At 44.3% G+C, this 57,671-nt stretch carries 52 protein-coding genes and 1 riboswitch; of the genes, 18 read left to right on the forward strand and 34 right to left on the reverse strand.

What is annotated here, in order from left to right:
• Positions 1–14: 14 nt before the first annotated feature.
• The 3 genes from AC3EBE_RS20210 to AC3EBE_RS20220 all read left to right on the forward strand — a co-directional run bounded on the left by AC3EBE_RS20210 (position 15) and on the right by AC3EBE_RS20220 (position 4,206).
• Positions 15–1,244: a peptide ABC transporter permease gene (locus AC3EBE_RS20210; protein ID WP_488596820.1), complete on the forward strand. Its 1,230-nt coding sequence runs from the start codon at positions 15–17 to the stop codon at positions 1,242–1,244.
• A 181-nt stretch (positions 1,245–1,425) separates the two neighbouring features.
• The gene (locus tag AC3EBE_RS20215) at positions 1,426–2,313 is read left to right on the forward strand and encodes a hypothetical protein (RefSeq protein ID WP_488596821.1); all 888 of its coding nucleotides are present in this window, start codon (positions 1,426–1,428) and stop codon (positions 2,311–2,313) included.
• Positions 2,314–2,340: 27 nt separating this feature from the next.
• Positions 2,341–4,206: a hypothetical protein gene (locus AC3EBE_RS20220; RefSeq protein WP_488596822.1), complete on the forward strand. Its 1,866-nt coding sequence runs from the start codon at positions 2,341–2,343 to the stop codon at positions 4,204–4,206.
• A gap of 69 nt (positions 4,207–4,275) precedes the next feature.
• Here AC3EBE_RS20220 and AC3EBE_RS20225 read toward each other — a convergent pair whose 3' ends face one another.
• Complete coding sequence (locus tag AC3EBE_RS20225) at positions 4,276–4,599, reverse strand: YciI family protein (RefSeq protein ID WP_488596823.1); 324 nt, start codon at positions 4,597–4,599, stop codon at positions 4,276–4,278.
• A gap of 141 nt (positions 4,600–4,740) precedes the next feature.
• On the opposite strand from AC3EBE_RS20225, the gene AC3EBE_RS20230 reads away from it, so the two are divergent.
• Both AC3EBE_RS20230 and AC3EBE_RS20235 read left to right on the forward strand, forming a co-directional pair.
• Entirely contained in the window at positions 4,741–5,112 is a 372-nt protein-coding gene (locus tag AC3EBE_RS20230; protein WP_488596824.1) for a DUF948 domain-containing protein, read from the forward strand.
• Between the two features lie 240 nt (positions 5,113–5,352).
• Complete coding sequence (locus AC3EBE_RS20235) at positions 5,353–7,731, forward strand: M14 family zinc carboxypeptidase (protein ID WP_488596825.1); 2,379 nt, start codon at positions 5,353–5,355, stop codon at positions 7,729–7,731.
• A 550-nt stretch (positions 7,732–8,281) separates the two neighbouring features.
• On the opposite strand, the gene AC3EBE_RS20240 is transcribed toward AC3EBE_RS20235, so the two are convergent.
• The 6 genes from AC3EBE_RS20240 to AC3EBE_RS20265 all read right to left on the reverse strand — a co-directional run bounded on the left by AC3EBE_RS20240 (position 8,282) and on the right by AC3EBE_RS20265 (position 13,627).
• The gene (locus AC3EBE_RS20240) at positions 8,282–9,472 is read right to left on the reverse strand and encodes a M14 family zinc carboxypeptidase (RefSeq protein ID WP_488596826.1); all 1,191 of its coding nucleotides are present in this window, start codon (positions 9,470–9,472) and stop codon (positions 8,282–8,284) included.
• Positions 9,473–9,730: 258 nt separating this feature from the next.
• Entirely contained in the window at positions 9,731–10,324 is a 594-nt protein-coding gene (locus AC3EBE_RS20245) for a TetR/AcrR family transcriptional regulator (RefSeq protein ID WP_488596827.1), read from the reverse strand.
• A 17-nt stretch (positions 10,325–10,341) separates the two neighbouring features.
• The gene (locus tag AC3EBE_RS20250; RefSeq protein ID WP_488596828.1) at positions 10,342–11,049 is read right to left on the reverse strand and encodes an MBL fold metallo-hydrolase; all 708 of its coding nucleotides are present in this window, start codon (positions 11,047–11,049) and stop codon (positions 10,342–10,344) included.
• Between the two features lie 221 nt (positions 11,050–11,270).
• Positions 11,271–11,993, reverse strand: coding sequence for an amino acid ABC transporter ATP-binding protein (locus AC3EBE_RS20255; RefSeq protein WP_488596829.1), 723 nt, complete (start codon positions 11,991–11,993; stop codon positions 11,271–11,273).
• Complete coding sequence (locus AC3EBE_RS20260; protein WP_488596830.1) at positions 11,990–12,646, reverse strand: amino acid ABC transporter permease; 657 nt, start codon at positions 12,644–12,646, stop codon at positions 11,990–11,992. Before AC3EBE_RS20260 ends, AC3EBE_RS20255 begins: the two co-directional genes overlap by 4 nt.
• 150 nt (positions 12,647–12,796) lie before the next feature.
• Positions 12,797–13,627, reverse strand: a complete 831-nt coding sequence (locus AC3EBE_RS20265) for a basic amino acid ABC transporter substrate-binding protein (RefSeq protein WP_488596831.1) — start codon at positions 13,625–13,627, stop codon at positions 12,797–12,799.
• Between the two features lie 176 nt (positions 13,628–13,803).
• Here AC3EBE_RS20265 and AC3EBE_RS20270 point away from each other — a divergent pair, with 176 nt between their 5' ends.
• The 3 genes from AC3EBE_RS20270 to AC3EBE_RS20280 all read left to right on the forward strand — a co-directional run bounded on the left by AC3EBE_RS20270 (position 13,804) and on the right by AC3EBE_RS20280 (position 16,444).
• A complete protein-coding gene (locus AC3EBE_RS20270) occupies positions 13,804–14,172 on the forward strand; it encodes a VOC family protein (RefSeq protein WP_488596832.1) in 369 nt (122 codons plus the stop codon).
• Between the two features lie 104 nt (positions 14,173–14,276).
• Complete coding sequence (locus AC3EBE_RS20275; protein WP_488596833.1) at positions 14,277–15,491, forward strand: MFS transporter; 1,215 nt, start codon at positions 14,277–14,279, stop codon at positions 15,489–15,491.
• 167 nt (positions 15,492–15,658) lie between these two features.
• On the forward strand, positions 15,659–16,444 hold the full coding sequence (locus AC3EBE_RS20280) for a formate/nitrite transporter family protein (protein WP_488596834.1): 786 nt from the start codon (positions 15,659–15,661) through the stop codon (positions 16,442–16,444).
• A 150-nt stretch (positions 16,445–16,594) separates the two neighbouring features.
• On the opposite strand, the gene AC3EBE_RS20285 is transcribed toward AC3EBE_RS20280, so the two are convergent.
• The 4 genes from AC3EBE_RS20285 to AC3EBE_RS20300 all read right to left on the reverse strand — a co-directional run bounded on the left by AC3EBE_RS20285 (position 16,595) and on the right by AC3EBE_RS20300 (position 23,683).
• Positions 16,595–17,599, reverse strand: a complete 1,005-nt coding sequence (locus tag AC3EBE_RS20285; RefSeq protein WP_488596835.1) for an ABC transporter permease — start codon at positions 17,597–17,599, stop codon at positions 16,595–16,597.
• Between the two features lies 1 nt (position 17,600).
• Positions 17,601–19,109, reverse strand: a complete 1,509-nt coding sequence (locus AC3EBE_RS20290) for a sugar ABC transporter ATP-binding protein (RefSeq protein ID WP_488596836.1) — start codon at positions 19,107–19,109, stop codon at positions 17,601–17,603.
• A 313-nt stretch (positions 19,110–19,422) separates the two neighbouring features.
• A complete protein-coding gene (locus tag AC3EBE_RS20295; protein WP_488596837.1) occupies positions 19,423–20,523 on the reverse strand; it encodes a sugar ABC transporter substrate-binding protein in 1,101 nt (366 codons plus the stop codon).
• 108 nt (positions 20,524–20,631) lie between these two features.
• A riboswitch (SAM riboswitch) is annotated at positions 20,632–20,740 on the reverse strand.
• 198 nt (positions 20,741–20,938) lie between these two features.
• Entirely contained in the window at positions 20,939–23,683 is a 2,745-nt protein-coding gene (locus AC3EBE_RS20300) for a dynamin family protein (protein WP_488596838.1), read from the reverse strand.
• Between the two features lie 489 nt (positions 23,684–24,172).
• Between AC3EBE_RS20300 and AC3EBE_RS20305 the strand changes: the two genes are divergently transcribed.
• Complete coding sequence (locus AC3EBE_RS20305; protein WP_488596839.1) at positions 24,173–24,694, forward strand: hypothetical protein; 522 nt, start codon at positions 24,173–24,175, stop codon at positions 24,692–24,694.
• A gap of 44 nt (positions 24,695–24,738) precedes the next feature.
• Here the strand turns inward: AC3EBE_RS20305 and AC3EBE_RS20310 are convergent, their stop codons facing one another.
• The 7 genes from AC3EBE_RS20310 to AC3EBE_RS20340 all read right to left on the reverse strand — a co-directional run bounded on the left by AC3EBE_RS20310 (position 24,739) and on the right by AC3EBE_RS20340 (position 30,561).
• A complete protein-coding gene (locus AC3EBE_RS20310) occupies positions 24,739–24,963 on the reverse strand; it encodes a hypothetical protein (RefSeq protein WP_488596840.1) in 225 nt (74 codons plus the stop codon).
• Positions 24,964–25,001: 38 nt separating this feature from the next.
• Positions 25,002–25,199: a hypothetical protein gene (locus AC3EBE_RS20315; RefSeq protein ID WP_488596841.1), complete on the reverse strand. Its 198-nt coding sequence runs from the start codon at positions 25,197–25,199 to the stop codon at positions 25,002–25,004.
• A complete protein-coding gene (locus tag AC3EBE_RS20320; RefSeq protein WP_488596842.1) occupies positions 25,192–25,722 on the reverse strand; it encodes a QcrA and Rieske domain-containing protein in 531 nt (176 codons plus the stop codon). The genes AC3EBE_RS20315 and AC3EBE_RS20320 overlap by 8 nt, the downstream gene beginning before the upstream one ends.
• Before the next feature lie 18 nt (positions 25,723–25,740).
• The gene (locus AC3EBE_RS20325) at positions 25,741–26,481 is read right to left on the reverse strand and encodes an Mrp/NBP35 family ATP-binding protein (protein WP_488596843.1); all 741 of its coding nucleotides are present in this window, start codon (positions 26,479–26,481) and stop codon (positions 25,741–25,743) included.
• A gap of 234 nt (positions 26,482–26,715) precedes the next feature.
• Positions 26,716–27,267, reverse strand: a complete 552-nt coding sequence (locus tag AC3EBE_RS20330) for a 4Fe-4S dicluster domain-containing protein (protein WP_488596844.1) — start codon at positions 27,265–27,267, stop codon at positions 26,716–26,718.
• Positions 27,268–27,281: 14 nt separating this feature from the next.
• A complete protein-coding gene (gene fdhF, locus AC3EBE_RS20335; RefSeq protein WP_488596845.1) occupies positions 27,282–29,411 on the reverse strand; it encodes a formate dehydrogenase subunit alpha in 2,130 nt (709 codons plus the stop codon).
• Positions 29,392–30,561 carry an MFS transporter gene (locus AC3EBE_RS20340; protein ID WP_488596846.1) on the reverse strand — a complete coding sequence of 390 codons (1,170 nt, stop codon included), beginning with the start codon at positions 30,559–30,561 and terminating at the stop codon, positions 29,392–29,394. The genes fdhF and AC3EBE_RS20340 overlap by 20 nt, the downstream gene beginning before the upstream one ends.
• Positions 30,562–30,946: 385 nt before the next feature.
• On the opposite strand from AC3EBE_RS20340, the gene AC3EBE_RS20345 reads away from it, so the two are divergent.
• Complete coding sequence (locus AC3EBE_RS20345) at positions 30,947–31,936, forward strand: NADPH:quinone oxidoreductase family protein (RefSeq protein WP_488596847.1); 990 nt, start codon at positions 30,947–30,949, stop codon at positions 31,934–31,936.
• A 60-nt stretch (positions 31,937–31,996) separates the two neighbouring features.
• Here AC3EBE_RS20345 and AC3EBE_RS20350 read toward each other — a convergent pair whose 3' ends face one another.
• The 8 genes from AC3EBE_RS20350 to amyS all read right to left on the reverse strand — a co-directional run bounded on the left by AC3EBE_RS20350 (position 31,997) and on the right by amyS (position 39,605).
• On the reverse strand, positions 31,997–32,620 hold the full coding sequence (locus tag AC3EBE_RS20350) for a histidine phosphatase family protein (RefSeq protein ID WP_488596848.1): 624 nt from the start codon (positions 32,618–32,620) through the stop codon (positions 31,997–31,999).
• 55 nt (positions 32,621–32,675) lie between these two features.
• Positions 32,676–33,668, reverse strand: coding sequence for an alpha/beta fold hydrolase (locus AC3EBE_RS20355; protein WP_488596849.1), 993 nt, complete (start codon positions 33,666–33,668; stop codon positions 32,676–32,678).
• 120 nt (positions 33,669–33,788) lie between these two features.
• Positions 33,789–34,319: a PadR family transcriptional regulator gene (locus AC3EBE_RS20360; RefSeq protein WP_488596850.1), complete on the reverse strand. Its 531-nt coding sequence runs from the start codon at positions 34,317–34,319 to the stop codon at positions 33,789–33,791.
• A 136-nt stretch (positions 34,320–34,455) separates the two neighbouring features.
• On the reverse strand, positions 34,456–34,899 hold the full coding sequence (locus tag AC3EBE_RS20365; RefSeq protein WP_488596851.1) for a threonine/serine exporter family protein: 444 nt from the start codon (positions 34,897–34,899) through the stop codon (positions 34,456–34,458).
• Between the two features lie 15 nt (positions 34,900–34,914).
• The gene (locus AC3EBE_RS20370; protein ID WP_488596852.1) at positions 34,915–35,673 is read right to left on the reverse strand and encodes a threonine/serine exporter family protein; all 759 of its coding nucleotides are present in this window, start codon (positions 35,671–35,673) and stop codon (positions 34,915–34,917) included.
• 119 nt (positions 35,674–35,792) lie between these two features.
• A complete protein-coding gene (locus tag AC3EBE_RS20375; RefSeq protein WP_488596912.1) occupies positions 35,793–36,944 on the reverse strand; it encodes an MFS transporter in 1,152 nt (383 codons plus the stop codon).
• 417 nt (positions 36,945–37,361) lie between these two features.
• Positions 37,362–37,961 carry a DUF421 domain-containing protein gene (locus tag AC3EBE_RS20380; protein ID WP_488596853.1) on the reverse strand — a complete coding sequence of 200 codons (600 nt, stop codon included), beginning with the start codon at positions 37,959–37,961 and terminating at the stop codon, positions 37,362–37,364.
• Between the two features lie 117 nt (positions 37,962–38,078).
• Complete coding sequence (gene amyS / locus AC3EBE_RS20385; RefSeq protein WP_488596913.1) at positions 38,079–39,605, reverse strand: alpha-amylase; 1,527 nt, start codon at positions 39,603–39,605, stop codon at positions 38,079–38,081.
• Positions 39,606–39,963: 358 nt separating this feature from the next.
• On the opposite strand from amyS, the gene AC3EBE_RS20390 reads away from it, so the two are divergent.
• The 4 genes from AC3EBE_RS20390 to AC3EBE_RS20405 all read left to right on the forward strand — a co-directional run bounded on the left by AC3EBE_RS20390 (position 39,964) and on the right by AC3EBE_RS20405 (position 44,701).
• Positions 39,964–41,613 carry a M20/M25/M40 family metallo-hydrolase gene (locus AC3EBE_RS20390; RefSeq protein WP_488596854.1) on the forward strand — a complete coding sequence of 550 codons (1,650 nt, stop codon included), beginning with the start codon at positions 39,964–39,966 and terminating at the stop codon, positions 41,611–41,613.
• A 156-nt stretch (positions 41,614–41,769) separates the two neighbouring features.
• Positions 41,770–43,431, forward strand: a complete 1,662-nt coding sequence (locus AC3EBE_RS20395) for a glutamine--tRNA ligase/YqeY domain fusion protein (RefSeq protein ID WP_488596855.1) — start codon at positions 41,770–41,772, stop codon at positions 43,429–43,431.
• A 339-nt stretch (positions 43,432–43,770) separates the two neighbouring features.
• On the forward strand, positions 43,771–44,262 hold the full coding sequence (locus AC3EBE_RS20400; RefSeq protein ID WP_488596856.1) for a GNAT family N-acetyltransferase: 492 nt from the start codon (positions 43,771–43,773) through the stop codon (positions 44,260–44,262).
• Between the two features lie 88 nt (positions 44,263–44,350).
• Positions 44,351–44,701, forward strand: a complete 351-nt coding sequence (locus AC3EBE_RS20405; protein WP_488596857.1) for a hypothetical protein — start codon at positions 44,351–44,353, stop codon at positions 44,699–44,701.
• Positions 44,702–44,739: 38 nt separating this feature from the next.
• Here AC3EBE_RS20405 and AC3EBE_RS20410 read toward each other — a convergent pair whose 3' ends face one another.
• Both AC3EBE_RS20410 and AC3EBE_RS20415 read right to left on the reverse strand, forming a co-directional pair.
• Positions 44,740–46,032, reverse strand: a complete 1,293-nt coding sequence (locus AC3EBE_RS20410; RefSeq protein WP_488596858.1) for a GntP family permease — start codon at positions 46,030–46,032, stop codon at positions 44,740–44,742.
• A 118-nt stretch (positions 46,033–46,150) separates the two neighbouring features.
• Positions 46,151–48,505, reverse strand: coding sequence for an immune inhibitor A domain-containing protein (locus tag AC3EBE_RS20415; RefSeq protein WP_488596914.1), 2,355 nt, complete (start codon positions 48,503–48,505; stop codon positions 46,151–46,153).
• 254 nt (positions 48,506–48,759) lie between these two features.
• Between AC3EBE_RS20415 and AC3EBE_RS20420 the strand changes: the two genes are divergently transcribed.
• Positions 48,760–49,704 (forward strand): Gfo/Idh/MocA family protein, encoded by a 945-nt coding sequence (locus tag AC3EBE_RS20420; RefSeq protein ID WP_488596859.1) that lies wholly within the window; start codon positions 48,760–48,762, stop codon positions 49,702–49,704.
• 239 nt (positions 49,705–49,943) lie between these two features.
• Here the strand turns inward: AC3EBE_RS20420 and AC3EBE_RS20425 are convergent, their stop codons facing one another.
• The 3 genes from AC3EBE_RS20425 to AC3EBE_RS20435 form a co-directional block, all read right to left on the reverse strand.
• On the reverse strand, positions 49,944–50,168 hold the full coding sequence (locus AC3EBE_RS20425; protein WP_488596860.1) for a hypothetical protein: 225 nt from the start codon (positions 50,166–50,168) through the stop codon (positions 49,944–49,946).
• An 85-nt stretch (positions 50,169–50,253) separates the two neighbouring features.
• Positions 50,254–51,063 carry an alpha/beta fold hydrolase gene (locus tag AC3EBE_RS20430; RefSeq protein WP_488596861.1) on the reverse strand — a complete coding sequence of 270 codons (810 nt, stop codon included), beginning with the start codon at positions 51,061–51,063 and terminating at the stop codon, positions 50,254–50,256.
• Positions 51,053–51,568 carry an NUDIX hydrolase gene (locus AC3EBE_RS20435; RefSeq protein WP_488596862.1) on the reverse strand — a complete coding sequence of 172 codons (516 nt, stop codon included), beginning with the start codon at positions 51,566–51,568 and terminating at the stop codon, positions 51,053–51,055. Before AC3EBE_RS20435 ends, AC3EBE_RS20430 begins: the two co-directional genes overlap by 11 nt.
• Before the next feature lie 178 nt (positions 51,569–51,746).
• On the opposite strand from AC3EBE_RS20435, the gene AC3EBE_RS20440 reads away from it, so the two are divergent.
• Both AC3EBE_RS20440 and AC3EBE_RS20445 read left to right on the forward strand, forming a co-directional pair.
• A complete protein-coding gene (locus AC3EBE_RS20440; protein ID WP_488596863.1) occupies positions 51,747–52,121 on the forward strand; it encodes a hypothetical protein in 375 nt (124 codons plus the stop codon).
• 187 nt (positions 52,122–52,308) lie between these two features.
• A complete protein-coding gene (locus tag AC3EBE_RS20445; RefSeq protein ID WP_488596864.1) occupies positions 52,309–53,964 on the forward strand; it encodes a PAS domain-containing sensor histidine kinase in 1,656 nt (551 codons plus the stop codon).
• Positions 53,965–54,588: 624 nt separating this feature from the next.
• On the opposite strand, the gene AC3EBE_RS20450 is transcribed toward AC3EBE_RS20445, so the two are convergent.
• Positions 54,589–54,828: an excisionase family DNA-binding protein gene (locus AC3EBE_RS20450; protein ID WP_488596865.1), complete on the reverse strand. Its 240-nt coding sequence runs from the start codon at positions 54,826–54,828 to the stop codon at positions 54,589–54,591.
• The gene (locus tag AC3EBE_RS20455) at positions 54,825–55,409 is read right to left on the reverse strand and encodes a DUF1836 domain-containing protein (RefSeq protein ID WP_488596866.1); all 585 of its coding nucleotides are present in this window, start codon (positions 55,407–55,409) and stop codon (positions 54,825–54,827) included. The genes AC3EBE_RS20450 and AC3EBE_RS20455 overlap by 4 nt, the downstream gene beginning before the upstream one ends.
• Positions 55,410–55,542: 133 nt before the next feature.
• Here AC3EBE_RS20455 and trhA point away from each other — a divergent pair, with 133 nt between their 5' ends.
• Positions 55,543–56,190, forward strand: a complete 648-nt coding sequence (trhA, locus tag AC3EBE_RS20460) for a PAQR family membrane homeostasis protein TrhA (RefSeq protein WP_488596867.1) — start codon at positions 55,543–55,545, stop codon at positions 56,188–56,190.
• A gap of 68 nt (positions 56,191–56,258) precedes the next feature.
• Here trhA and AC3EBE_RS20465 read toward each other — a convergent pair whose 3' ends face one another.
• On the reverse strand, positions 56,259–57,650 hold the full coding sequence (locus AC3EBE_RS20465; protein WP_488596868.1) for an amino acid permease: 1,392 nt from the start codon (positions 57,648–57,650) through the stop codon (positions 56,259–56,261).
• Between the last annotated feature and the right edge of the window lie 21 nt (positions 57,651–57,671).

Genomic DNA, 57,671 nt, shown 5'->3' on the forward strand with positions numbered 1-57,671 from the left:
AAGGAGATTGCCAGTTGCTGGAGAATTTATACTATAAAGTATTTGATTTACTGGAGGAAATCTTTGTGGAATTCATTGCGAAAATCGAGGAACTTATGGATATAATCCCGCTGGATGAGTATTGGCCCGGTTTCCGGCAAGCAGCCTATGCGATTTATAATTCTGAGGAAGTATCTCTATTCAACCATCCGCTTACTGACTATAAAACCTGTACGATTCCCTGGGAGCCTTCCTTCAATGGCGCCGACACCTTAATCCTTTTTCATGGCCATCCAACCGCCATCGTGAATCTGAATCATCATCCTTCTATCGAGACCCTTTACCCCGTCCTTGTGCACGAGTTGTTTCATGGCTATCAATATTTATACGGTGAAAAAAGATTCCCTGATGAGCTATTGGGCAGCCTTTATCCTCTGGAGGCTGAGAATATACAGCTCAGGAGCATGGAAAGAGAAGAGCTTTTTTCAGCTGTTCAGCAAAACAGCGCAGATTTCATCAGCAGGTTTATTTCTTTGCGGGAAAGAAGGAAATCGATTATCGGCAAGTATGCTGACTACGAACTTTTAATCGAAAGCGTTGAGGGTACAGCATGGTATATCGAGTTTCTGGCCCAATTGAAGATTACCGGCCAGTCCTTGGCAGAGCTGTTGAAGAAACATAGCGGTCCTCTGTTAGATCCGCTTGAATCGAACTTGAATACTCGGGCCAGCTGCTACCGGTCTGGCCTGTTTATTTGTTTATATCTTGATTTAACCTTGCCTGACTGGAAGCAAAGGTTTGTTGAGTCCGACCTGACTTTATATGAATTTTTAAAGGAGGAAGTCAGCTGGGATCAATCTTCCTCAGATCATTGCCATGCTGTAACGGAGGAAACACGGAAACTGATTGATTTCATTAAATCAAAAAGGCTAAACAGGTTTGATGACTTCCTGAAGCAAGGCAGGTATTCCCTTTTTATAGAAGGAAAATTCGATTCTGCCAATTTTGATCCAATCAATATGGTTACCCATGAAAATCGCACCCTCCACCCCGCCTATCTGCGGGTAACATCAGGCAGCAAAGAGTTTATCTTCAATCGGCCTGTCATCTCCTATTTTAAGGAGAAATTGAGCGATATCTACCGGCTGGAGCTCAGATTTGAAAATAAGCCAGAACTGAAAAATGGCAGCATGCATTTGGAGAATGCAAGTAATTTATCGGGCAAAATCTTTATCGAAGGCGACACTTTTACCTTGAAAATATAACTCAAAACCATGTAAAGGCAGGATGAACCTCCTGCTTTTTTTATTTATAAGAGGCAGTTCTTCCTACAACATACTAGGCGAAAAGAACCCTTTATCAGTAATTTCCGCAAAAACCGACAAAAACAGGTTTAAAACTCTGAATGCTATCCATGAATATTCCGATTTGAAAGGAGGTGAAAGGATGCACTTCCGAAAATTGATAATGACTGGTATTATTGCTGGCTCTGCCTTGTTTTTACCGGAATTGGCCCTTGCAGAAAAAGCTCCAGAGGCAAAACGGAGTGAGCCGCCTTCTGCAGCAGTACAGGATAAACTGCCACTGCAAGCAGAAAAAGCTAATGCTGTAGATAAAATTGCCGCTCAGCCTGCTTTGGAGAAACAGCAGCCTGAGCAAAAGCCTGTGATTGAAAAGCCGGTAATTGAAAAGCCGGTTCAGGCTAAGGCAGTTGTCCATCCTCCACAGGGAAAACAACAGCCTGGAAAGTCCAACGCTAACTCAAAAAGCGAAAAGGCTGCAAGGCCCGTTTTATCTAAAAAGGCGGCTGGAGAAAAGGCAAATCCGAAAAACATTGCAAAGCAAAGCAATACAGTAGACAAAAAAGCTGCTGCAACATCCATACATAAAAAAAATGTAGAGGTTAAAGAGACAAATCTTCCCTCAACCGGATTAAAGGATGAGGCAGAATCTGCTAAGGCAATCGCAGAAAAGCAGGTCTCTCCAAGGAAACCTGCTGCCAAGGCGAATGCACAGGCTTCTCCTGAAAAAAAGGAGAAACCAGGTCGTTCCCAAAAGGTACGGTTTCCAAAAGGAGATAATCTGCCAAACCCTCCTTCACGGACAAAGGCTTCAGGGGGGCCATCAAGTGACCGGTCAAGCAATGGATCTTCCAGCATCAGCTTTTTGGATAAGTGGTTTATATCGGATCATCGTTTCGAATTGATCCTGACGCAGCCATTCACATCCCGTGCTTCTGTTTTCATTAGCCAGTGGGTCAATGCCCCTCCATCACCACCACCGAATGAAGCTCCTGTTTTTTTAGCGTATACCGAAGGAATCAGCCACGGATAACGATATGAAAAGGGAGCGAATATTAAAATGACTAATTATATGAATGGAACAAAGGTTGTTAAATCTTTTATGCTAGCTGGAGTATTATCTATCGGTGTTTTAACAGGCGGCCATTTCACACAGGCGGCCGGACCTGACAAAGTGAAGGTTGAACAATCTCACTCAGTTAAAGCTCAAGTTAAAACAGTCAATAATAAGAAAGCTAGCGGAAAGCCGGCAGCTGCTGTTCCAGCGAAGCCTGCAGTGAAGGTTCAGCCAAAAACAGAACAGAAAGCAGAAACTAAAGAAAAAGCTGCTAAGTCACAGGCTAGCCTACATGCAAGCGATACTGCTAAAAAGCATGCTGCGCCAAATGCTGCAGTTCATGCGAAAGCAACGCAAGCACCTGCTGAAGAAAAACCTGCTGAAGAAGTAGTCGTTCAAGAGCCTGTTGTTCTTGAGCCAGTTGTAACTGAGGAAGCTGAAGTGTCCGTACCGGAAAGCGAAACTGCTACTGATTCTGAAGAAACAGCTGACCTTCAAGTAGATGCAGACGCAAAAAAAGATGAAGAAGAAGCAGTTGACGCTGATGCAGAAATGAAAAAGGAAGATGAAGAAACTGAGGAAGAAGATTCTGAAGACATCGACCTGAATGCAGATGCAACTGTTAAGCAGGAAGAAGACGATGAAGACAATGACTCTGATTCCGAGGACATCGATCTGGATACACACGCAACAGTTAAGACAGAAGAAGACGATGAAGATGCTGACGATGAAGAGAAAGAAGAAAAAGTAAACCCTTCTATTGAAAACAAAACTAATTCTAAAGCATTCCATGCAAGCGATATTGCAAAAGAAAATGCTAATGAATTCTCTGCTGTTGCTTTATCTAAAGAAGTAACTGAAGAAGACGTTACTGAGGAAGAGGCTTCTGAAGATGTGGTTGCTGACGAAGTTGCTGAAGAAGTAACTGAAGATGTGGTTGCTGACGAAGATGCTGAAGAAGTGACTGAAGATGTCGTTGCTGACGAAGATGCTGAAGTATCTCCTTCTATCGCCAACAAAATGAAGTCTAAAGCTTTCAATGCAAGCGAAACTGCCAAAAACAACGCTAACGAAAATTCAGCTGTTGCTTTGTCTGTAGAAGTAACTGAAGAAGTTGCTGCTGACGAAACTGCTACTGAAGAAGTGACTGAAGAAGTCGTTACTGACGAAACTGCTACTGAAGAAGTAACTGAAGAAGTTGTTGCTGACGAAACTGCTACTGAAGAAGTGACTGAAGATGTTGTTACTGATGAAACGGCTACTGAAGAAGTGACTGAAGACGTAGTTGCTGATGAAACTACTACTGAAGAAACTACTGAAGAAGTTGTTGCTGATGAAACTACTACTGAAGAAGTAACTGAAGACGTTGTTGCTGATGAAACTGCTACTGAAGAAACTACTGAAGAAGCTGCATTAGCAGCAGTAAAAGCAGCTAAAAAAGAGGCAATTGCGGCTAAAAAGGAAGCTTTTGAAGCTGCAAAAGAATTAGATAAAGAAGCTAGAAAAGCAGCCAGAAAAGAAGCTATTGCCGCTAAAAAAGAAGCTTTTGAAGCTGCAAAAAAATTAGCAGAAGCTACTGAAGAAGTGACTGAAGAAGTCGTTACTGACGAAACTGCTACTGAAGAAGCTACTGAAGAAGTTGTGACTGACGAAACTGCTGTTGAAGAAGAAACAGCTGTTAACCCTTCTGCTGCCAACAAAACTGAAGCTAAAGCTAGTGTACATGCTAACGAAATCGCAAAGCAATTTGCTGCTTCTATTTCTGCTGTACTTGCTGCAGTTGAAGAAATTTTGGAAGATGTTGTTGCTGATGACACTGCTGAAGATGCAGAAACTGAGGAAGCAATCGTTGAAGCTGAAACAAAATAATATGGCTTAACCATGTAAAAAGGACTTCCGCTCACAGTGGAAGTCCTTTTTCTTTCTATAAACCAGGCTTTAATGGACGAGGTTCCCCAGGGGTTGCTGGTTATCCATTAACCAATTATTCTCCTCATTGGCAACTATGAATTCATTGATTTCATATGATTGATAGTATTTTTCAATAATAAATGGATCGCTTTCCACCAGGGTTATTGCTTCGTCAAGATCTCCGCAGCTCAAAATCAGCAGCCCCTGCTCATCATTCTTGAAAAGACCTGCAATGATCAGTTTTCCTTCCCGGTTCATTTCACGTAAATGTTCGATATGTTTTACTAATAGCTCTGCCTCAAGCTCTTCCTTTTTTTTATCCTTCAGGATAACAATAAACCTATTCATCATAATGGCCCCGTTCATAAAAATATGTATATCTCATTATATCATTACCAAAATATCTCAGCACGTATAAGGCATTCCCTCCGTTAGAATTTAGTTTTATTGGGTAAATAAGTTTTAAAGAGTATTTAAGGAGGCATTTCATTTATGATCATTGTCTACATCAGCATCGCTGTTATTGTCGCTTCCTTGGCTTATTTAGGATTTGCCGCCTTCAAGACCTTTAAAGCGGCAAAGCCTCAAATTGAGAGTCTTCAGGCAACTGCGACGAGAGTACAGGCGAAAACCAATGCGATCAAGCACGAAACAGATAAACTTACCGTCCATCAGCAGCAGTTGAAATCGGATTTCGAAGAAAAGAAAAAAGCGGTCAACACTGTTGTTTTTTCAGTCAAACAAACTCCGGCTATCCTAAAAAATGCAGTTACTGTTAAGCCTGTGGCCGCTCTTGACCGTGCGTACAAGGCAAGACGATGGAAGCAGATGCACAAAAACAGAATGGCTCAATCACAATATTAACCCCTGGCTGTACCTTCATTGTCATAAATCGGAGGTACAGCTTTTTTATGCCCGCTCAGTGACTTTCTTCCTATTTTTATCAATACAAATTATTTCCCAACCTCAAAGAATACAGGTGACTAGTACGATTAACGAATATACTATTTTTTTGGGCATTTCGTACGATTTACGAAATAATAATTAATAATTATTATGTATAAATATACAAACAAAATAATTGTTTTACGGAGGAATACATAAATGAAAAACAAGAAGATCATATCTGGCTTAATGGCAGCAAGCCTCTTGGCTGCTTCCCCCTGGACTCCGGCATTTGCGGAGTCTTTAAAATGGACAAATGTAAATGCATATGAAGAACAGGATGGCAGCCTGTTCAACAGTGAAAACTATGACTTTATGAAATTCTCGGAAATCGGTGTTAAGCTTGCTGAATTGGAGAAGCAATCGAACCGCATCAAAGTTGAGGTAAAAGGACAATCGTCAACAGGACAACCTCTATACGTCGTGACAATCGCAGCGCCTGATACTCAAGGCAAATTCGGTAAAATCCAGGCTTTAAGAAAGCAAATGTTCAAGAATCCTGAAAAAGCCCAGGACTGGATCGCAAATAATCCGGACTTCAAGGTTCCGGTTATGATTAATGGATCAATCCATGGAACGGAATTCGTCGGCAGTGACGCCGTCATGCAGCTGATTGAGCGTTTTGCACTTCAGAATGACGAAACCACTAAGAACATTCTCGAGAATAATATTTTAATATTCAATGTGGTGCAAAATCCTGATGGCCGCATTGGTGCCACTCGCTTTAACGGCGAAGGCATCGACCTGAACCGTGATTTCATCACCCAGTCACAGCCGGAAACACAGGAAACAGTGGCTTTGATAAAGGAATGGAATCCTATGGTCTTCCTTGATACCCATGGATATGTAAAAAATTATGCACCGAATAAGCAAGGCCTGATTGAGCCATGTACAGTTCCGCATAATCCTAATTATGAATATGATCTTTATCAAAAGTGGGCGATGAACCAGGCTGAAGCGATGGAAAAGCAAATCATGTCCAATAAGCCAAACTATACTGGCAGCCTTTATCAATCGATGGAGGGTGTATATGTCCCTCAGCGTGATGACGCAGAAGGCTGGGATGATTATCCGCCAATCTTCACACCAATGTATGCCATGTATCATGGAGCTTACGGCCATACATTAGAAGCGCCTACTAACGACCTTGATGGTGTCCAATGGATGTATAATGCCATCATGGGAGCCCTTCAATATTCAACGGAAAACAAGCAGGAAATGATTACAGATCAAATCGAGATGTTCAAGCGAGGCATCAACTTCGACCACCCGTTCCATGACGAAGGCTTCTTCCCTGCTGCATATGTACTGCCTGTGGATTCTGAAGATCCAACGGCTACCCAGAAGGCTGTTGCCCACCTTCAGAAAAATGATATTGAAGTTGTCCAGGCTTCCAAGTCTTTTACTGCTGAAGGCAAAACTTATCCGAAGGGAACTTATATCGTAAAAATGGATCAGGCAAAAGCCGGCCTTGCCAATACAATGCTATGGGATGGCGAGGATATTACTGAAGATGTTGATGCCATGTACGATATTTCAGCATGGAGCCTTCCTGAACTTTGGGGCTTCGAGGCAATCGCCGTCCAAAATGAATTTAAAGTTACCGCAGCAAAGGTAAATCAGGTGCAGGTACAGGGATCTGTTTCCGGCAAAGGCCCATTCTTGATTCCGAACAGCTCTGTTAAAGCAGTTAACCTTGTGAATACCCTTTTGGAACAGGGGGTTTCTGTAAAACATGATAGCAAAGGCAATTTTTACACAGAAGCTGCGGCGAACACTATTTCTGCAGCCGTTAAAGCTTCAGGCTTGCACATTGAAACAGCAAAAGTTCCGGCAGATGCAGCTGAGATTTCCAGCCTTAAGGTAGCGATCCTCAAGGACGGCGGCATGAATAAAGCACAATCTCATTCAGGCACCAAATTGGCTCTTAAACGACTTGGATTCGACGTTTCTGAAGTGACTCCAGTTGATGTAGCGGAAAAAGGACTTTCCGGCTTTAATGTGTTCGTATACAGCGGAACGAATAGCTTGATTGCAAAAACTCAATTACGCGATGCCAATAAGGAATTTGGCTTCCAGACACCTGACCAGTTCGACAGTTTTAAAGCAAATGTGGATGCATTTTTAGCGGATGGCGGTAAATATATCGCTGTCGGAGCGGGTGCTTCATTAGCCACAAAGACTTTGGGATTGACTGATAATGAAATTGTCACAGCCAGCGGCTATAGCAATGGAATCGCAAAGGTTGATTATGAGGGTTCTGGACTTACGGCTGGTTACAGCCAGGATGACATCGGCTTCGTATACAGTCCTGTATGGTATACGGTCAACGGCAACGATCATGTCTCCGCAGCCTTTGATGACAATGCTGACTTCTTTGCAGCCGGCCATTGGAAAGAAAACACTAAAGCACAAGGCAAACCAGTCATCGTAAAAGAAGAGAATAAGGATGTTACATTGATCGGCCTGGAAGCCGGATTCCGTGACCACACGGATTACCTTTTCCGACTCCTTTCCAACAGCATTTTTGAAAAATAACCAGAAAAAAGCATCGGGATTGCTGTCCCGATGCTTTTTCTAGCTTTCAGTATAGTATTTTTCCAGTATCAGAAAATCTTTTGTTTTCTTGATATCGATTTTATTTTCTGCCGCGAATCCCTCTAAATCTTCAATGATTCTTTCATTTTTAAAATAAGAGGCCTGGAAGCCAAAGCCTTTTTTAGCCTTAATTGCGGCGTTTTTGGAGGCCCAGCCTTGACGCCCGAACTTTATTATCTTTATTTCAGAGGCTGGAAGCACTTTGCGAAAAACCGGAAAAGTAAAAAGTGTGATTTTATATTCGAGAGAATTTTCATTGATGGTTAAATGGAATCTAAGCAGGATGGCGGTTATGGTCATAAGTGAAATGATTATATTTATTCTACCACCGATAAAAGAAGAGATTAAGATTGCTAGAATCAAAATATATAATGTTGATTTTGGCACACCTGCATAATAGGTAATTTAAGCCAGCTCCTTTCCCGTTCGTTAATCCTTATTTTACCAGAGAAATCAATAAAGAGACCACCCGAAAAGGTGGTCTCTTTGATTATAAGTAAAGCCCTGCCAAAAAAATTCCCAATGCCTCTTCATATATTTCATCAAATTGTGATAATGGCAGCGGATTGATTCCGAAGCCTAGCTCTACTGTAAAACCTGGCCTGCGCCAATCCTGGATAAACCAGTCCTTATAGCCTGCATAGCTTTCAATCGTCTGGACCGGCTGGTAGCCGCTTACCCGGGCAAACTCGTTAACCATGGCTTCTGATTCTGGCGGCTCCAGGTTGTCAAAGCCCCAATAGATGACCTCTCCTTGCGTATGGAACGCCAGTACTCTCGAAAAATCCCGTTTCTTTGTCAGATCGGCCATGGCAACTGCTTCAGGCTCTGAGAGCGGACGTTCCCCTACATAATCCCTCGGGCCTGGCTTAGTCGGATTACGTGCCTTCTCAAGCTCCCATTTTGCCGGGAACTGGTCATTCAGATCCACACCTCGGATATTCGCCTTCCAGCCTGTGAAATCCGTGCTGCCATTATTCAGCTCAACAACGCGGTCATTCCATGGCTCTGCTTCCGGCGGCCCCTTCAATACCAATTCCACGCCATCCGGGTTGACCATCGGCACAATCGACAGGGTTGTTTGGTTATAAAAGTTCGCCATTGACAGGCCGCGGATTGATACTTTGTTTGTCACAGCAAGCAGGTAATCATTCAAAAATGTCATGAGCACTGGTGTCGTGATCCATTCATTCGCATGGAAGGAACCATTATAATGCACTCGCTTGCTGCCCTTGCCAATCAGGGCTTCAGGAATATTTTTTCCAAGAACGGAATTTCCGATCGATGGCACTTGCATAAATGGATAGATGCTCTGCAAGCGTTTCAAATCATTTGTCAATGTATCATAATCATAATTTTTCTTCCCCTGGACAATCCTCCATGTCACCCTGAGAGGAATCTTGATCATCTGGCCGATATACAGCCCGTTAGGATTAATATTCCGGTTTGCCAGCAGCAGCGCATCCACCTGCAGATTCCTGTTCCGGGCAATCGACCACAGCGTGTCTCCGGCCCTGATCCTATAATCCACCGCAGCATAACCCGGAATTTTTACCCGCTGGCCTGCCATGAGGGCATTCGGATTCAAATCCGGATTAGAATCTATGATCAGCTGGAGAGAAACATTAAAAACAGTGCTGAAGTACCAAAAGGAATCTCCCCTTCTTACATATATATCCATAGAGCTCCTCCTCTCCATAACGTTGCGTCTATATATATGTATGTAAGTGCCTTTAAATTCTGGCAGGAATATTTAAGAATCAAAAAAATAGCCGCAAATTTGCGGCTATTCCTGACTCTGTCCAGTTGCATTGCTGGGCGATTGTTGTTCGGTTAGCTTCTGTAAAAACCAATTGAGTGCCCATGTGCTGATTGGCTCTGCTTTTTCCCGCCGTGAACGTACTTGGCTGACCGCTGCTGCGAAAATACTGGATCAAAATCATGGCTGCAGATTGTCATGCTTCCATTGCCTTAATCCAGCCAGATATGCCCTAATAGTTATTTTATAGCTATCATCCAAATCAAGCGGCATCCCAAAACCGCCTTTTTGTTCAAGCGAAGCAAAACCATGCATGATGCTCCTTAGCCCCCTGACAGCATGGATCGCTTCATCTTTTTTCAATCCAAACGGCTCAATGGCATCGACAACCAGATCCACTATTTGCTTGCCTGCCTGATAAACCAGTTCATCTTCAGGATGAGGTGCAGCCAATGCGGCTTCATATAATCCAGGATTGGTACGGGCGAATAGCAGGTAGCTTTCACTGAGCGCAAGGACACCTTCTTCCCCAGGCTGTTTCGCTGCGGAAGCTGATGTTAAATCTGTATATAGCTTTTCAAGTGACAAGATGGCCAGCTCCCTCTTTATTCCTGGGAGTCCATCAAAGTGGTTATAGAGTGAAGGAGGCTTTATGTTCAGCTTTTTTGCAAGCATAGCAAGGGTAAGGCTGTCGCTGCCATGTTCATTCAAAAGCTCTGCTGAGGCCTGGAGGATGGTTGTTTTATCAAGTGCAACTTTCGGTCTGGGTGACATGCTGGCAATCTCTCCTTTTATTTTGCTAAAACGGCTTCAGCCTTTTGGATCGCTTTTTCAAAATGCGCTGATGGCGATTTCAGCAGTTCGCCATGTCCTACAGCAAGGATGTCCGGTTTAAGTTCCTGGATAAGTTTAGCGCTTCTGAACGCTTCTTCTTTATTCCAGGTAGCCATTGCCGGAAAAGGGAACCATGGGACTGTGACGCCGGAAACCGCGGTGCCGCCCCTCGTCTGGAAGGCATCACCGGCAACGAGTGCATTAGTCCTTTCATCAAGGAAGGCCATTGAGCCAGGTGTATGCCCGGGAGCTGCAATTGCCCTCAAGGATCCGATTTTATCTCCGTCCTGTAACAGGATATCCGGCCTTGTTTTAATGTTTTTAGGAATTCCTCCGCGAATTGGTGTCTGCGGCTCGGAAGAATCAAGCGATGTATCCCCCGCCAGCAGCCTTGAATCCCGCTTTGAAATATATACTGGAACCTGTAAAATCCCCTTCAGCTCATCAAGCGCCCCGATGTGGTCTCCGTGGGCATGGGTCAGAAGGATTTTCGCAATAGGCTTCCCAATCTTGTTCGCCGCCTCCATGATCGGCTTTGCACTGTTCGGCAATGCTGCATCAATGAGGGTGAGCCCATCCTCTTCTTCGATAAAATAACAATTCACCGGAAACACTTTTGGCATAAACGTAAGCTGATATAAATATCCTTCTTTTATTATTCTCATACATAATCACTCCCGATAAAACTAATATCATTAGTTTTATATTAACTAATGTCATTAGTTTTAACAAGAGTAATCTTTCGACAAATTCCATTGGCAATTTGCTAACCCACCATAGCGTTTAGGCTGAAATTAGAAATTGATACGTTAATTTAAGTAAAAAAGCAGTAGCCTTCGCCGCTGCTTCAAGTTCCTCTTCCCTATAAGTCAATACTTTAAATAACTTATAAAACCTTGCTGAGAAAAGCTTTCGTACGCTCATGCTGCGGATTTTCAAAAAGCTCTCTAGGCTTGTTCTCCTCGATGATCATGCCGCCATCCATAAAAATGACCCTGTCACCGACTTCCCGGGCAAAGCCCATTTCATGGGTGACGACAAGCATCGTCATCCCTTCGCGCGCCAGCTGCTTGATGACCTCCAGGACTTCGCCGACCATTTCAGGATCGAGCGCTGATGTCGGCTCATCGAACAGCATGATTTTCGGCTCCATCGCCAGAGCCCGCGCAATCGCAACACGCTGCTTTTGTCCCCCTGAAAGGGATGCTGGGTAGGCTTGTGCCTTGTCCTCAAGCCCAACCTTCCGCAGCAGCTCCATCCCTTTGGCTCTCGCCTGCTCCTCAGGTACTCCCCTTACTTTCACGGGAGCGAGCATGATATTTTCAATCACTGTTTTATGAGGAAACAGGTTGAAATGCTGAAAAACCATGCCCACTTCTTCACGAACCTTATTTATGTCTGTTTCCTTAGCAGTAATATCTACCCCTTCGATCTGGACATGGCCGCCGGTGATTGTTTCGAGCAAATTGATACATCGCAGGAAGGTTGATTTGCCGGATCCTGATGGACCAATTACAACAACGACTTCCTGCGGTTCGATGACAACATCGATGCCATTCAGCACTTTATTGCTTCCGAACGATTTTTGCAGATTCGTCACTTTTATCATTCTGTATCGAGCCTTCTTTCCAATTTATTTAATAGGAAGCTAAGGGAAAGTGTCAGGATTAAATAGATAACAGCGGCTGTCAGGTAGGGTTCCCAGACACGGTAATACTGTCCTGCCATCGAGCGTCCCCAGTACATGATTTCCGGCGTGGCGATGACCGCAGCGAGTGAGGATTCCTTGATCAGCACGATGAACTCATTCCCAAGCGGGGGAATCATCCGTTTAAAAGCCTGCGGAAGAATGATATGCCTCATTGCCTGTACATGCGTCATGCCGAGAGAACGCGCGGCCTCCATCTGCCCCCGGTCTATTGACTGGATCCCTGCACGGAAAATTTCCGCTATATAAGCTGCCGCGTTCAAGGAAAGCGCAATGATGGTGGCAATGACGCCATTCGTCTCCCCCATAAAAATCGGTACCACGCCAAAATGGATCAAGAGAATTTGCACGAATAGCGGTGTCCCGCGAAAAAAGGTGATATACCAGTCAAACGGCAGGGCAAGCAGCTTCCTCCGCTGCATCTTCCCAAGACCGATGAACAGTCCCAGGATTGTCCCAATCGCAATTCCCGCCAGTGAAAGCCCAATCGTCACAAGCGTCCCTTTTAATAGATAAGGAGAATATTCAAGGATAATATCAAAACGAAAATCCATAGCTTGACCTCCAGGATTGGAATGCTTAATAAATTTATAGATATAAGAGCAACAAGTAAGTAACTCGAATCTTGGTATTTTCCCTTATAAAAAAATGCGTAACACTAGTTTAAGAGTTACGCATCTTCTAAACCTAGTTGTTAACCACCCTTACTTGGCAGCCTTTTGGGCTTCCTTAAGTTTTTCCATGTTCGGCTGCTGTCCGAACCACTCCTGATAGATTTTTTCATATGTGCCATCTTCGAATACTTTTTCAATCGCTTTATCGAAATCCGCCTTCAGTTCGGTTCCTTTCGGAAACAGGAGCCCGTAGAACTCAGCTTCAAATGCGCCGCTGTCTTCGATTACCTTCAATTTTTCATTTGGGTTATTCTTTGCGTAGACTTCTACTACACCATTATCCGCTACGACAGCATCTGCACCGCCGCTCATCATCTCCATGATGGCAAGGTTGTTGTTTTCGAATTTTTTAATATCCTTATGGTTTTTGCCCAGCAGTTTATCCATTGCTTCCTGTCCTGTTGTTCCGTTCTGGACTGCCACTACCTTTCCCTTCAGATCAGCAGCACCTATGATATCACTGTCTTCCCTTACCAGAATTTTGTTCGTGGACAGGAAATATGGCAGCGAAAAGTCATAGGTCTGCTTCCGGTCGTCGTTGATTGTGATCGAAGATATTGCTATGTCCGCACGTTTGCTCTTGATCTCAACGAAAATCGGATCCCAGCCTACATGCTCAATCTTCAGCTCATAGCCTGCTTCCTTTGCCACTGCTTTTAAAAAGTCAATGTCAAAACCGACGATTTTATCGCCTTCCATGTATTCAAATGGTGCATATGCTGCATCTGTCACTACTCGAAGCTCTTTCCGCTCATCTTTTGACCCGTTTCCGCCCGTTTCTTTAGTATTGCTGGTGCCGCATGCCGAAATAACCAATGCGATTACCATCATTAATATCAGAACAAACAACCTTTTCTTCATCCTTGCTGCCCCCTCTTTTGTAAAAAAAATGCCCATAACTTTTAGTAATTTATATGTAGGAGAGCAGGCTTGTATTACTTGAAGACCTTAAGAAAAACTTATCAATTAATATTGGAAACTTAAAATTTCCTTATCCTTCCTGTTCAGATAGAATGAAAGAAAAAGGAGGGGTCAGAATGACATTTACATTTAAAGCAATCGACCATGTACAGCTTGCAGCGCCAAAAGGATCGGAGGATAAAGCAAGGCAGTTTTTCGGGGAGATCCTGGGCTTTGAAGAAATCGAGAAACCGCCAGTTTTGAAAAAGCGCGGCGGGGTGTGGTTCAAGTATGGCAGCTGCCAAATCCACATCGGGATTGAAGAGCCGTTCGTGCCTGCCCAAAAGGCGCATCCTGCCTTTGAGCTGGAGCATATTGAAGGTTTAAAAAAGCATCTAAAGGAGTCAGGTGTTGAGTTTATCGAAGACGATAATCTTCCTGGCGCCAACAGGATTTATGTTCATGATCCATTTGGGAACCGAATTGAACTGCTTGAGTGGGATTAATCAAGCGCTTTGCCGGCTAGCTCTATTGGTTTTCATTCCCAACAAAATTTGGTATAATATTTAGAAACGCGAAATATCCGTACCAAGAAAGAAGTGTTGATGGAATGACACAGCAGCAAAAGGCAAGACGCAACTTGATTATCATGTGGTTCGCAAACTTCTTCATCGCCGGAAGCATGACCATGGTCATGCCTTTTCTATCTTTATATATTGAAACATTCGGCAATTTTTCGGAAAGGTATGTCCAGAACTGGTCCGGCATCACGTTCAGCATCACCTTTGTGACAGCATTTCTGTTCTCCCCTGTCATCGGCCGGATGGGTGACCGGTTTGGGCGGAAAAATATCCTGATTTTCATGGCATTCGGCATGGGCTTGTCGATCTTCCTGCTTGGTTTTGCCCATTCAGTGTGGCAGTTATTTTTGTTGAGGATGTTCATGGGTTTGTTCTCGGGATTCATCCCGGTCTCCCAGGCGCTAATTTCCACTCAGACTCCAAAGGAACAGGCCGGCAAGGTATTAGGTACACTGCAGACGGGCAGCATAACAGGTTCCCTGCTTGGCCCGATGATTGGCGGGGTATTGGCTGATTCCCTCGGATATGCGGCAACGTTCCAATCTACCTCTGTGTTCATCCTGGTTTCTGGACTTTTGGTGTTCAAGGTGATGGAGCACCGAATTGACATTAAAAAAGGCACCAAGACAAATTACAGCCGCAAAGAGGTTCTTCAGCATATTTTCAGCAACCCCGTAATGGTAAATGTACTGCTCATGTCAATGCTCGTCCAGATTGCACACTTCAGCATCCAGCCGATTCTTTCTCTATATGTCGGCGAGCTGCACGGACATGAGAATCTTGCCTTTTATTCAGGAATCGCCTTCTCAGCTGCCGGTCTGGGGAACTTAATGATGGCGCGGAAATGGGGTCAGATTGCCGACCGCATCGGTTATATCAAGATCCTTGTCGTTCTTCTGTTTTTATCCGCGATCGTCTATTTGCCAGGCGGATTTGTCACGAATATCTGGCAGCTCGTCCTGATCCGGTTCCTGCTAGGAATCACAATAGGGGGCATCATCCCGGTCAGGGTGGCATATATCAGGCAGGAGGCCCCTGTTGCCATGCAGGGAGAGGTCCTAGGATACAATACAAGTCTTCGCTTCTTCGGAAACATTATTGGGCCGGTCCTCGGCGGTTTCCTGGCAGGCTACTATGGTTTCACTTCTGTTTTTATCGTGACAAGCGGACTCCTGCTTGTGAGCGGTCTTGTACTATACGGCTCCATGCAGCGGAATCCGCAGTATGTTAAAGATACTTTTTAATATCAGAACAAGACTGGATCAGCTTATGATTCAGTCTTTTTTCTTCCTTTTTTACTGTAAACGTTATCAGCATGCAGTTTTCATTTTTTAGACAAGGGTAGTTTTACATAGGAATAATAGTTTGTGGTAGAATACTCTTCATACTTACACACAGCAGGTGATAACTATTGGAAGTACAGGCACTGCAAGAGGTTGAAAAACTAGCCTTAAAAAAGCAGAAGATTTTCAAGCAGAGTAAGATCAGATATTTGGCGAGGGCAGCACTTGCCTCAATGTTCATTGGGTTTGGGGTTATTGTTGCGTTCAAGACTGGTAACTTTTTTTATGCGGAACATTCACCGTTCGCCTACCCGATCGCAGCGATCACCTTTGGGGCTGCCATCATTCTGATTTCCTATGGCGGAGGGGATTTATTTACAGGAAATACATTTTATTATACTTTTGCCGGTCTACGGAAAAAGATGGCCTGGCTGCAGGTTGTCCGTATGTGGGGCTATAGCTATCTCGGAAATATACTGGGAGCAGCAGCATTTGCTTTTCTTATCTATACGACCGGACTCTTCGACGACCCTCATGTGAACGGATTTTTGTTAAGCGTTGCTGAAAAGAAAACAATCGCTCCAACGTCTGAGCTGTTTTTCAGGGGGATTCTTTGTAACTGGCTGGTCTGTATGGCCTTTTTCCTGCCTATGTCAATGAAGGGGGACGGTCCGAAAATGTTCGCGATGATGCTATTCGTCTTCTGCTTCTTCATATCAGGCTACGAACACAGCATTGCGAATATGTGCACCTTTGCAATCAGTTTGGTGCTTGACCAGCCTCAATCCGTTACCTGGGGAGGCGTATTCCATAACCTCATCCCTGTGACAATTGGAAATCTGATTGGCGGGGGCATCATGATGGGCTGGATGTACTATTATGCTAATAAGCCATATTTTGAAGAGATGGAATAAGTGAACAAAAAGCGCAAGCGACTCGTTCAGCCCCGAAAAGCGCTGGAGCTGGATTAAGACAACTCATATAGTTATCAACATTAGATCACTCTAATAAAACGGCTGCGAACCAACCAGGGATTCGCAGCCGTTTTTTCGTTTAAAAAGGGTTTAATGCTTCTGCTTATAATAAGTGATGCCAAGGGCAAACGCCAGCACGGTCCCTTTTACAATATCCATTGCATAATAAGGGACTGACATCATGACGAGGCCGTTTTGCAGGATGCCAATCAGAACGGCGCCAACGAAGGTCCCGAACGCATTGGGCTTTCCAGCGCCAAGCACGGAAAAGCCAATGAAGGCTGCGGCCACTGAATCCATCAGGTATGGCGAACCTGCATTGATTTCAGCTGTCATGACGCGTGATGCAAGGACAATCCCTCCGATTGCGGCGAACAGCGCGGATAAAATATAAGCTGCTGTCTTATAGCGATTTACCGCAATACCGGAAAGCCTTGCAGCTTCCTTGTTACCGCCGATGACATACATATAGCGGCCATGCTTGGTGTATGTGAGGAAAATATGGACCACAATCACAGCGACAGCCATGATCAGGATAATCCATGGAACCTGACCGATTTTAGCAAAAAATGCACTGATTGTTCCTGCTGAAAAGCTGCCGTCAGCCATGATCATGTTTTCCGAAACGGTTGCACCCTTAGTATAGGTCAGCGCAGTACCCTGGATGATGAACATCATCGCCAGAGTCATCAGCATATCTGGAATCTTCAGCTTCAAAATCATGAAGGAATTGATTGCTCCTACGATCAATGCTGCAGCAATCGCCGAAAGAATCGCGATCAGCGTGTTCTGCGAGAACCAGACAAACATCGAGATGACAACCGCATTCGATAAAGAAGCGACTGAGCCGACAGATAAATCAAAGCCATCGACCGTAAGCGATATCGTGATTCCGATTGCAATGATCGTCACAATCGAAATCGATCTTAGAATATTGATGATGTTATCAGCAGCGATAAAAGATGGATTGGCTGCTGCGAAAATGCCGATCAGGACAAAAATAGTCAGGATGGTTCCATATTTGTATAAGAACTGAAAGAGTTCAAATGATTTCTTGGGCGGTGATTCTTGCTGTAAAGGAAGGTTTGCATCCATTCTATCTGCCTCCTGTTGAATAAAATAAAAGTTCTTCTTCGGTTGTCTGGTCTGTTTCCAGTTCCTTGACCGGTGTTCCATCATAGAGGACATACACCCTATTGGTGATTCCGATAATTTCTGAAAGCTCGGACGAGGCATAAATGACACCTTTCCCCTGTTCTGCCAGACGGGCGATCAGCTCGAATATGTCCCTTTTCGCACCAACATCAACACCTTTTGTCGGCTCGTCAAAAATATATACCTCCGCATCGGCAATCAGCCATCTGCCAATCGCCACCTTTTGCTGGTTGCCGCCTGAAAGGTTCTCTACCTTTGCTGCTTCCGAAGGTGTCTTGATCCCCAGAGCCCCGATATATTCCTGAGCGGTTCTCCGTTCCGCTTTCCTGTTGATAAAGCCCAGGAAGGTGCTGAACTTTTTCAGGTTCACTGCAGACAAGTTGGAGGCAACTGATTCGGCAACAAGGACACCTTCCTTGCGCCGTTCTTCAGGAACTAGGGCAAGCCCATTTTTAACCGCGGCATGCGGACTGCTTAGCTTAAGGGTTCTTCCTCTCAGCTTTACTGAACCTGTCACATGCGGCGCTGCGCCAAATAATGCCTTGCATAGCTCAGTCTTTCCTGCACCGACCAGACCAGCGATCCCAACAATTTCTCCAGCCTTAACATGAAAGCTGGCTGATTTGACTTTATCCCCGTCATTCAGGTTTTCTGCTTCAAGGAGGATTTCGCTGCTTGTTATTGGGATTCTATCTGGAAATTGATCCTCCAGCTTCCTTCCCAGCATGTATTCAATTACCTGATTCGCATAGGTGTCTTTTGTTTGCTTTTTTACAACAAACTCGCCATTTCTCATGACAGTCAGCTCATCACACAGTTCAAAAATTTCTGGCATCCGGTGGGAAATGAAAATAATCCCGACGCCATTAGCCGCCAATTCACGGGTAATCCTGAATAATTCGGTTGTTTCTGTATGGCTGAGCGGTGCGGTTGGCTCGTCGAGTATCAGGAACGTACAATTGCTGGAGATGGCCCTGGCAATCAGCACTAGCTGTTTTTCAGCAAGAGTCAGCTCACCGGCAAGCTTTTTTGCCGGGATACTCAGGTTCATTCCCTGAAGGATTTCTACGGCCTGATTGAATAGCTGCTTCCAATTGATCCAATGCTGGTTTCCCATTGATTGCACGGTGTGGTTCAGCATGATATTTTCAGCGACTGTCAGCGAAGGAATGATCGCCGTATCAACTTCCTGGTACACGGTCTGGATTCCAAACCGCTGTGCATCTGCCGGCGTCCGGATGTCGATTTTTTCATCTGCCAGGAAAATCTCCCCTGTATAGTGTCCATATGCACCGGAAAGGACCTTCATCAACGTTGATTTGCCTGCTCCATTCGCGCCGATCAGTGCCTGGATTTTGCCTGTCTCTGTGATGAAATCAACGTGGTTCAGTGCGCGCACACCGGGAAACTCTATGCTGATTCCTCTCATCTCTAGTTGTTTAGCTGCCATCCTGTTTCAGCCTCCCCCTATTAATCTGCAAAGCAGACACTCTCTTAGGCTGAGAGTGTCTGCAGGAGATGGTTTGATTTTTAGTGACTGGAAAAAACGGCTTGAAATTTCCAGTTCGTCGATATATTGGTGTTTTCCGCCGATATATTCTATTTTTCGTCGATATATTTTATTTTTCGTCGATATAATTATCTTCTCGCAGATAATTCTTATTTTCTGCTGTTGTCTGATGCAAAGTTGCTGTTAAAATGGCTGATTTCCTTTAAAGTGAGACCAGTTTTATAATTCGGCTGCGTTTTTTTACGAACACGGCTTATTTTTTATAATGATCTCGCAATTTCTTCATCCAGTCCTCTTCGAACGCATCCGATTGGCCCCAGCCAGGGATGATGTCTGCAAGGTTCACCATGTTGACCTTCTCTTTGGACTCCTGAAGCTTTTCCTGTGAAATCAATGCTGCTTCAAGATCGTATGTTGCTGGTGTTTCTTCACCTGCAAGCTTTTTCGCAAGAATTCTCATATTTACCGCACCAATCAGCTTTGGATCAACAGCAGCAGTATATTTCCATGAGCTTCCTTCACCCTGGATTTCCTGAAGGTCAGCATTTGATACGTCAATTCCGTAAATCTTGACTTCATCGCGGCCTGCTTCCTTGATTGCACGGGCAGCACCGATTGCGAATGCGTCCCATGTTGCAAAAATCGCATCGATTTCACCTTTTGGATGCTTGTTCAGCATCGCTGCCACAGCATTCTGTGTCTGGACACTTGTATCTGCAGCGGCAACTCCGAATCTCTCGACTTCCTTGATGCCTGGATTTGCTTTCAATGTTTCCTCATAAACTTTGTTTCTTCTAACCATTGGCGGGAAACCGTCCACCCATAGATAAACAATATTGGCTTCGCCGTTCTGTTCTTTTACAAGCTGATCAAGTGCCAGCTTGGCAAGTGCTTCATCATCCTGGGAAGTTAGAGTGACACCTTCCACCTGAGATATATCTGGATTTGAGTCAAATGTGACCACGCTTTTTCCTTTTTCAGCTAGCTTTTTCACGTCTTCAACCGTTGCCGCATCGTCACCATGTGAAATCAGGAAACCATCGTAGTCCTGCTGAAGCGCCTGGTTGATGGCATCATGGAACTTCGCTGTATCGCCATTTGCTGTGAATACGTCCACCTTGAAGCCGAGCGCTTCGCCTTCTGCCTTAGCACCAGCAAGATATTGGGCAGTATGATCATCCCCGCCGATTTTGCGGATGACCTTGATTTTTACTTCTTCCCCTTTTGCGAACCGGTCTGGCACTCCTTCAACCGGACCGCTTGCGGTCTTTGTTTCTCCGCCGCCGCAGCCTGTCAGAAGCAGCGCCGCCGCAATTGCTGTTAAAAATACTTTCTTTACACCATTTCTCTTCATGTCTAGATCCCCCTTATGTGTTGATTTGCTTTTTGATAAACACAAACAAAAAAACCTCTCCAGAAAAGAGAGGTTTCATCAACGCAGAAGTACAAACGGATTCTTCCTCTCTTATCTTTCAAAACATATAAATGTTTTGCAGGATTTAGCACCAATTCCATAATGGAACGGTTGCCGGGCGTCATAGGGCCAGTCCCTCTGCCACTCTTGATAAGAGAATTTCTTTATTAAGTTAACGGAGCAAATCGATAAACTTACTTTAATCTCCTATAATGATATTGTCAATATTATTATGAAAATTAAATTTTATGTAATTATTTTATTTGAAAATAATACTCACGAATAGGGACTTCCCAATGCAAAATAGGCCTCATAAAAAAGAAGACTCCCAAAATAGGAGTCTTCCATTCCCTCATTATCCCCTGCCTGCGGCGGTCATCCACTCATACTGCCGAAGCTTTACTTCGAACAGTGTCAGCGGGTCACGGTACAGTTCAGGATTTAATCTTAATTTTTCAAGCTCAGTCTTGCCGTATTGAATTTCATTTTCTGCTTCTTCCACGGCTTTCTCGAGCTCAATGAATGGATGTTTGAAGAACAGGTTAACATCGCGTTCAATCGATTTTTCAAAAATCTCGAATTGCTGCAGGAATTTGTTGGCGATTGTGACGCCGATATCATAGTAATCTTCTGTTTCAATGTAGGTTTTATAGCGATTATACAGCATGGTATTGTTTTGCGGCAGCACTCCGAGCAGCTTGCCGGCGCTTTTCAGGAAGAACTGCTGCGGTGTTGAGCGGTGCATGATGTTTACTTTTTCATAAAAGATGCCATTCGTCATCCTGTCGGCGTCGCGGCGCCAGTCATCAAGCACCCTGAAGTCGCAATCAAGCTGCAGGCGATCATCACCATACATTGCATTGAAACCTTCTGCCATTTCGTTCAAATACGATTGGCTATGGTCGAATTCATCCTTCGAAAATTGGATCCAGTCCTCAAGTGTTTCGCGGAACTTCGGCAGGACGGTTCCATCGAAATATTCCTGGATTCTTTTATTCATTTCTTCATCAATTTGATCGTGCAGCTTTCCAAAATCACTTTCCTCTGTAACTAAATCAGAGCAGCTCCGCAGAATTCCGGGAACCTTCTCGATGATATCTGCACGGGTATCGTCCTTGATTTTACGGAACGATTTTTTGATGGAGCGAGATTTTTCTTCCTCAATATCGCCAAGCTGATTGATTGCGCCATTCAGCTTCACAACCATTTCTTCATTCCAGCTGATTGATTCCATATGGTTGTTCTCGATTTCGATTCGCTTATCCAGAAGATACGTGATTGCCCTTCTGACGAAGAATTGCAGCTTGCTTGTGCGCTCTTCCTCAAAATCGATGGCATTTTTATTTGTTTTTATAAAATCGGAGAAGTCCTTGAGCTGCTGCTGGGTATCATAATTAGCCGAGAAGGCGAACATCTTCGCTTCAGGATAATACTGGCTGATTTCAGTCCATGTATTGTCAAATACCTCAATCGCTTCCTGCTGGCTGTAGATCACATCCATTTTATTCAACAGGAAGTGGATCGGCAGGTTCGGGAAATATTCGGAGATCTGCGTAAGGATTTCCCTCTCCTTCTCTGTAAAAGGATCATTTGCATTTAGCACGAACAGCAGGCTGTCGGCATACCTCAGATAATTGAACAGCGGGTGCTTGTCATAGTTATTGCGGTTGACTCCTGGTGTGTCGATTAAAGCCAGGCCATGATCGCGCAAGAATGGGAATTGCGCTTTGAAGTCAATAATCGTCTCGTTTTTATGCGTCTGGCGGCGGACTCCAACTGACTCCTGGAAATCCTCCACTTCGTGAATTTCACGCACGGCTGTATCTGTTATTTCATGGATTTCTGTGTTTTCTTGGTCTTTGAACTGGATTACTGCTGCAGTTGGGGCATTGATCAATTCTTCACCAATGATCGTATTGACAAAGGATGACTTGCCATTGCCTGATACACCAGCAACAAGAAGGTTGTGGGTATTTGATTCATTTAATTCCTGCACCATCCATTTTATCCGGTTTCCAACTTCGATTTCATGCTCCTCAGCCCATTTGATGATAGCTGAAAATAACTCCATGCTATCCTCATAGCCATTATTGTATTCCCGTGAATTCAGGACCAGATTTTCTGCATCATGGATCGCAGACGGGCTGATTTTCGATGGAAAGACTTCATTCCAGGCAATGATGGATGATGCTGACACCAGGCTATTTGCCGGTGTCGTGATTTTTAGCCAGTTCGTTAAAAGCTCAGGAATCAATGGAGAAATTTCTTTGATTAGACGATCGCCATTGATTAGTTCAAAATATGCTTCCTGATAAACTGGTGACAGCTGGCTCCAGCCGTCCCTCCTGTTGCCGTCCATGCCGCTGAATAAGTGGTTGAACTCTCTCAGCCATGTCATATACGTGCTTTGGCCTTTATAGCTATTCCATAATGAAACAGCCAATTGCTCAAAACGGCCACGGTCTGCCTGGAATAACACCGATAAAGCTGTGCTGAAATACGCTGGCTCAAATGCTTTAGTATAGCCGTGGACTACATATTGATTCAGTACGTCGAACCATTTCGGCGATCCTGTCCGCACACCTTCTTTGACAGCCAGTTCAACCGCGTTATCCCAATCCTGGTGCTCCTCAAAAAAGGCGCGCGCAATCTCTGTCACACCTGGATAATCCGGGTCAAGGACGACGGTTTCCTTAATGATTGCCACCGCTTTTTCAAGGCTGCCCTGCTCGATATAAAGAGACAGCAGCTGCAGGCCGCTCTCGATTTTCAATACTGTGCTGTCCGTCTGGATGGAAAGATATAGATCTTCTGCAGATGAAAGAAGCCCAAGCTCAAGGAAGGCATCTCCCATGTTCTTCTTCGCCCAGGGCTCGAGCTCGTTCGTGATGTTCTCCCATTTAAAAATCGCTGCTTCAAAATCCTTGTTATGAAAATAGACCTCACCCTGCGCAAACCGGATGTAGGACAAATCAGGCATATCATTCTTCTGCTCAGCAAGGTATAATTCACCAAGAACGCGGACCGGATGGACCCGTTCCCCTGATTCCATATATGTTTCAAAATACGACTTTTTGATTAGTTGCTCCTCAAATGTCATGTCCTTCCTCCGACTATCTGAAATATAAAACCATAAAAAGAGCCCTCAGACTCCTTCAGGCTAATGAATGAATAATCTTAACATTTCCCTTTTCCTCAAGGCATGAGCCTTCAAACCTTATCATTGTATTCTATCAAACTATTTTTCATTCAATGTTTCAGTTCCCTTTCAGTTCGTTAACAACAAGCCCGATAATTGTAACCTTCTTAATAAACGAACCAGTAAACTGCCAGTTTCACAGGAAATATGCAACACCGCTTCACCGCATAACCGCACCGGGGGTCAGACCCCCGGTGCGTTAATGCGGTGATGGGCCGGGGGTCTGACCCCCGGCGAGGTGGCGCGGTGATGGGGTAAACTGTTTTGCTTCCATCTATATCTTTCGTACTAGCTGCTGTTTTTTTGGGGTTGGAATGAAGTTTGTCACACCGCTCATAGGGCAAACTTATTATAATTGTTTTATATGATGGTTATGAAAGGGTGAGTGTTATGCTTACGTTAAAGATCATGGGGACTCCACTTGAACATATAAATTCTGAGCATATAAAAAAGACCGGTGGCAATTACACTGTTTATCTAGGAAACAAATCGCTGGCAACAGTCAAGGGAAACGAGAATGTCACAGAGTTTCTGATCGACCCTTATCTTGACCTTGATGAATTCCAATTTTTAAGGAATTTGATACTTGAGCTGGCTTTCGGGAACGAAGAGGCGATCGACGAAAGAGGCTGTCAGCTCGGTTATCTTGAGAATGGCGAGAAAGCCTATCTCATTAAAAATTGGGAAGATTGGAAGGCGTTCCTGATGAAGGCAAAGCTCAGGACACTTGAAGGGCAGAACGTCCAGGCCTTAAATGAAGCAGGTGATGAACTGGGTTCTGGTCTGCTTGCGGAATATGACATCTCCGTCAGTCCTTTCCGGATTAAAAGCTGCACCCTCATCACTCTTTTCGGTGAGCGGAAATTTGAGGGGGAGAACATAAGGATCGTCCCTACTAACCAGTTTAGTTAATAACAAAAAAGAGAGGCAGCGTCCCTAGGACCGCTGCCTCTTTCCTATTCTTCACTTTTCAATTCATCCATTAATTGCTTTGTCCGCTTGGCATTGCCTTCAGCGAAGTTTTGCAGCCGTTCTTTTAGCTCCTCATTGCCATGGACTCGCTCTGCGGTGATCAAATAGGTCCGCATCAAATCCTCTTCCATTTCCAGCGTGGTCTCCAGAACCTCTTTAATCGACTGATCATCGTCCGGTCTGCGATTGATAAAAGATTGGGAATCCATCTTTCCATCCTCCCTTTTCCTTTATCATCGCCGGCAGCTTATTTTTTATACTCTGCTTTCTTCCAGATAAAGAAGGCTCCGACAGACAGCAATGTAGATACAAGTGCAACAGCTACCGCAATGTAGACACGCTCAGCTTCATGCCCATAATATCCTTCAATCGCATTGGAAAGCGAGACAACATTGACAGCAAGGAACAGGAAGATTGAAAAAAATGCTGCTCTTTTCTTATCCATGTCTTACTTCCCTCCCAACTGCAAAAACCTTGCCATCCTTGATTTCAAGAAGGATTTTAGGAAGCTCGCGCTGCGGCGGTCCTGCCATCGGCTGGCCGCTGTCTACGTTAAAATAACCCTTGTGGCATGGGCACAGCAGAACATTCTCCTTATGCTCATAAAATACCGGACATTGAAGGTGAGTACATTTATTGTTATAGGCGACGAATTTGTCATCAGGTGTCCTCACCAAAATCGCCGGTTCGTTCTTCGTTGGATAATTGAAGTTGCGCGACTCACCAATCGCCAGATCATCAACATCGGTGACTTCCACTCTTTTGACCTCTCCGTTCTCATCACGCAAGAAAGTAAAGATACCAAACGGCGTTGTTGCAAGACCAATCGCTACAGTCGCCCCGAATGAAGCCTTCAGGAACGCCCTTCGATTTAAATGGACATCATCTTTTCTGTTCAAGTTATCAATCAGCTTAATCATATCTTTATCGTCTTCATGATTTGTCTGCTTCTTTTTATCATCACTCATGGCATAATCCTCCTGTTCCTACTGCTTAAACCTGGCATCGATTTTTTCTGCCAGATTCAAATATTCATTGAACAGCGGACTGCCTTCTGCCGCAATCGCAGGTGTGACGCTGTTCTCATCCGCTTCCTGGATCGGCAGCTGTGCCAGCATTTCCGTTCCAAGCTGTGCTGCCAGCTCCTCGCCGCCGCCTTTTCCAAAAATGAAATACTTCTGGTCGCTGTCTTGTGGCTTGAAGTAAGACATATTCTCTACGACACCGATTACTTCATGCTTGCTCTTGATCGCCATCGCCCCAGCGCGCTCTGCTACAAAAGAAGCTGCCTTATGCGGAGTCGTAACGACAATTTCCTTGCTTTGCGGAATCATCAGATGCATATCAAGCGCTACATCACCAGTACCAGGAGGCATGTCGAGAATGAAGTAATCCATCTCTCCCCAAAGTACATCCTCTGTAAAATGCTGAATCATCTTGCCGAGCATCGGACCGCGCCAGACGATTGGCTCATTGTCCTTCACGAGGAAGCCCATGGACATTACCTTGATGCCGTCCGCTTCGACGGGAATGATTTTTCCGTTGAACGTCTTTGGTTTTGAATCTATATTAAGGATTTTCGGTACGCTGAATCCGTATATATCAAGGTCAATGATCGCAACAGACTTGCCAAGTTTTTGAAGGGCGAGCGCAAGGTTCACTGATAATGAAGACTTGCCAACTCCGCCTTTCCCGCTAGTCACCGCCAGCACATTTCCTTTTAGCATGTTAAGCACCTCTTTTATGGAATGGGATATTATTCCCTACCTTTTATGAAAATTGTTGAAACCAAACTGGAAAAAATCGTTGGTATTTTCCAGATCGATATACTATTTTATTTTCCGCTATATAATTGCCATTATCGATATAAAAACTCGATTTTAGCTATGATGGTAAACTCTTTAAATAACAGAGCCGGCCCTAATGAACTTAGCGCTCTCTTCTGGCCGGCTCATATGAATTTAAGATTGTGAATCTGTATAAACACCAAAGAATTCAGGCACATAATCCCATTTATTGCCCTCAGATGGCTTTTTGCCTTCAACGAGGTTCATTTGCGTGCGTCTTCTGCGAAGCTGCTGCATTTCATCGAAGTCGATGAAGCGGATTGCTTCACTCGGGCATACAGAGGCACACATTGGCGCGATATCGTAGCGGGTTCTGTCATAGCACATGTCACATTTGTACATTTTGTTTTTCTCAAAGTCGAATTTAGGGATTCCGAATGGGCAGCCGAATGTACAGTTGCGGCATCCGATACATTTTTCTTCCATCGCTGAAAGCACGACACCTTCATCCGTGATTTGGATGGCATTTGCCGGGCAGACACGCGCGCATGCTGGGTCTTTACATTGCATGCACAGCATCGGGAATGTCTGGCGAGATTCTGTAAAATCAACATATTCTACATAGTTGCGTTCCTTTGCATCATGGTCTCCGCACTCACGGCAGGCTGCCTGGCAGGCACGGCATCCGATACAGCGTTCAAATTCAAGATACATTATTTTATTCATAATGGCCGTTCCTCCTATTTAGTCAGTTTTTCAAGTTTTACAGCACAGACTTTAAATTCAGGCATCCGTGAGATTGGATCCAATGCCGGGCTGGTCAATTGGTTGACCGCCAGCTTTTTACCCCAGTGATAAGGGACGAACATCGTGTCTTTCCTGATTGCTTTTGTTATTTTAACCGGTGCGATCATATCGCCGCGCGGAGTAGTCAGCTTCACTCTTTCGCCATTTTCAATCTGGTACTGGCTTGCCAATTCTGGATGCATTTCGACGAATGGCTCAGGGCATTGCTCTTTTAGGAAGTCGACGCGTCTTGTCTGGTTCCCAGATAAGTAGTGGAACACGACGCGGCCAGTAGTCAGCCAGAGCGGGTAATCTTTTGACTGCACTTCTGCAGGTCCTCTATAGTCACAAACTGCAAGATTCGCTTTGCCGTCTGGCGTTTCGAATTTCTCTTTGAACATCGAAGGAGTTCCCTGATGGTCAAGTGCAGGAGCTGGCCAGAAAACACCGTCCTGTTCATCGATCTTTTCGTAGGTGACACCATAGTAATCGGCTTTGCCGCCCTTTGATGCAAGACGAAGTTCATCGAAAATTTCTCTTGGCTCGTTATATTGGAAGTGCTGGCCTTTACCAAGGCGTTCGGCAATCAGGCTCATGATCTCCCAATCCGGCTTCGATTCACCTATCGGCTCTACTACTTTACGGATGTGGATGATTCTGCCTTCTGTATTTGTTGTAGTCCCTTCATCCTCAGCCCATGTTGTCGCTGGCAGGACAACATCCGCAAGCTCTGCTGTTTCAGAAAGGAAGAAATCATTTACAACCAGGAAATCAAGGTTTTCAAGTTGTTTTTGAACATAATTGATATTCGGCGATGATACGACTGGATTTGAACAGATCACGTGCAATCCGCGAATCGTCTTGGCCTCCATCAAATGGAACATTTCATATGCTGAAACCCCTGGCTGAGGCATTTCTTCAGGCTTGATGCCCCAGACTCCTGAAATATACTCAACAGCCTTCGGGTCTGTAAGCTTTCTGTAGCCAGGAAGCAAATCTGCCTTCTGCCCGTGCTCGCGTCCGCCCTGGCCATTGCCCTGGCCTGTAAAAGTAGCGACACCAGAAGCGAATTTGCCAATTTGGCCTCTTAAAAGAGCCATTGATGTGTATAGGCTTACGTTATCAACACCGGCAGTCTGCTGCTCTGCACCACGTGCGAACATGACGACTGAGCGCGGTGATTTTCCGAAAATATGTGCAGCCTTGATGATTTTCTCAACTGCTACACCCGTAATTCTGGATGTATATTCTGGCGTGAACTTCGCCGTCATTTCCTTCAATTCTTCAAAATTATTGCAGCGCTCCTGGACATACTCATGATCGACATAATCATGTTTGATCAAAAGATGCATGATTCCGTTAGCTAGTGCTGAATCTGTACCAGGAAGCAGGTCAAGATGCACATCTGCCACCCTTGCTGTTGCTGTTTCACGCGGATCGGCAACAATCAGCTTTGCGCCCTTGTCCTTGGCCTTCCAGAACCATTGGATACTTGTAGGGTGGCATTCAGCTGTGTTAGAGCCAGCCATGAAAAAGCAGTCACTATGCTCCAGTTCAGTCCAAGGAAGCGATGATCCCCGGTCGACACCAAGCGTTTTATTGAATCCGCCTGCAGCAGAGCTCATGCAATAGCGGCCATTATAATCGATATAACGAGTTCCAAGTCCAACACGTGCGTACTTTCCGACAAGATAGCATTTTTCGTTTGTCATGGATACGCCGCCATAAACCGCGAGCGCATCCTTTCCGTATGTTCCCTGGATTTCTTTATACTTTCTTTCAATCAGGTCAAGTGCTTCGTCCCAGGTTGCAGCAACGAACTTTCCATTCTTTTTGATCAAAGGTGTCTTGATCCGGTCAGGATGGTCAATTGTCTGGTAAGCCGTGACGCCTTTAGGGCACATTTTCCCTCTTGTCAAAACCCAGTCATAACGAGGTTCAACACCCATGACCTTGTTCGTCTTTTCATCAACGCGGATGTGCATCCCGCACTGCATTCCACAATAGCAGCAATGTGTTGTGACTAATTTTTCGCCTTTGCGAATCTGGTTCTTTACGCCTTCTTTAACGAGAAACTGGCTCATTTTTTGTTTCCTCCTTTGAATCCTGGTCAATTCCGTAAAAATCATCCGAACGTTTTTGGCTGAAGCCTGATAAATGAATTCCGTTATTGGTGCTTACCGGTCCGTATGGGTTGCCCTTAGGCGCTTCAAGGTTCATTTGTTTCATAGCGCGCATCCTGCGGCGGCACCCGGTGCAGTAATCTGATAAATAAGAGCCATCTGCAAGCTGCAGATCGAAGTTCTGGCTTTTTAAAATTGCCTGGACATCCGCAATTTGGTCGTCATTGCTATATGGCTGCCCGCAGCTTTTACATGATTTCGTATCCACTTTGACCACCTCTTGATAACTCATTGGAACTGCTGTTGCCAGCGGCCTGATTGGCACGTGGAACAATTTTCCGAACGGGAAGTACACGAGCATGATGATGACTGTTACCTGGTGGATCAGGGACACATAGTGGTGCATCCAGCCATCAAAGAATGTATATAACACTGTCAGGATCAAGCCTGTAACAGTTACTGACAGAAGAATAATCAATGGCAAAATATCAAATTCAAATCGCTGGGTTACTTTTACATCGTAATTGGTGATACGGCGGTACAGCGCCATTGCGGCACCGATGAGCACCATGATTGCTCCGATATTGAGGCCGTTATAAACAATTTCAGCGAATATCCCGTGGGCTTTCATCGTGATCGTCGGGAAGTCGAAGACAATGATCTGGTATGTTTCAGGATCAATCAAATCGAAGCGCATCCAGCCAAATGTGAGCCCGAACGTGATGGCAAAAGAGATGATGCACCCCCATGAAATCATGAAGTGCTGAATTCCGCGGTACAAGCCGCGCTGGAAAATGAACTTCTGCAAGATGATATTATCGATTAATGTTTTGACAATTGCTTTTGAGTTACGTTTCAATCTTTCTTTATTAAAAAGATTATCGACACTGCGTTTCGCTACTCTGTTCGTGGCTTTGCGCCAGAACCAGAAGCTCATCCTGATCGTCAGTCCAATCGCGAAAATCGCTGACGATATCGCATATCCAAGCAGAGCCATGTCGATATGGACAAATTCAGAAGTCGAAAACCACATTGAGAAAAATAATAAAAGCACAACGACAAAGGAATACATGCTTGTTTTTGAGTAAAAGGATTTTTCGAATTTGTACAACTTTGCTACCTCCCTGTAAATCGTTTCCGATTTCAAAAGTCATCTTAACATGGAAAAATAGTAAAAAAAGGCTTAAATTGTAAACACTTTGTGAATAGTGAAAAATTGCTCTATCAACTATTTGAAGCACTGACTCCATGAAGGACCCTTATTTACTTAAATCTTAAAATAGGGCCATTAAAAGATATGTGAAGTGCGTCACACCTGAAAGAAATCTGGAAGAGCGGACACAAATTCGTAATATTTTTTCCGGGAAGTAACAAAAATCATAGGGACTTTGATCCTGGACATGTTAAAGTGGAAAGCATTTAAGCAGAGCAGATATTAGAACTGTGAACTGTTTTTTCCTATACTTGATATAACGAAAATAGAAAGGTTGGGGATCATGGACAAATTCAAAGCTTTCATCGTCAATAAAACGGAAGAAGAGTTTTCCGCAAATGTAGGGGCCATCAGCCTGGATGAGCTGCCTGCAGGAGATGTGTTAATAAAGGTTGCTTATTCGAGCGTCAACTATAAGGATGGCCTTGCGAGCATCCCGAATGGAAAAATCGTCAGGTCCTATCCTTTCATTCCAGGCATTGATCTTTCAGGTACAGTTGTCAGCTCTAATGACAGCAGGTTTTCAGAGGGTGACAAGGTAATTGCGACAAGCTATGAGATTGGTGTTTCCCATTATGGAGGTTATAGCGAGTATGCGCGCATACCAGGGGATTGGATTGTTCCAGTGCCTGATGGCCTTACCTTAAAGGAAGCAATGGTTTTTGGGACAGCTGGTTTTACGGCTGCATTATCCGTTCACCGGCTTGAGGAAAATGGGCTCTCTCCTGAAAAAGGCAAGGTTCTAGTGACAGGAGCGACCGGCGGAGTGGGCAGCGTGGCAGTGGCGATGCTGGCAAAACGAGGCTACCATGTCGTTGCCAGCACCGGGAAAGAGTCACAGCATGAATATCTTCGAGAAATTGGTGCTGCCGAAATCATCAGCCGCGAGGAACTCATTGGCGAAAAAATGAAGCCTCTTGATAAACAGCTATGGGCTGGTGCTGTTGACCCTGTCGGCGGCAAGACACTGGCTGCAATACTCAGCAAACTGGATTATAACGGCTCCGCAGCGGTCAGCGGGCTGACTGGCGGAACGGATGTACAAACAACAGTCTTTCCATTTATCCTGCGTGGAATCAATCTTCTGGGGATCGATTCCGTTTACTGCCCGCTGGAAACAAGAAAGCTGCTTTGGCAGCGGATGGCTTCTGATTTAAAGCCTGAAGGCCTGTTAGAAACGATTCAAAATGAAGTGACGCTAGAGGAGCTGCCTGCAGTCCTTTCGTCCATCCTTAAGGGTCAAAACCGCGGCAGGACAATCGTAAAGTTATAGTTTCGATCCAAAAACAAAAGGAGTCCTGAAAGATGACAGGACTCCTTTTGGATTTTAATTTTAAATCAATACCTCTGAATCTACTTTGGCCAGATGGCCGCAATCATTTAAAAATAATATTGTCTTGTTATTTCCATTGATTCTGAGAAGGTGCATCCCTGTATCGCCTGTCGCAAAAAATGTATCTGAAACAGCTGGCAGATTTAAAAATGATCTCAATAAACGGCTGATCATCCCCCCATGGGAAACGATTGCGATCCGTTTTCGGCCTTCACTCTCTGCAAGAATCCTGGAAAATACTGCTTCTGCACGAAAGCGGAATTCCAGCTCCGACTCTCCATCCTCGATCGCTTCATGAGGCTTCCTGCCACCCTCCGGCTCAGGATAGCGAGATTTGGCCTCAGCATATGGCAGCCCTGCCAAAACACCATTATTAAATTCTCTTAAAGCCTCGTCTTCAATAACCTTAATGCCCGTTTCCCGGCTCAGGATTTCCGCCGTTTCTCTTGCTCTCTTCAAGGTGCTTGCCCAGATGACTTCCGGCATATATTTCTCTTTCACGACTTTAGCCATTTCCTTCGCCTGCCTGCGCCCGCGGTCTGTCAGCAGCAGGTCGGCACGCCCCTCATGCACATGAAGGATATCCCCTTCCGATTCACCATGCCTGATCAATAAAATATCCATTCTCTTACCCCTTTTTATCACAAAATACTTAGAGCTATTAATCTATTCTGCATTTTTAGGACAATACCTTTATTAACTTTTCGTGGTAACGCTCTGTTTCTTCATATTGGGGCATGTGTCCTGAATTTTCGAACCAGACAATTTCTTTCGAGGGGGCCATTAATGATTCCATATAATTCACTGAAAGCTCAGAAGGAACCGAATAATCATGCCTGCCAAGGAAAAAGCAAACAGGAATATCCACACTCTGTACAAGCTTTTTTAAATCTGTCTTTAATAATTCCTGGTGCATGTGCTTAACGCTGAAAAGGGAACCCCGGAAAAAATTGATTTTATCCATAATGTTATATTCGGGGGCTGAAAAAACAAACTTAAATACATCCCTTCCAGGTTTGTTATGCATCTTGCCGCCAAATTTCTCGAGCCAAACAGAGTATTTCCACAAACCTTTTGAAAAATCGTTGAACGGAGGCTTGCCGATGGCTTCCAATTCTTTTAATGCTTTTTGATTACCCGTTTTTACAGCCTGGCCGATTACATACTGATAGCTCACCTGAAGATTTTCCAGCAGCCCTGTAGCCTGGGCAACCCCTACATATTTGCTGAAATAATTCGGGTAGCGCTGTACCATCATTATCCCAAGAATTGTCCCGAAGGAGTGTCCATGTAAATTAAACTTCTCCGTTGGCTTCCCAAGCTTTTCTTTTAAATACAGAATCAGTTCTTCTCCATCTGATAAAAATTGTTCAAGATTCATTGTGCTGCTTTTTACAGATTTAGAATAAGACTTTGCTGTTCCCCGCTGATCCCAATTCACTATAGTAAAGTACTTCTCAAGGGGTCCATTTAATATATGGGATAAGTACATTTCACTTTGCCCTGGGCCGCCATGAATCATCAGCAGTACAGGGTTATTTCTGTTTTCTCCCCTGATTAATACAAATTGATCTACTCCCCCAAGTCTCACTTTGATAAGCTCAGAGATACTATTTTCCATAACCTTTCCTTCCTCAGTCAAAAACGGTCTATTTTTCACAAAAAAGTTCATTTAGTTCCACTCCTTAAAATTAATGTTTAATATCCAAGGTTGGATAACCATACGTAATAATATCTTAATATCCAACCTTGGATAATAAGGTTAAAAAAACAACTTTTCAATTCTGAAAAGTCATTTTGCTTCCAAATACTTCATTACTTTTTCTACTAATTCAATATCTGTCTCGATGATTTTTAAAGTATTATCAAAGGCAAGATTCATAATTTCATGGAAAGCACCCGAACTTCCTTTGGCGGCCTTCCCAATTTCCCAGTTTTTCTTTGCTTCTTCAAGTCTTGCTAAATTTTCCGAGAGAATTTCAATGGCATCATCCTTCGGCAGCTGATCAACCATTGCTAATGAAAGCATAAAATCAGATTTCAGCGTATGAGGCTGGCTCCTTAAATATTCTTTAAGCAAATGAACATATTCTTCTTCTCCTTTTCCGGTAATAGCATAGATTTTCCGGATTCTTGCTCCATTACGTTCTTCCTTAACCGTTTCAATACTGCCGTCCGCCTCCATTTTATTAAGGGCGTAGTATATAGAACCTGATAGAACATTTGCCCATTGGTCCACCCTGCTCTCCTGGATAATTGTTTGAATCTCATACCCATGCATTTGCTTATTTTTTAATAATCCAAGAATGATTAATTTAGACAACCTAAAACCTCCAATATAAAATACCCAACGTTGGATATCTATATGTTATTCATTTCCCTAATAAATGTCAACGACCTATTACTGAAATTCGTTCGACAAAAAAGACCCAACCTGAATTGAGTCTTCATCCTTAAGATTATTTGGCTGGCCCCAAATTGGAGCGGCGGATCACCTGGTTGATGACCTCGGAAAAAACCAGTCCAACTGCGATGGCTCCTGAAATCATTGATGCTTTCGCTGCAAGCGAAATCGCGATACTATAGTCATTCTCAACGAAGTGCCTCATCGCGTCATAGGCAAGGCCTCCTGGCACAAGGGGAATGATTCCTGCCACGCTGAAAATAATCACGGGCGTCCGGTATGCCTTCGCAAACACCTGGCTGACGACTGCAATTAAAAAAGAAGCCATCAAGGTTGCAAACACCGTTCCAAATCCATTGTAATCAAGGGCGAAGTAGACCATCCAGCCAACCATGCCTGAAAATCCGCACTTGAACAATGATTCCTTTGGCGCGTTAAAAATAATTCCGAAGGCAGCGGATGCTATGAAGCTTGTTATTAGCTGTTCGATATAGATCATGGCTATTGCTCCTGCTTATAAGAATGATAAAATGGCGGCGATACCGGAGCCAATAGCAAATGCAGTCAGCAATGCTTCTGCTCCCTTTGACAGTCCTGAAACGAGATGTCCGGCCATCAGGTCGCGGACAGCATTCGTGATCAGCAATCCTGGGACAAGCGGCATGACCGAACCAATAATGATTTTATCAAGTTCCTGTCCAAGACCGAATTTTACGAAAAAGAAAGCCGCCATTCCGATGAAAAACGAAGACAGGAACTCGGCGAAGAACTTTACTGGGACAATTCGGTGAAAATAAACGACAAGGAAATAGCCAATTCCGCCAGCAGCCATCGCTGGCAAGAAATCAAGCCAGCTTCCTTTGAACATGATTGTGAAGCAGCCGCTGGCAATCGCTGCAGCTGCAAACTGAATGTAAAAGGAGTAACTAAGGTCTGCATTCTCAAGGTCCGCTAGCAGCTTGCAGGCTTCCTTAAGCCCAATCTCACCGCTGGTTATTTTCCTGGATACACTGTTGACCATCGCAACCTTCCTTAAATCGGTTGTCCTGTCGGAAATCCTGACAAGCTTTGTGCGTTCGGGCCCAACCCCTTCAACTGAAAAAATGATTCCTGTTGGCGTCACATAGCTGTGGGTATCGCTTATTCCGAATGCAGAAGCCATCCGCGACATCGTATCCTCAACCCTGTAAGTCTCCGCTCCGCTTTGAAGCATGATTTTCCCTGCAAGCAGGCATGCCCGCATGACTTCAAACGTTTGATCCTGATTATCCATATCTGTCCTCACTTACCAATCCGTGCGTTATATTTTAACAGTTTAAATCATAACAGTGCTTTTAAGCAACCTAATAAAAAACAGCCTGATCCAAGATGGACAGGCTGTTTCTTCCTTTATTATGAAACAGCTTCCTTCGGCTGGCGGACTTCCTTTGTCCTGCGGCTTGCGAGAAGCGTCAGAATGAATGCAGCAGCGATAAACACACTCGAGATTTGGAACAATGATCCGATTTCCACAAACTGAGCAAGAATCCCGAACACTAATCCACTTATACCTATCCCAAGGTCAATCGAAGAAAAGAACATTCCGTTGGCCACGCCGCGGCGGTTTGCTGGTGTCTGTGATAATGTCCATGACTGCAGGGTCGGGATCAGTGAACCAAAGCCGACACCGAAGAGAACACCTGAAAGGGCAATCATCATGTTGGAATGAGCTAAAGAAAGCACCCACATGCCCATGAACGTGATGGAAATTGTAAGCAATACAAGTCCCACTGGTCCTTTTTTATCAAACCATTTCCCTGCAACCGGACGTGATAATGATGCCATAATCGCGTTGCACAGGTAGAACAGGAAGATCTGGTCAATTCCGCGTTCTTCCCCAAAGATAACAATGAACGTAACAATCGTTCCGTAGCCTAGGTTGATCAGCAAAGTAAGCATTGCCTGGAACCAGCCTGATTTATCAACGAGGGATCCGATATACGAAAACTTCAGGTCCTCTTTTTTTGTATTCACTACGAGTTCAGGTGTCTGGTAGCGCACAGAAGCCATAAGGATCAAAGCGATGACGCCTAATGCGCCTGAAATGTAGATCAGATTAGTGAATGTCGTAACCTGGAACAAGAATATCCCGAGACTTGGGGCGATAATCATACCAATGGTGATCGATAAACCATAATAACCCATACCCTCTCCCAGGCGTGAGTTCGGGATGACATCAACAGCTGCTGTCCCGTTAACCGTCGTAGACCAGCCCCATGCAAGGCCATGAAGGAGACGGAACGCAAGGAAAATGACAACCACCTGAGACAGCGGATATAAGAAGGTAATCAGCAGCAGCAGCACCGCTCCAATCAATACAAGCGGCTTTCTCGCTTTATACTCTAGCAAAAATCCAATGAACGGCCTGCTCAGTACCGCACCTATTGAAAATAATGCTGTCACAAGGCCTATTTCCGTCCCGCTTGCGCCGATTGATTTTATATAAGGGGGCAGTGTTGGAATCAGCATCTGGAAGGACATGAAGATGAATAGATTGCCCACCATCAATTTTATGAATGAAGAAGTCCATAATGGCTCTTTCTTTATTTCTGACAAGTAAATTTCCCCCTTTGAATCAAAATCTTTATTTAAAATAGAAGCTCTGTTAAACAAGGCTGTTGATTTCCGTTCCAGGCGCTTCGCTTTCCTCGGGGCGTGCGGTGAGCTTCCTCGCCGCTTTGCTCCTGCGGGGAAAAATGGTCCCTTCTTTTCGGACCATTTCTTCCGGGGTCTCACCTGCCCGCTTCATCCCGCAGGAGTCTGCGCGCCTGGAACGAAGAGAAACAGGGTTTAAAAATCAAAATTCAACTTTAACAAAGCCAAAAAAGAAAAAAATCTTCTGCAGGTGAGAAGATTTCAACATTTATATTTCGTAATTCTAAATAATAGCACAGGTTTCAAGATATTGAAAGGAGAAATCCATTACTGCAGATAATCCGGATTATTCTGATTTTCGTCCTTCTTTATTTCATCAAAAATATTAGGACTAGATGGCACATCTGTGCTTGCTGTATTTACAATCATCGCTGGGAGATAATCATTCAGGATTTTCCTGAACTCACCGACAGTCAGCGGTTTTGCGTCGTCCTTCAGCTCAAAGCCGAGCAGCCCATTTGGTTCAATCGTGGCCATTTTCAAGTCTTCGATTTTGGCAAGCCCTTGATTCCTCATTCTCATCTCCAGCTGATCAACCGTCAGGCGCAGTTTTTTTAAAGTCTTAATATTCAGCTGTCCGTCTTTTACAACCACCTTGGACTTTCCAGTGATGAACTTCTCAAAGAAATTAAATTTAAGCTCCAGGAATTCGATGAGGACGATTGCTATCACGAAAATTGCGGCACCGGAAATTGCCTTAATCATGCTCTTCTGAACGATTGGCTGGACAATGATCGTCCCAATTGAAATCATGACAATCGTTTGTGCAAGTGTCATCTGCGAAATGGATTTGCGGCCGGCAATCCTCAATAGCAGGATCCCTGACACAATCAGCACAAACGCCTGCCAGATAAAGGTGAAGTCCATTTTATCCCCTCCTAAAAAATACACTTAGTAATATCTCCAATTAGGGAAATTTTATGAACCAGTATCCGTTGAATTAAAAAGACGGCATCCTATAAATAGGATTGCCGCTTAGCAGGATTATTTTTGTACATATACCGATACAGAACCGCCATTCACATAAAACTGTCCCCAGCCATCGCTATTGATTGTGACTGTCCCGGTGCGGTTTCCGGTAATGTCATACCAAACTTCCCCAGAGTTTTGCTTGCCGACATTCATCCACTTTGAACCTCCAGGCCCATCAGTTATAAGCGTCGCCAGCCCTGAATTCGGCCGAGTACCATCGCCTTCACGGGTCCAGCCAATTATATCCCAGTGATCGAGGTAATCATGCTGGATTCCATAGGCATAATTTTTACGAGCCGTTAAGATAGGGTCAATTTTGGTTTTTAAAGAAGGAATCTCGTAGCTGCTGTTCCCCTTTGTGCCATAATAGTCGCCGTAGAATACTGATGGGTATCCTTGCTCTCTCGTTAAAATAAAGGCATATGCAAGCGGCTTGAACCAGGTGCTGACGACTGACTCAAGTGCCTGCCCCGGTTGTGAATCATGGTTTTCAACTAGAGTTACTGCCAGCGTCGGATGATTTGCTACCACTGTTCCATTCAGGATATTCCTCATATCATAATTGCCATTGCCGGTGGAAGCATAGTGGAAGTTGTAATGCAAAGGTGCATCGAACACAGACTGATTATAATTCGTTTTTGCAAGGTAGTTATTTAGCGCGTTGATATCATTCTGCCAGTATTCGGCCACGGTAAACATTTCTTTTCCTGTTTGTGCCCTTACATGATTGACCCAATCACGAAGAAAGTCATGCTTGATATGTTTAATAGCATCCAAGCGGAAGCCATCAAGATTCAATTCCTTTGCATACCAGGTTCCCCAATTTTTCATTTCATTTGCTACATCCGGATGGCCGAAGTCCAAATCAGCATACATAAGATAATCATAATTTCCGCGTTCACCTGATACTTCCCAGTCCCACGCCTTGCCGGTTCCCCTGAACTTGTAAACCCGGCTTAAATCTCTTCTTTCGTCCCAGTCAGTTCCATCAAAATGGTACCAATGCCATTTAAAGCTTGAGTAGGTATTCCCCCTTCCCGGAAAATCAAAGCCTGTCCACGCATCAATCTGATAGTCACCGGAAACTTCATTATTGCGGTTGTTATTGTCGACTTCTACGGCTGTTACAGCCTCTGTATAATCTGCACCGCCTTTATGGTTCATGACTACATCGCCATATACATCAATGTTCTGATTATGCAGCGTTGAAATGGCAGACTTCAGTTGTGCCTTAGTACCATATTTTGTTCTTGTAGTCCCTTTTTGGTTGAATTCGCCAAGATCGTACAGGTCATAGGCACCATATCCAACATCGTTCTGTGAGGTTCCTTTATAAGCTGGCGGAATCCAAACTGCTGTAATGCCTCTACTTGAAAGATTGGCAGCATCATTTTGCAACCGACTCCAATGTGCGCCATCATTAGGAAGATACCACTCAAAATACTGCATCATCGTTCCGTTCGTTGCCGTTGCTGCCCCAGCCTTGTCCACAGGCCCAATCGACGAAAGCAAAAGCATGACAGCCAGACTTAAAACCATTGCAATCTTTACTCTTTTCATCCATTTCCACGCCTTTCTCCAATTTAATATTTTAAAATGAAAACGCTTGCATTAATCTATTATACTTTCTGGTAATTAATTGATAAATTGATAAATTGCAAGGTTAACAAAAACGAGTAATATGTACTAACCCCAAATGACCAAACCCACATTGTTCCATTTATTTAGATATTGTGGCTTAGCTTATTTTTTCAAGAACAATAAGAAATTCCGGGGAAATCAGGATTTTTATGGTCCGAGGAGACAGTCGCGGCTGTCTCTTTTTCTTGTTGTATTTCGAGAGGATTTGCGATAGCTTGTAATTAAAACCAGAATAGTCTGAAGGGAGATGCTTTAGATGCTGAATTGCCGGGATGAGGTTTTATTTTATACGAAACAGCTGGTGAACATCGGGAGCATTGTTAACACGAATGGAGAAAAGGAAATTGCCCAGGCACTTTATACGATGATTTCCTCCTTTCCTTATTTCATTGAAAATCCAACACATGTGATCAAGCCGCAAACCTATAATGATACGCTGGAGCGGTATAATGTCCTTGCTTTTGTAAAAGGAACAAAAGGGAACAGCAATAAAACCGTGATCTTGATGGGCCATATGGACACAGTAGGAGTCGACGATTTTACCCAGCTTGCCGACAAGGCATTTGATCCGGATGAGCTGCTTGTCGAGCTGAAAAAGGAAAAACTTCCTTCATTGGTCCAGAAGCAGGCAGAATCTGGCGAGTGGATGTTTGGCCGCGGCGTGCTCGATATGAAGAGCGGTCTTGCGTCACACCTTTATTTGCTGAAGTATTATTCTGAGCATCCTGAGGAACTTGAGGGCAATCTCGTATTTTTATCAGAGTGCGATGAAGAGGACAGCTCGAATGGAGTTCTTTCTGCATTGAAAAATTTGAATGAGTGGAAGGAAGAACACGGTTTCGAATATGTCGCTGCAATCAATAGTGATTTTGTCTCGCCTCGTCATCAAGGAGACAATAATCGGTATATTTATAAAGGAACAGTCGGAAAGCTCCTCCCTTCTTTTTTCATCACTGGGGCGGAAACCCATGTTGGCTCTGCCTTTGAAGGATTGGACCCTAATCTGCTCGCGGCGGAATTGACCAGGCAGATTGACTATAACCCGGAACTTTGCAACGAAGCGTTCGGAGAGATCACCATGCCTCCTGTTTCATTGAAGCAGATGGACCTTAAGCCCAACTATACGGTGCAGACAGCTCTGTCGGCGTATGTTTACTACAACTTCTTCATCCATTCCTGGACGCCAAAAGATGTACTGGAGAAATTGAAGGAGCAAGCGCATATTGCCTTTGAGAACGCATTGAATTTGTATTATGAACGCTATGAGCGCTACTGCAAAATCAGCGGTGAACCTTGCAAGGAACTGGGATGGAAACCGCGGGTGATGACTTATGAGGAAATGGAAAAAGAACTGACAGCATTTCATGGGCCGAAATATACGGATTATATGACAGCCTTCAAGGAAACTTTGCTGCTGGATGTGAGCCTTGATGTGAGGATGTACGCGGCGCGAGTCGTTGAGGAAGCCTGGAAGTGGATGCCTGACCAGAGCCCGGCGATGATCTTGTTCTACTCTTCCCTGTATTCACCGCGGATCGAAGTAACGGGTGAAACGGAGGACGAACGCAAATTGATTGAAGCTTTGGAGCAGGCAGTCACGATGGTTCAGACGGAATACAAAGAGCCAATTGTCGTACGCAGTTTTTTCCCTTATATTTCAGATATGAGCTTTGTTGCGTTGAGTGATGATGACGAAGCGCTTGATGCTGCTTCAAGGAATAATCCAAGCTGGGGAACCAAATTCTATGTGGAATACCAGGACATCCGCCAGCTGAATGTCCCTGTCATTAATATCGGGCCATATGGACTTGATGCGCATAAACGCTATGAGCGAACGGAAATGGAATACTCCCTGGAAGTGGTCCCTAATCTGACGAATGAAGTAATCAGGAATCTGATAGGGTAATGCTGATCAAAGGTGCCTTTAAAATGGCGCCTTTTTAACTTAACGAAGGCTTGTATTTCCGCTTTTTTCTTATTACTATAGAGTTCAGTGGAAATATATTATAGTAATCATTAAAATAGACATAATGAAACTGACCAAAGGAAAGGCTGATACGAATTGGAAGAGAACTCTAATTTTATAAAAACAATCATTAAAGAAGATTTGGAGAGCGGCAAACGTGATAAAGTCGTGACCCGATTCCCTCCAGAGCCTAACGGATACCTACATATCGGCCATGCCAAATCCATCATCATCAACTTCGGCCTGGCCGATGAATTTGGCGGAAAAACAAATCTTCGCTTTGACGATACAAACCCGCTGAAGGAAGACCAGGAATATGTTGACGCGATCAAGGAAGATGTCGCATGGCTCGGCTTTGAATGGGACGGCTTGTTCTTTGCTTCAAATTATTTCGACGAAATGTATGAGCGCGCAGTCCTGCTGATTAAAAAAGGCCTGGCATATGTGGATGACTTATCTGCAGATGAAATCCGCGCATACCGTGGAACCCTTTCAGAACCTGGAAAAGACAGCCCATATCGCAACCGTTCGATCGAAGAAAACCTCGACCTGTTCGAGCGCATGAAGAACGGTGAATTCGCTAATGGTGAAAAAGTATTGCGCGCCAAGATTGATATGTCCTCACCTAATATCAACCTGCGTGACCCTGTCATTTACCGCATCGCGCATGCGACACACCACAACACTGGAGACAAATGGTGCATCTACCCGATGTATGCATTCGCCCATCCAATTGAGGATGCGATTGAAGGTGTTACCCACAGCTTGTGTACGACTGAGTTCGAGGATCAGCGCCCGCTTTACGACTGGGTTGTCCGCGAATGTGAGATGGAAGCCACTCCACAGCAAATCGAATTCGGCCGCCTGAACCTGACAAATACCGTCATGAGCAAGCGTAAATTAAAGCAGCTTGTGGAAGAAAAATATGTGGACGGCTGGGATGATCCTCGCCTGCCGACTATTTCGGGTTTCAGAAGAAGAGGTTATACACCTGAAGCAATCCGGGAATTTGTAAAGGCAACCGGTGTATCCAAAGGATTCGCAACAGCTGACGTCCAAATGCTCGAACACTTTGTGCGCGAAGACCTTAAGCTGAAGGCACCGCGTACAATGGGCGTCCTTCGTCCTTTGAAGGTAGTTATCACAAACTACCCTGAAGGAGAAGTAGAATGGCTTGATGCTGAAATCAATCCTGAGAATCCGGAAATGGGCATGCGCAAGATTCCATTCTCACGTGAAATCTACGTAGAGCAGGACGATTTCATGGAAAATCCTCCGGCTAAATATTTCCGCCTCTTCCCTGGCAATGAAGTCCGCCTGAAGCACGCTTATTTTATTAAGTGTGAAGAAGTGATTAAGGACGAAAACGGTGAAGTGGTCGAGCTTCGCTGCACGTATGACCCAGAAACGAAAAGCGGCTCAGGCTTCACGGGCCGCAAGGTAAAAGGAACACTGCACTGGGTGGATGCAACTCATGCCATTCCTGCAGAATTCCGCCTTTACGAACCGCTTATTCTCGATGAGAACGAGGAAGCAGTGGCTGATGAAGCGGAAAACAAATCCTTCCTTGATAATGTGAATGAAAAATCACTTGAGGTGTTGAACGGCTTCATCGAGCCAAACATGAAGGACGCCAAGCCGCAGGACAAATTCCAGTTCTTCCGCCACGGCTACTTCAACGTCGATCCAAAACACACAACAGAAGACAAGAAAGTATTCAACCTCATCGTTTCGCTGAAGAGTTCATTCAAGCTATAAGATGTTGATAAATGAAATCCCTGGGCATTGTGCCTGGGGATTTTTTTGTGGTGTGACATTTTTGATATAGCTTTTATATTGGGCTCTGAACAGGTAATTTGGGTCTACTAGTAAAATAATTGCGTCAACTGTTATTAAGTATGGTCCAACTGGAATTATCCTTCACTCAACTGGAATTAAATTTGATCCAACTGGAATTAAATCAGATCCAACTGGCATTATAAGTCGTTTTGCAAAATTTCCCGACTATTAATGCTCTTTATTTAGCGGATTTAAAAGGAAATCTGCTCCTCTATATTGAAACTATGTACTCAGCTTATTTTACAGGGGTGAATGGGTATGGAAATCAGACGTTTAGGTGCTGAGGATGCTGAAATCTATCGTAAGATCCGGCTCGAGAGCTTGAAATTGCATCCTGAGGCATTCGGCTCAAGCTATGAAGAGGAGAAGGAAGCCCCGGTTGAAAAATACCGGACAAGCCTGCCATCGGTATTCACGTTTGGAGCTTTCGAAAAGGGATCACTGGTTGGCGTAGTCACTCTATTCCCAGAGGGCAAGGTTAAAATGAAGCATCGCGCCAGCATTTTTGCGATGTATGTTGCTGAAAGCATGCGTGGAAAAGGTGTCGGAAAAATGCTTGTTGAAGCCGCGATTGCGCAAGCACGTAAGCTGGGAACGATTGAACAAATCCACCTGCAGGTCGTGAACAGCAATGAATCCGCCAAGAAGCTATACTCCTCTCTTGGGTTTGAAGTATATGGTCTTGAAAAAAGAGCGTTGCGCATTGGAGATACTTATTACGATGAAGAATTGCGAGTGTTATTTTTGTAAAGGCCTTATTGGCCTTTTTTTCATGTTTAAAATTTGTCCAGAAAGGAAGTAGTTATAGGATGAGTTTTTTTGTGAAAGGAGAATGGCTATGTTTCTAGATTCATATGTAAATCAGAAGGTCCAGATCAAGCTTAAGAATTTTCCGGAAAATATGATAGGTGATGTTACAGGCATCTATCAGCCGGATGAGTGGTATCTCGTGAAAATGATACACGCTGAAAGCATGGGGATTTGGGTGGAGAACCCTTGCTATAAGCGCACTCCTGTACAAAAGGAAGATGGAACTACGATTCCTGAACCCGAACAAGTGGAGGAAACCTGCACGACACATCTTTTCCTTCGCTGGGAATATATCGCTTCTATTATCACCTTTCCTGATTCAGACCCTAAAGCGGATAAAAAAGCGAAATTAATCGGATTTCAGCCTGATATTGACTAATATTTTAAAAATGCCTTTCCAGAGCGGAAAGGCATTTTTTATAATATAAATCCATAGATGATCGTAGCGATGATAGTCATGATGAATCCCACTGCTGTCTCATAAGGGAGCAATGTCATGCGTTCCCTTATGTTCATTTTTACCGCATCAGCAGATACATGAAAGAAGTTTCCATGCGGCAGATGGTCAAGCACGGTTGCCCCTGCGTGAACCATGATCGCAGCACTTAAAGGAGCGATGCCCATATGAATGATTGCCTCGCCAAAAGTTCCAACGGCAACGATTGTGCCTGTAGAGGTTGCAGCTGTCGCGCCGCCCATCAAAATGCCGGCAATCGGGGCCAGCAGAGTTCCTGAAATGCCAGCAGCACTGATGCCGTCTACGACGACACTGCTTAAATTCGATTTTGATATAATCCCTGCGATCGACCCTGCTCCAATCAAAATCATTGCTACACCGGTCATCTTATTAAATCCGGATGTTGTGTATTCTATAACCCTATCAAACTTCCCCATGGCAATCAGGCCGACAATACCCGCAAATGGCAGGATGATCATGGAGTCAATTTTCACAGAAGCGAGCACATCAATATTCAGCATGCCGCCAAGCGGACTCATTGCGAGCAATCCGATGGCAACCGCAGGAGCGACAATCGCTTTTCCAAAGCTGGGCTTGTCCTCAGGATTTATCGTATCCATCTGATCTGCTTCACTTATCTTGGAACCTTTATTTCTAAGCAAGCTGGCAATGATTACTGTTGCAATGATTCCACCTGCTGCGGGTAAAAATCCATGAAGCATGACTTGGGAGAGGTCAACGTCGAACCCCTTTGCAACTGCAATGGTGTTCGGGTTCGGGGAGATGATGTTCCCTGCCTTTGCTCCTCCAATGATCGCAATAAGAATAGATGGCTTCGAGAGACCCGTCTTCCTGCCTACCGAAAGGGCAATCGGGGCGATTATGATGACTGTGACCGTAACAAACACGCCTACACCTGTAATGATCATCGATGCCAGCGCAATTGCCAGAATCGCTTTCCGATCACCCAGCTTCGCAACAATCGTTTCCGCCATTTTTTCTGCAGCACCGGATTCTATTAAGATACCGGCCAGCACACCAGCCGCCAAAATGCGGACTACCGCCGGCATCACACTGTTCGTCCCTTCGATTACAATACTGACTGTTTCATCAAGTGATGCCCCGCCAGCCAGCCCGCCCGCAATCGCACCGGTAAACAGAGCGTATACGGGATTCACTCTTTTAAAAATAAGGATAATGGCGATGATTAAACCTAGAATTGCTCCGCCCCAGTGGATTGTGGCCTCTGTCATATGAGTTCCTCCGAAAGATGTTCTACTAAAATATTAATACAGTTAGGTGGAGTTGAACATCTTTTAAGGCTGGAAATGAAAAACGCTGCCGAAAAACGCGGCAGCGCCCAGATCTTTTTTACTTATAGATTAATACTTTACCGACCGTACCGTCAGTGCTCTTCCCTACTACACGGAATTTCAGGCCATATTTAGGCACATTGCGTCCTGCATCCACCAAGCCTTTATTACTATAATCCATACTGTCATCAAAGATAGGATTTCCTGAAGTTATATTATCCTTCATGGTGATGCCAAGTAAAGCAGAGTAATCCAAGTACATATTTTCAGATGGGTCCTGATTAAATGCAGCATCATGGACTTGGTAGCGTGTTGATGCCAATGCTCCATCGCTCCATCTGTTTGTCGTTTGGTCAGCATCTACCACTCCAAGGAATCCCTCTCCTGGGTGTACACCTGTCCAGTTATTCTCGAAGCCATTGTCGACATACCATACAACAAGACCATCATCATATGTCATCAAGCTTGCTCCACGTTTGATATTTTTCAATCCCTGGTCAACGCCGTTATGGGATCTCCACTCCAATAAATAATAATGAGCAGAAGTTTCTTTCCCTTTGTGCTGTTCAAAACCGTTCAATGTAAATAGTGAAGCTGCTTCGGCTCCATCCGCGAAAATTTCTTTTCCAGCTGCAGTTACCTTCACATTGTCAACAAAGAATCCATTCAATGATGTGCCCCAGTCTGTCATATAACGGAATTGGAGCTGAATTTTTTGTCCCGCATATTGATCCAGGGATACCGATTCATGAATCCAGCCATTGCTGCTTCCTGTATATCCTGGAAGGTTAGGGAAAATATCAGGATATCCATCTGCTACAAGATTTGAATCAGTATTTTCAGTAGCCAATGACTTCCAGGTAGCACCGCCGTCTGTAGATACCTGAACCATTGCATAATCCCAATTCTCCTCGATGTCATACCAGGCATCAAATTCAAGATTTGCGCTTGCCACGCCAGTTAAATCGACAGTTGTGGCCATCTTATGGTCTATTTCATCACCCTTGCCGCCATAATATTCGAAAGTTCCGGTTTTTGGTGTATTAATGTTTATCACTTTGTCTGGCAGGTCTACCCTCACAGCATCATTTTGTGTACCCTTTGAATTAGCCTGGTCTAAAAGGATTTCAGTTCCTTTGCTAGTGACCTCATTAGCATGGATGGTCGATCCAGTTAGCCAGTTGCTGTCTTTCATCGTTGCATGCAGGAACTCCCTTGCATATGGACTGAACCCTGTTGGTTCTGTACCAGGAACCTTTCCTGCCCAGCTTCCGCTCGCCATGATGGACCAGTAGGCTACAGCTTCACCTGCACCACTGTAAACGGTGTCGTATTCATCAGGAAGGCCTAAGTCATGGCCGTATTCATGAGCGAATACCCCAGCTGCTCCATCTGCAGGCTCGATTGTATAGTCATAAGCAGCCAGTTTGCCGCCCCAGTAAGGGACTTTCGTTTTTGTACGCGGAAGGGTTGTCACTCCTCCCAGGTTCCAGCGATGGGACCAGATAGCGTCTTCACCTAATGCTCCGCCACCAGCTTCTTCGCCAACAGATGAATGAACAACCATCAGATGGTCGATCAGGCCATCTGGTTCACGGTAGTTTCCGTCACCATCCAGGTCATACCGATCTTCCTGATCATATTTATTCAAATCTACCGATCTATCAGCTGCAGCAGCATATAAAGCTTCTTTTACAAGACCGCGAGCGTTGCTGTCACTACCGCTGGAGTTATTTCCTCCGTAATAGGCAGCTGGCTGAGATGCTTTATACCATCCTGCTACCTGTCCATTGATGGAATAGCTTCCACCCGATTGCTGCTCATAATATTGTTTGACGGATACGAGTTTTTCCCCATTAGGCCCTGCATATCCATTGTCTCCAAAAATCATATCTGTATAATGTTCTTTAACATACTCATCATAAAACATATCTGTTTCATTAGAAGTAATCTTCGTTGCAGGGTAGTCAGGATATTCAATCAGGAGAACAAGAACGTTGTCCACTCTCTTGCCGCCGTTCCATGCTTCCTCTTGGACAGGAGCGACCACGCTATTCTTCGTTTGACCTGCCTTATTGCCTTTACCGTTAACTAAACCAGCTGAAGTTAACTTTTCATTCATTGTGCTTTTTAATTCTTTCTCATGTTTATGCAGCTCACCGGCATCCTTTTGGGTCCCGGCGGCCTTGTTTTGCAGATATTTTTGCAAGGCTGCTTCTGCCTGTTGAGGCGTTGCATCTTTAGCGATTTTCCCGCTTTTCTTTAACATTTCTATTAATCTTTCATCGTTAGCTATACCCAGATCAATTGGTGCTCCTCCAAGATGGCTGGATTGACCAGGTGCTTCGATAGCCTTTACTGCTGCAGGACCATTTGAAGCGAATGCCAGCGTGCTGGCAAGCATTGCTGTCATAGTTAAACTCGATAGGACTTTCAAACCTAGTTTATTTTTCAAGTTTTAACCACTCTCCCTAAAATAGTATTAATGCAACGCTATTCTATCAGTTCTATAAAATATTTTCAATATTTTAAATTATTAATATATTCGTCAAATTAATCTCTATTTCTACAATCTATTGTGTTCTAAATTGGTTATTTCGTTTTCCTACTGAACTATTTTCAAAAGATTAGTATAATTAAATTCAAAAAACATCTGGAGGTTCCCCTATGATAAAAGTTGGAGTAATAGGACTGGGCGCGATTGGCCAGCGCCTGATTAAGGGTTTTGAGAATCATTCCGAAACGGTGATTGCTGCTGTTTGCGATACGGCTGAGGAGAGAACGAAGGAAGTTGCTGATCAGCTTGGAGGAATTCCCGCTTTTTTCGATCATAAAGAAATGCTCGAAAAAGTGGAGCTGGACCTGGTTTATGTGGCAGTTCCTCCAAAGTTTCATCACGCTGTTACCTCTGATGTTTTGGAAAAAGGAATACATATCTTGTGCGAAAAACCGCTGGCAAATTCGCTTAAGGAAGCAGAAAGCCTTAGAAATCAGGCCGAGGCTGCCGGCGTTGTGCATGCCATGAATTTCCCGCTCAATTACAGTCCGGCGGCGAAGTCTTTTGAAAAAATGATCAAAGAAAACTATATTGGCAAGCTCAGGAGGCTGCAGCTGAAAATGCATTTTCCGGAGTGGCCGCGCCCTTGGCAGCAAAATGCCTGGGTAGCAAGCCGGGAGCAGGGAGGATATGTGCTGGAGGTTGGCATTCACTATATCCAGCAAATCCAGAAAATTTTCGGTCCGGTTACGGTAAAGAACGTACAAATTCAATTCCCTGAAGATCCACTTGCCTGTGAGAATGGTATTTTGGCAAATTTGGAGCTTTCAGACGGCACTCCTGTGATGATTGATGGTCTGAGCCAGATTGTAGGGAAAGAGGAAATTGCTTTCACTGCATATGGCACGGAAGGAACTTTGGCATTGTTGAACTGGGGTGAGCTCAAGGGCGGGAAGCTTGGCGAGGCAATAAGTCCTCTTGAAGCCGACAGCCCACTGGCAGATTCCTTGATTGACAACCTTGTAAAAGCTATTAAACGTGAGGAAGCAGTGGTTATTGATTTCACCGCTGGATATGAAGCACAGATTGTCCTTGAAGAGCTTAGAAAAGGATAATGGCATACCTGCCTATACACAAAAAACGCACAGGATTTTAATCCTGTGCGTTTTTAATATTATTCTCCCGTAAAACTGTCGTCAATTACAATAGTGTCACAGCATAATTGCGGATTGTATTGAACCTCGATGAATACTTCGTCGGTTTCATTTCCTTTTTTAAAATTTGTCCTTAAAATACGGTCCTGTTTCTTTTTTTGTACATCCCTTTGATAGGTGACCATAACATCACTGTAGCCTTATGCATAAAGATAGATGAATCCATCATCCATTTCCAGGCTATGAATCTTTGTTTCTTCATTGAATTTTGCATTCGTTAACCATCCATCGACTTTCTCTTTATTTTCAGGTGCTATGGTGTTTTCTTTGTAGTCAAATAGAAATGGTTCTGCCTTTTCTTCCATTTTCGCCTGACATCCAGCAAGAATTATGACCGAACAAACCGAAAACCAAAGTTTTCTCATTGGAATCCCCCTCTACTTTACTCTCTGCAGTAACAAGGTAAAGTTCATCCGTTGGCGAGAAACGTTCCGAAAATATCCTCTTTGCTCAATGTGTACTTACCAGCCACTCCTTAACCTGGGACTGGACTTCCTCTCGCTTTTCAATTTGAAGCATATGACCTGCTTGCTCCAGCACGGCAAACTTGGAGTTCGGAAACTTGTCAGCAAGTAAGCGGTGATCCTCATGCCCGCAAATATAATCGTTTTTTCCAAGCAGGAAAAGTGCTGGATGGGGCATTTCTTTTACATCCTTAAACGGCTCCTGTGAAAGGAAATATCTTTTCGGCTTCCAATCCGAACTTAAGAATTCCCTGTTTGCCAGCAGCCGCCCTGGCTGGATTTCTTCCATGAACAATGTGAGGTTCTGTTTATTTTGGTAGAGTAAAAGAGTTTCAAATGCTGCCCGGATATCAGGATCCAAACCTTCCAGGAGATCTTCATCTTTTTCAAAAATCACTCGTTTTGGCAGCGTTCGCTCTTTCTTGTGCAAAGCGGGGACAAGCAAACAAATGCCTTTTACCTGGTTTCTTCTTTTATCAAGAATCCCCTGAGCCAAGTAGCCTCCGAAGGAAGAACCAATGAGCGAGAAACTTTTGCCTCCAAGGGTGAATTCAATAAACTCTAGCAGATTCTCAAGAAAATCATCCGTGGAGTCAACCGTCTTATCTATGAAACTTCTTCCATGAGCCGGGATATCGATATACACCCTTTGGAAACTGATCGTATTTACAAAAATCGGTTCCAGCCATGCTTTCATTGATTGATGGTCGGTTCCCATCGCATGGAGGATCAAAAGCGGAAAGCCTTCACCGATTACTTCATAATAAATGCTGCCCTTCTTGACCTTACAGATCATTGCTAACACCGATTCTGGTTACCCAGTTAGGGTCCCACTGATATAGCGTTTTCTCATCATCTGTTTCTATAAAAATACTTTTTGGATATGGAAGCGCAAGTTCAGGCATGTTTTCAACACTGAAATATTTTAGTTCAGCCGTTTCTGTATCGATTGGATTGTGGTCCCCTCCCACTGCTCTGCAGCTGAAAACAAAGACGTTATATTCGACCTTATGCCCATTTGGATATTCATAGCGGAACTCCCTGCCGCCAAAAACACCCAGTAATTTTTCCGGGACAACGTGCAGGCCGGTTTCTTCCCATACTTCGCGTACAACTGCTTCAGCTGGTGACTCCCCCAACTCAATTGCACCTGCAGGCAGGCTCCACTTTTCCCCATTCCCTTTGTTCTGGAATAGAATATCACCCTCATCATTCCTTACGATTCCTGCAATACTCGGCATGAAAATCAATTCAGCACCAAGCTTGTTCCTCAAATTCTGATAATAATTTGACATTGCCACTTCAATTCACCACCTGCTATATATATTCTTCTATCTTCCATTTTTATCCTTCAATGTGGATTCTGTTCGAAATGATTTGTCTATAGGCGATAGCCCACACTCTCCGCTCATACCTACATACTTTATAGGGAATTATCCGCCCGGTACCTGGCGGATTTTTATAAAGGAGAGTGTCCCTATGAATCCATATCAGTATTTTTACAGCCCTTACCAATATGACCCTTATACCCACTATGACTTTCAGTATCATGCCCAGCAGCATGACCCGGCTGGTTTAGATCGACAGCCGGCATTAGAAAGACGAGTTAATCAGCTTGAAAGACAGATGCAGCTCCAGAAGACAGAATTGGATCGGCAAAACAACGAAAATGCCCGGCAGAATCGAGAGATCAATCGGCTGAATAAAGAGATTGGCCGCATCAATGAGGAGATCCGCCGCCTAAATCAAAATGACGAAAGGCATACCCGCCGCTTGAACAGACTGAACCAGCGCCTTCGCACGGTGGAGAACCGTCTGAACATCCCATTCTCAGCAACGGATGGAGATTTTTAATTTCAAAGAAACAAAAAGCAGGACCTTTCATTTGCAGGTCCTGCTTGTCTGTATACTTTTTCCAGAAAAAAGGAAACATAAAATAAGAACGAAAGCATCTATTAAAAAGATTAAATTATGCTAATATAAACAAGTAATCTTTCATTTCACTTTACATGAGCATTGAATGCTTATTAGGAGTTCATATATGAAAAAACAAAAGTACGTCATTGTCTTTTTCCTGCTCAGCATCATCTGGATTTTTGGGACAGACTATCTCCTTGGCCTCTATGCCCACCAGCAATTTATCGACGTGATCGAACATATAAAAGAGCTTCTCTATGTTGTGCTTGCTGCCGGTTTTTTCTACTTCTTCATCTCAAAAATGGAAGAACTGAATGCTTCACGCGAGGAGGAAAAACGCCTGTCCACATTGATTAACTCAATGGTGGATTTCGTGAACTTCAAGGATGGAGAAGGCAGATGGATCGAAGCAAACGAATTTGGCCTTAAGCTCTTCGATTTGGAAAATGTCGATTATAAAGGCAAAAAGGACTCAGAGCTGGCTGAGTACAGCGATTTCTTCGCTGATGCCTTAAGATATTGCGAAATTTCGGATGAAGAGGCCTGGAAAGCAGGCGGAATCATTCGTGTCGAAGAGGTTCTCCCTCAGCCTGATGGAACAACAAAAACCTTTGATACAATAAAGGTTCCGCTCCACAATGAGGATGGCAGCAGACAGGGGCTTGTCATTATCGGACGCGATATCACAGAACGAAAAAATGTAGAGACCCTGCTTGAAGAAAGCCGACAGCAATACCGTTCATTATTCGAATACAGCCCTGACATTGTTTCAATGCTTAATTTAAACGGGACCATTACCAACCTGAATCCCCAATTTGAAAAAATCACGGGCTATAATCGTTGTAATTTTATCGGAAAGAATTTTGCTGAATTGCTGCCAGAGTCCGACAAACAGATTGTTTTGGATAAGCTTTCACAAGTTGTAGAAGACCAGAGCCCGCAGATGTTCGAGCTCAACTTCCCGCATAAAAAAGGACATTCACTCACGTTTCAAAGTTCCTCCCTGCCCATCATCGTGAATGACAAAATTGCTGGAATCATTTGTACTTCAAGGGATGTTACCGAGCTGCGCCAGACTGAGGAACGCCTGCGCCGGACGGACAAGCTGACTGTTGTCGGCGAGTTGTCAGCAAGTGTTGCCCATGAAATCCGCAATCCGCTGACCTCTCTCAAAGGATTGGTCCAGCTGCTGAAAATGGAGGACGAAAAACATCAGCTTTATTACCAGATCATGCTGGATGAGCTGGACAGGATCAACCATATTGTCAGTGAGCTGCTGCTGCTGGCCAAGCCTCAGCAAATCAAATTCACCCAAGCTGATTTGCAGATGATCTTGAATGATGTCATCTCCTTGTTAAAATCAGAGGCCAGCCTGCACAATGTACAAATTGAGTTCGCAGTACAAGAGCAGCAGGCCATCATCGAGTGTGAACCAAATCAGCTTAAACAGCTGTTCATCAATATCCTGAAAAATGCGATTGAAGCATCCTCAGCCGGAGACCTAGTGGCCATATCCCTGGATGCCACGGACAATCACGTAACCGTCCGTGTCAAGGACCAGGGGTGCGGCATCTCGAAGGAATTCCTCGAGCGAATCGGCGAGCCCTTCTATTCATCTAAAGAAAAAGGCACCGGACTTGGAATGACGGTAAGCTTCAAGATTGTCCAATCCCATAATGGCACGATAAAATTCCTCAGCGAGCCAGATATGGGTACTGAGGTGATTGTACAGTTGCCGATTAAGCACAATGGGAAGAATGAAATAACCAAGTCAAGCTAAAAAAAGCGAAAGGACATTTCCTTTCGCTTTTTTCATTGGATTAATTCGATGAAGCTGTCCGTTTGCCGCTCCCTTATGGACAGCTTTATGGATAAACTCGGGGAAGCTGTCCGTTTGAGACTTCCTTATGGACAGCTTTATGGATAAACTCGATGAAGCTGTCCGTTTGGGGCTTCCTTATGGACAGCTTTTTGGATAAACTCGATGAAGCTGTCCGTTTGCGGCTCCCTTATGGACAGCTTTCTGGATTCACTCGATGAAGCTGTCCGTTTACGGCTTCCTTATGGACAGCTTTCTGGACTTTTTCGATGAAGCTGTCCGTTTGCGACTCCCTTATGGACAGCTTTCTAGATTTTTTCGGCGAAGCTGTCCGTTTGTCGCTTCCTTATGGACAGCTTTTTCGATTTTTTCGGCGAAGCTGTCCGTTTAGGGCTCTCTTATGGACAGCTTTTTGGGCAAACTCGATGAAGCTGTCCGTTTGCGGCTTCCTTATGGACAGCTTTATGGATAATCTCGGGGAAGCTGTCCGTTAACGGCTTCCTTATGGACAGCTCTCCTTAACTAGAAAAAATGAATGTCGATAAGGCAGCTGAAAGAACAATCATTCTTTTTTTACCCTGCTCCTCAATCCTCATCTTTAATGTCGATATCTTCTGGCACTGGTTCACTGAGAATCTCCTCGACAAGCTTTTTGTATTTTTCTACCTGCTTCAGATGTGTATTGAATTGATCCTTATATATCAAGTATTGCTCACCATCATGGATAGCACGGATCTTTTTTTGGAAAATAAGGCTTTCAATCTGCGATTCAGGCATGGACAGGAATTCTGCCGCTTCTTCTATTGTCAAATACACGTTCTTCATCCTTTTTCTTTCGTTTTTTCAGCAATCTGGTCAACAAGCTTCTCGGCTGTCCTTCTGTAAAAATTGCTCAAATTGATGAGTGAAGCAATCAAGAGTACGGTTTCAAGCTCATCTGGTTTTTCTTCGTCCAATCTGTGGACTTCTTCCTTTACATGCTGCTCTGTTTTGAGGACATCCTGATTGAAGATTCCAATGTTCTTCTGATGCAGATTCAAATAACTTTTGTAAAATTCATCCAGTTGAAAATCCCCTGCTTCGACTTTTGAGCTGATTCCTTCGAGTGTAAGTTTTATATCCTGGATTGATAATCCGCCTTTCAGCTGATAAATCAGGCTGATCAGGATGAGATGCTCCTTCGAATATTTTTTATTTTTAATAGGAAAGAACAGCTTCCCTTTGGCGTAATTGTTAATCATCGTCTTCGTAAGGACCTTATCTTCTTCATTGCGAGTCGAGCTGCCAAAGCTCTTTTCAAATAACTGGATGACCTGGTCCATGTATAAGTCGATACCCGGAATGTCTTCGAGCTGTACATTATTTTCAAGGCCAAGGTCTGCAAGCAGATCTGCAAGTTTACTCAATATTAATCCCTCAGTGTTTTATTTTTAGTATAAAGCAAAAAAATACAATCGTAAACATTGACTACATGTCGATACATATATATTATTATAAGTAGTTATTAAAACTACATAAAAACCTGGAGGCGATTTTATAATGAATACTTATATTCGTGAACCAATTAACGGCCTGACTCACCTGGCTGGCGCCTTGCTTTCTTTTGCCGGCCTGCTGGCGCTGGTGATAAAAGCTTCGCTTACTACAGGCTCTGCACTGGCGATCACGGCAGTTGCGATTTTTGGCATCAGTATGATTCTTTTGTATTCCGCATCCGCAACCTATCACATGGTCATCAGCAAGGACCGGGTCATTGCGTTTTTAAGGAAAATTGACCATTCCATGATTTTTGTTTTGATTGCCGGTACCTATACACCCTTTTGCCTGATCAGCCTTAATGGTCTTACTGGCTGGACGCTGTTCGCGATTATTTCCACCGCAGCTGTCAGCGGAATTCTTTTCAAATTGATTTGGTTCAAAAGCCCGAGATGGCTGTCGACCTCCATTTACATCGTTATGGGCTGGATGATCATTTTTGTTGTCACACCGCTCTCAAGCGTATTAAGTCCGTTAGGCATCTTCTGGCTTGTGACAGGCGGGATTATGTATACGATTGGCGGAGTGATTTACGGGTTAAAACCAGAAATACTGCGTACGAAGCATCTCGGCTTCCATGAGATCTTCCATATCTTTATCATGCTCGGAAGCCTTGCTCATTTCGTCAGCGTTTATTTTTATGTTTTATAATATTTTGCTGTTTTCGTAAAAACACCTAAAAAATGCCTGCTCCCTTTTGGGAATAGGCATTTTTTAAGTTAACTCACTTTTTCGGTTCTGTCTTTCCGGTCCTTTTTATGGAACCCTTTGGCGAAGTATACAGCTGTTAAAATCCCCAGCCAGAGCGGTCCGATGAAAAGGGCTATTCTTGTATCCTCACTGAATCCCATCAGGATGATCACAAATCCGAGGAAAGCCAGAGAAATGTAGGAGGTCAACGGATACAGCGGAAGCTTGTACTTCAGCTGTTTTACTTCATTTTGCTTCAGGCTCTTCCGGAAGCGGAGTTGTGAAAGCAGGATGATGGCCCATGTCCATATCGCCCCGAAGGTTGCAATGCTCGTCACCCAGACAAAAACCTTTGCAGGAACAATATAGTTCAAGACGACCCCTACCAGAAGTGCCGCTGCTGAAGCGAGAATCGCGAAACCGGGAACACCATTTTTCGTCAGCCTGCTGAACTTCTGCGGTGCTTCGCCATGGTTAGCGAGATTGAACAGCATTCGGCCTGTACTGAAAATGCCGCTGTTGCACGAAGACAGAGCAGCAGTCAGTACGACGAAGTTAATGATTCCTGCCGCTGCCGGAATCCCTAATTGTTCAAATGTCAGAACAAATGGACTTCCCTTTTCCCCGATTTCATTCCAGGGATAAATCGACATGATGACGAACAATGCGCCAACGTAGAAAATCAAGATACGCCAGAAAACGGAATCAATCGCACGGGCCAATGATTTTTCCGGATTCTTCACCTCGCCTGCAGTAACTCCGATCATTTCAATTCCAAGGTAAGCGAACATCACCATCTGCAGGGAGAGCAGGACACCCTTTATGCCATTCGGGAAAAAGCCGCCATTTGCCCAAAGGTTCTGGATGCCTGTGGCGATTCCGCCATTTCCGATTCCCCAAATGATCATTCCTGCACCAGAAACAATCATCGCCAGGATGGTAACAATCTTGATTAAGGCAAACCAGAATTCCAGCTCGCCGTAAGCTTTTACAGCCAGGAAATTAATCGATGCCATCAAAATCAGAGCAGCAAGCGCCCAAATCCAGCGCGGAATTTCCGGGAACCAATACTCCATGTAAATGCCCACCGCTGTAATTTCGGCCATTCCGGTGACAATCCACAGGAACCAATAATTCCAGCCAGTAATATAACCCGCCAGCGGTCCGAGATAGTCCCTCGCATATTTACTGAATGACCCAGCAACCGGCTTCTGGATTGCCATTTCCCCGAGCGCTCTCATGATAAAAAACATAATCATTCCGCTGAAGCCATAGCCCAGCAAAATACCAGGCCCGGCAAGCTTGATTGCAGACGCTGAACCAAGGAAAAGCCCTACGCCAATCGCCGCACCTAAAGACATTAGAGTAATATGTCTTTCCTCCAACCCCCGCTGTAATTGATTACTTTGTGAAGTCTTCATGCTGTCTCTCCTTTAGTTGAA

It is taken from the genome of Mesobacillus sp. (assembly GCF_057785455.1).

Excerpts from the sequence above, each read along its gene's own strand:
- AC3EBE_RS20215 (WP_488596821.1), top strand. The coding sequence starts at position 1,426 with ATGCACTTCCGAAAATTGATAATGACTGGTATTATTGCTGGCTCTGCC.
- AC3EBE_RS20220 (WP_488596822.1), top strand. The coding sequence starts at position 2,341 with ATGACTAATTATATGAATGGAACAAAGGTTGTTAAATCTTTTATGCTA.
- AC3EBE_RS20225 (WP_488596823.1), bottom strand. The coding sequence starts at position 4,599 with ATGATGAATAGGTTTATTGTTATCCTGAAGGATAAAAAAAAGGAAGAG.
- AC3EBE_RS20230 (WP_488596824.1), top strand. The coding sequence starts at position 4,741 with ATGATCATTGTCTACATCAGCATCGCTGTTATTGTCGCTTCCTTGGCT.
- AC3EBE_RS20235 (WP_488596825.1), top strand. The coding sequence starts at position 5,353 with ATGAAAAACAAGAAGATCATATCTGGCTTAATGGCAGCAAGCCTCTTG.
- AC3EBE_RS20240 (WP_488596826.1), bottom strand. The coding sequence starts at position 9,472 with ATGGATATATATGTAAGAAGGGGAGATTCCTTTTGGTACTTCAGCACT.
- AC3EBE_RS20245 (WP_488596827.1), bottom strand. The coding sequence starts at position 10,324 with ATGTCACCCAGACCGAAAGTTGCACTTGATAAAACAACCATCCTCCAG.
- AC3EBE_RS20250 (WP_488596828.1), bottom strand. The coding sequence starts at position 11,049 with ATGAGAATAATAAAAGAAGGATATTTATATCAGCTTACGTTTATGCCA.
- AC3EBE_RS20255 (WP_488596829.1), bottom strand. The coding sequence starts at position 11,993 with ATGATAAAAGTGACGAATCTGCAAAAATCGTTCGGAAGCAATAAAGTG.
- AC3EBE_RS20260 (WP_488596830.1), bottom strand. The coding sequence starts at position 12,646 with ATGGATTTTCGTTTTGATATTATCCTTGAATATTCTCCTTATCTATTA.
- AC3EBE_RS20265 (WP_488596831.1), bottom strand. The coding sequence starts at position 13,627 with ATGAAGAAAAGGTTGTTTGTTCTGATATTAATGATGGTAATCGCATTG.
- AC3EBE_RS20270 (WP_488596832.1), top strand. The coding sequence starts at position 13,804 with ATGACATTTACATTTAAAGCAATCGACCATGTACAGCTTGCAGCGCCA.
- AC3EBE_RS20275 (WP_488596833.1), top strand. The coding sequence starts at position 14,277 with ATGACACAGCAGCAAAAGGCAAGACGCAACTTGATTATCATGTGGTTC.
- AC3EBE_RS20285 (WP_488596835.1), bottom strand. The coding sequence starts at position 17,599 with ATGGATGCAAACCTTCCTTTACAGCAAGAATCACCGCCCAAGAAATCA.
- AC3EBE_RS20290 (WP_488596836.1), bottom strand. The coding sequence starts at position 19,109 with ATGGCAGCTAAACAACTAGAGATGAGAGGAATCAGCATAGAGTTTCCC.
- AC3EBE_RS20295 (WP_488596837.1), bottom strand. The coding sequence starts at position 20,523 with ATGAAGAGAAATGGTGTAAAGAAAGTATTTTTAACAGCAATTGCGGCG.
- AC3EBE_RS20300 (WP_488596838.1), bottom strand. The coding sequence starts at position 23,683 with ATGACATTTGAGGAGCAACTAATCAAAAAGTCGTATTTTGAAACATAT.
- AC3EBE_RS20305 (WP_488596839.1), top strand. The coding sequence starts at position 24,173 with ATGCTTACGTTAAAGATCATGGGGACTCCACTTGAACATATAAATTCT.
- AC3EBE_RS20310 (WP_488596840.1), bottom strand. The coding sequence starts at position 24,963 with ATGGATTCCCAATCTTTTATCAATCGCAGACCGGACGATGATCAGTCG.
- AC3EBE_RS20315 (WP_488596841.1), bottom strand. The coding sequence starts at position 25,199 with ATGGATAAGAAAAGAGCAGCATTTTTTTCAATCTTCCTGTTCCTTGCT.
- AC3EBE_RS20320 (WP_488596842.1), bottom strand. The coding sequence starts at position 25,722 with ATGAGTGATGATAAAAAGAAGCAGACAAATCATGAAGACGATAAAGAT.
- AC3EBE_RS20325 (WP_488596843.1), bottom strand. The coding sequence starts at position 26,481 with ATGCTAAAAGGAAATGTGCTGGCGGTGACTAGCGGGAAAGGCGGAGTT.
- AC3EBE_RS20330 (WP_488596844.1), bottom strand. The coding sequence starts at position 27,267 with ATGAATAAAATAATGTATCTTGAATTTGAACGCTGTATCGGATGCCGT.
- fdhF (WP_488596845.1), bottom strand. The coding sequence starts at position 29,411 with ATGAGCCAGTTTCTCGTTAAAGAAGGCGTAAAGAACCAGATTCGCAAA.
- AC3EBE_RS20345 (WP_488596847.1), top strand. The coding sequence starts at position 30,947 with ATGGACAAATTCAAAGCTTTCATCGTCAATAAAACGGAAGAAGAGTTT.
- AC3EBE_RS20350 (WP_488596848.1), bottom strand. The coding sequence starts at position 32,620 with ATGGATATTTTATTGATCAGGCATGGTGAATCGGAAGGGGATATCCTT.
- AC3EBE_RS20355 (WP_488596849.1), bottom strand. The coding sequence starts at position 33,668 with ATGAACTTTTTTGTGAAAAATAGACCGTTTTTGACTGAGGAAGGAAAG.
- AC3EBE_RS20365 (WP_488596851.1), bottom strand. The coding sequence starts at position 34,899 with ATGATCTATATCGAACAGCTAATAACAAGCTTCATAGCATCCGCTGCC.
- AC3EBE_RS20370 (WP_488596852.1), bottom strand. The coding sequence starts at position 35,673 with ATGGATAATCAGGATCAAACGTTTGAAGTCATGCGGGCATGCCTGCTT.
- AC3EBE_RS20375 (WP_488596912.1), bottom strand. The coding sequence starts at position 36,944 with ATGGTGGGCAATCTATTCATCTTCATGTCCTTCCAGATGCTGATTCCA.
- AC3EBE_RS20380 (WP_488596853.1), bottom strand. The coding sequence starts at position 37,961 with ATGGACTTCACCTTTATCTGGCAGGCGTTTGTGCTGATTGTGTCAGGG.
- amyS (WP_488596913.1), bottom strand. The coding sequence starts at position 39,605 with ATGGTTTTAAGTCTGGCTGTCATGCTTTTGCTTTCGTCGATTGGGCCT.
- AC3EBE_RS20390 (WP_488596854.1), top strand. The coding sequence starts at position 39,964 with ATGCTGAATTGCCGGGATGAGGTTTTATTTTATACGAAACAGCTGGTG.
- AC3EBE_RS20400 (WP_488596856.1), top strand. The coding sequence starts at position 43,771 with ATGGAAATCAGACGTTTAGGTGCTGAGGATGCTGAAATCTATCGTAAG.
- AC3EBE_RS20405 (WP_488596857.1), top strand. The coding sequence starts at position 44,351 with ATGTTTCTAGATTCATATGTAAATCAGAAGGTCCAGATCAAGCTTAAG.
- AC3EBE_RS20410 (WP_488596858.1), bottom strand. The coding sequence starts at position 46,032 with ATGACAGAGGCCACAATCCACTGGGGCGGAGCAATTCTAGGTTTAATC.
- AC3EBE_RS20415 (WP_488596914.1), bottom strand. The coding sequence starts at position 48,505 with ATGACAGCAATGCTTGCCAGCACGCTGGCATTCGCTTCAAATGGTCCT.
- AC3EBE_RS20420 (WP_488596859.1), top strand. The coding sequence starts at position 48,760 with ATGATAAAAGTTGGAGTAATAGGACTGGGCGCGATTGGCCAGCGCCTG.
- AC3EBE_RS20425 (WP_488596860.1), bottom strand. The coding sequence starts at position 50,168 with ATGAGAAAACTTTGGTTTTCGGTTTGTTCGGTCATAATTCTTGCTGGA.
- AC3EBE_RS20430 (WP_488596861.1), bottom strand. The coding sequence starts at position 51,063 with ATGATCTGTAAGGTCAAGAAGGGCAGCATTTATTATGAAGTAATCGGT.
- AC3EBE_RS20440 (WP_488596863.1), top strand. The coding sequence starts at position 51,747 with ATGAATCCATATCAGTATTTTTACAGCCCTTACCAATATGACCCTTAT.
- AC3EBE_RS20445 (WP_488596864.1), top strand. The coding sequence starts at position 52,309 with ATGAAAAAACAAAAGTACGTCATTGTCTTTTTCCTGCTCAGCATCATC.
- AC3EBE_RS20450 (WP_488596865.1), bottom strand. The coding sequence starts at position 54,828 with ATGAAGAACGTGTATTTGACAATAGAAGAAGCGGCAGAATTCCTGTCC.
- trhA (WP_488596867.1), top strand. The coding sequence starts at position 55,543 with ATGAATACTTATATTCGTGAACCAATTAACGGCCTGACTCACCTGGCT.
- AC3EBE_RS20465 (WP_488596868.1), bottom strand. The coding sequence starts at position 57,650 with ATGAAGACTTCACAAAGTAATCAATTACAGCGGGGGTTGGAGGAAAGA.